Here is a 57,671-nt window from a genome sequence, read left to right as displayed (position 1 = left end):
TGCATTTGAAGTGGCAGCACATGACATGGGCATGGGAACAACTTATCTTGATCCGACAGGATCACAGATCGGCAAGAAAGAAAGTATTGAAGACACAGCAAGAGTTCTCGGAAGAATGTTCGATGGAATTGAGTACCGTGGATTTGGTCAGGAGATTGTAGAAGACCTTGCAAAATATGCAGGAGTTCCAGTATGGAACGGACTGACAAATGAGTATCACCCGACACAGATGCTGGCAGATATGCTGACGATCCGTGAGCATTTCGGACATTTAAAAGGAATAAAACTGGTGTACATGGGTGATGCAAGATACAATATGGGTAACTCTCTTATGATCGCATGTGCGAAACTGGGAATGCATTTTGTAGCATGTACCTCTAAGAATTATTTCCCAAATGCAGAGCTTGTTGAAACTTGCCAGGGATATGCAAAGGAAAGCGGAGCAACCATCACTCTGACAGAAGATGTAGAGAGCGGAACAAAAGATGCAGATGTTATCTACACAGATGTATGGGTATCTATGGGAGAGCCTGACGAAGTCTGGGAGGAGCGTATCCGCGAGTTGTCACCATATAAAGTAACAAAGAAAGTTATGGAGAATGCAGGAGAGAAAGCAATCTTCCTTCACTGCCTGCCGGCATTCCATGATCTGAAGACAAAGATCGGCAAACAGATTTACGAGAAATATGGTCTGACAGATATGGAAGTTACAGACGAAGTATTCGAGTCTTCCCAGTCAAAAGTATTTGATGAGGCAGAGAACCGTATGCATACGATTAAAGCAGTTATGGTAGCGACACTCGGCGAGAGATAAGCATAAGATCAATGAAATGACAAGGCATTCGAGAAATGTCTGAATATAGAAAAAGATAAGAAGAGATAAAAGATGAAATCAGAAATATTACGCTTATTAAAAGAAAGTGATGATTACATCTCCGGGCAGCAGATGTGCGACAGATTCCATGTGTCCAGAACGGCTGTATGGAAAGCGATAGAACAATTAAAAAAAGAAGGTTACGAGATAGAGGCGGTGCGCAATAGAGGGTACCGCCTTCTCGAAAGTCCGGATATTATGTCGGAGGCGGAGATCCGAAGCCTTATGGATACAGAATGGGCAGGAAAGAATATCGTTTATTTTGATGAGATTGATTCTACGAATAATCGGGCAAAAGAGCTGGGTGAGAAAGACGGTGTTCATGGAACACTTTTTGTGGCAGATCGTCAGGTGGCTGGAAAAGGGAGAAGAGGCCGTGTGTGGGAATCCCCAAAAGGAATCAGCATTTATATGACAATTCTGCTCCGACCAGATCTGATACCGACAAAGGCACCGATGCTGACATTAGTTATGGCACAGAGTGTGGCAGAAGGTATCCGGGAAGTGACCGGCATGGAGACTGGAATCAAATGGCCGAACGATATTGTTATGAATAAAAAGAAGGTCTGCGGAATTTTGACAGAGATGAGCACGGAGATTGATTATATCAACTATGTGGTCATCGGTGTAGGAATCAATGTCAATCAGAAAGTATTTGACGAGGAACTGAAAGAGAAAGCCACCTCCCTTATGATTGAGACAGGGGCACCGGTAAAACGTTCCGCACTGATTGCAGCTGTCATGAAGCATTTTGAAAAAAATTATGCACTTTTTATGGAAAATGGTGATTTGTCCGGATTACAGGAGAGTTATAATGAGATGCTTGTAAACCGGGGAAAAGAAGTACGGATTCTGGAGCCGGGAAATGAATATAATGCCCATGCATATGGAATCAATGAGACAGGAGAATTAATCGTACGCACACAAAAAGGCGAAGAAAAACATATATTTGCAGGAGAAGTATCTGTAAGAGGGATTTATGGGTACGTATAATCCCAGGACATAAGCTTGTGTGACGTGAGAAGCCTGACAGGATTTTGCCTGGTGTTACATGGCTTAGAAATTATAAAAAAGGAGTAGTTTATGTATCAGGATAAGGTCGTGCTTTGTGGCGCGAATTCATATGAAGAAAAATATTATCTGAACCCGGATTTTGACAGACTTCCGGATCATGTAAAGGATGAGCTGAAGATCATGTGCGTACTGTATGTAAATGATGTAGGCGGAATTCTGACACTCGTATTTGAAGAAGACGGAGAACTGTGTTTCGAAGTGACTTCCGAGGACTTTGATCCAACATTTGATGATATTGGAAGCCATCTGAAAATCAAGCAGATCCAGAGAGAAAAGCAGGATCTGTTAGAAGCACTGCAGTTGTATTACCGAGTATTTTTTCTGGGAGAGGAGATTGAATAGATGCTGTTAGTTATCGATGTTGGAAATACAAACATTACATTAGGAGTATTTAACGGTGAGAACTTGTCAGCAACATTTCGCATGACTACGAAGATACAGAGGACCTCTGATGAGTATGGAATTGCGCTAAATGAACTGATTTGGCATCAGGGATTTGAAAAGTCAGATATTGATGCCTGTATTGTAGCATCAGTTGTGCCGGACATTATGCATTCTCTTGGAAGTGCCATGATCAAATATTTCGGAATCAAGCCAATCGTAGTTTCCGCCGGAATCAAGACCGGGCTGAAGATAAAGACTGAAAATCCAAAACAGGTCGGAGCAGACCGTATTGTTGATGCAGTGGCAGCATATACACTTCACGGCGGACCAGTCATCGTGATTGATTATGGAACTGCTACAACTTACGATGTAGTAGGAGCGGATGGAACATTTGAGGCAGCAGTTATCGCTCCGGGAATCCGCACCTCTGCACAGGCAATGTGGAATCAGGCAGCAATGCTCCCAGCAGTCGAGATTAAGAAACCAGAATCCATTTTAGCAAAAGAGACCATTTCCTGTATGCAGGCCGGAATTGTATTCGGACAGATTGGGCAGACAGAGTATATCGTCAAGAAGATAAAAGAAGAGTCCGGATATGTAGATGCAAAAGTTGTAGCAAGCGGCGGTCTCGGTAAGATCATTGCAAATGAGACAGATATCATCGACGTATACGATCCACAGCTTACATTAAAAGGATTACGGATGATTTACGAGAAAAATAAACGTTAAAATAATAACGGGGGACGTAGTAAAATGCCAAAGTACTACGTCCCCAATTAGTAAAAGGGGTGTCCCTAATTAATTAAAGAGGTGTCTCAAATTGGAAATTGGAAATTTAAAATTAGAGAATCCGTACATTCTGGCTCCTATGGCAGGCGTGACAGACCTGCCTTTTCGTTTGCTCTGTAAAGAACAGGGGGCGGGGCTTTTATGTATGGAAATGATCAGTGCAAAAGCACTGCAATATAAGAATAAAAATACAAAAGTACTACTTGCGATTCACCCGCAGGAGTATCCGGTATCATTACAGTTATTTGGTTCAGATCCTAAGATTATCAGCGAGCAGGCGAAGAGAATTGAAGACCTGCCGTTTCAGATTCTGGACATTAATATGGGGTGTCCGGTTCCAAAAGTCGTGAAGAATGGAGAGGGGTCTGCGCTCATGAAGAATCCGAAGCTGGTGTTTGAAATCGTATCACAGCTTGTGAAAGCGATTGAAAAACCAGTGACGGTTAAGATTCGAAAAGGTTTTGATGATGATCATATAAATGCGGTGGAAATCGCGAAGATTGCAGAGGAAGCTGGGGCATCAGCGGTTGCAGTTCATGGAAGAACAAGAGAACAGTATTATTCCGGCGAGGCGGATTGGGATATTATCCGTCAGGTGAAAGAGGCAGTGCATATTCCGGTTATTGGAAATGGAGATGTGACGTCTGCCGAAAAGGCAGCGGAAATGCGGAAGATCACAGGCTGTGACGGCGTGATGATAGGACGTGGTGTTCAGGGAAATCCATGGATTTTCCGAGAGCTGGCCGAGTATGACAGAACCGGAACAATTCCACCAAGACCGACACAAGAAGAAATTCGGAATATGATGCTTCGGCATGCAAGAATGCAGTTGGAATTCAAAGGAGAGTACCTTGGAATCCGGGAAATGCGTAAGCATGTGGCATGGTATGTAAAAGGAATGAAAGGTGCAGCGAAGTTCCGCGCACAGATCAATCAGGTAGAATCTTACGAAGAGCTGGAAGAATTGTTGAAGATGTTAATAAAATAGAAAGAATTTGTAATTGCAACATCATAAAAAGACTATAGACTGCGTATACTTTATCGTGCAAAATGATTGACAATAGTCGGCTGGTTTTGTATAATAATGAAATTGTGAAAGTATCTTTATTTTCAAGAAAGGGAGCAAAAGAATACCATGGAAGCAAAGAAGAAATTACTTACTTATGCAGGATTAAAAGCACTTGAAGAGGAGTTAGAGAATCTGAAAGTTGTTAAGCGTAAGGAAGTTGCTGCAAAGATAAAAGAAGCTAGAGAACAGGGAGATTTATCAGAGAATGCGGAGTATGATGCTGCAAAAGATGAGCAGCGTGATATTGAGGCTCGTATCGAGGAGCTGGAAGCAATTCTCAAGAACGCTGAAGTCGTTGTAGAAGATGAAGTTGATTTTGATAAGATTAACGTAGGATGTACAGTAAAGGCATATGACATCACATTTGACGAAGAAATCGAATTCAAATTGGTAGGTTCAACAGAGGCTAACAGTCTGGAAGGAAAGATTTCAAACGAGTCACCAGTTGGACATGCCCTGATCGGCAAGACGATTGGAGATGTTGTAGAAGTGGAGACACAGGCTGGAGTTATGCAGTACAAAGTACTGGATATTACACGTACAGTATAAGAAAAGGAAGAGAGGAGAATCGCAGTGGGAGATCAGCAGAAGAATACACAGGAACCTGACGTAAATCAGCTTAGAAAGGTTCGTCGTGAGAAACTTGCAGATTTACAGGCAAACGGAAAGAATCCATTTGAGATCACAAAGTATGATGTGACTTGTCATGCAACAGATATTAAAGAAAATTTTGAGGAGATGGAAGGAAAACACGTATCCGTAGCAGGACGTGTGATGCAGAAGCGTGTTATGGGAAAAGCTTCTTTCTGTAACATTTTAGACCTCAGTGGAAATATTCAGTCTTATGTTGCAAGAGACAGTATCGGAGAAGAGTCATATAAGGATTTCAAGAAACTGGATATCGGAGATATCATCGGTATTGAAGGTGAAGTATTCAAGACTAAGACCGGTGAGATTTCTATCCATGCATCTGCAGTAAAACTTCTGTCTAAGAGTCTGCAGATTCTTCCAGAGAAGTTCCACGGACTGACAAACACAGATACACGTTACCGCCAGAGATATGTAGATTTGATTGTGAACCCGGAGGTTCGTGACACATTTATTAAACGTTCCAGAATTATCAGTGCAGTTCGCCGTTATCTGGACGGACAGGGATTTATGGAAGTTGAGACTCCGATGCTGGTTGCAAATGCCGGTGGAGCTGCAGCAAGACCTTTTGAGACTCATTTTAATGCACTGAATGAGGATTTGAAGCTTCGTATTTCTCTGGAACTTTACTTAAAAAGACTGATTGTTGGTGGACTTGAGAGAGTTTACGAAATCGGACGTGTATTCCGTAACGAAGGTCTTGACACAAGACACAATCCAGAATTCACTCTGATGGAGTTATATCAGGCATATACAGATTACAACGGAATGATGGATCTGACAGAGAATCTGTACCGTCACGTTGCACAGGAAGTACTTGGAACAACGAAAATTGTTTACAAGGGAATCGAGATGGATCTCGGAGAACCATTCGAGCGTATCACGATGGTAGACGCAGTTAAAAAATATGCCGGAGTTGACTGGAATGAAGTTGAGACTCTGGAGCAGGCAAGAGAACTTGCAAAAGAGCATAATTTAGAATTCGAAGAGAGACATAAGAAAGGCGATATCCTGAACCTCTTCTTCGAGGAGTATGTAGAGGAGCATTTGCTCCAGCCTACATTCGTTATGGATCACCCGGTAGAGATTTCTCCACTTACAAAGAAGAAACCGGAAAATCCAAACTATGTAGAAAGATTTGAGTTCTTTATGAATGGCTGGGAGATGGCAAATGCTTACTCTGAGTTAAATGATCCAATTGATCAGAGAGAGCGTTTCGCTGCACAGGAAGAGGCATTTGCTGCCGGAGATGAGGAAGCAAACCATACAGATGAAGACTTCCTGAATGCACTGGAGATTGGTATGCCGCCTACAGGAGGCATCGGATTCGGTATCGACCGTATGTGTATGCTTCTGACAGGAGCTGAGGCTATCCGTGATGTGCTTCTGTTCCCGACAATGAAGTCCTTAGACGCTAAGAAGGGCGAAGGGAAGGCTGAAAAGGCAGTAGAAAATGCTGCTGTGGCAGAGGAAAAGGTTGCAGAAAAGATTGATTTCTCCAACGTAAAAATCGAACCATTGTTTGAAGAAATGATTGATTTCGATACCTTTGCAAAGGCTGATTTCCGTGCAGTAAAGATTCTGGAATGTGAAGCAGTACCGAAGTCAAAGAAGCTTTTAAAGTTCACTCTGGATGACGGAACAGACCGGAAACGCACGATTTTAAGCGGTATTCACGAGTATTACGAGCCAGAAGATCTGATTGGCAAGACAGCGATTGCAATCGTAAATTTGCCTCCGAGAAAGATGATGGGCATTGATTCCGAGGGTATGCTGATTTCAGCAGTACACGAGGAAGATGGACATGAGGGATTAAATCTTCTCATGGTGAATGACCGGATTCCGGCAGGTGCGAAGTTGTACTAAGAATCAGAAAATCCATAGACTTTTATGAGTTTATCGAGTGTTTGACATCAAATTGACATCAAATTTGTGTCATTCGGTGGACTAATATGGACTGAAAAGGGATGTTTTAGAAATCAGAACCTTTCAAAACTTAATAGTTGAATGCTATTAAAAGGACATTTTCCAATAAAACGGAGAGTGTCCTTTTTCTGTTGTTATGGTCAAAACAAAATCAAAATAACACAAGGAGGGTTCTATTATGACAAGTACAGCGTTAGGAGCAGAAACCAAAAAGGAAGAAAAGATTATTTTTATCAGCGATGCACATGAGAAATTCTACTACGAGAAGTTAAAGGAAGTCCGGTATCAGGATGTTTACCACAAGGCACTCTGCTATTGTCTTGGGATCAGCGATGATACCAGAAGAAATGTTTACAGAATTTATGATTTCAAAACAGGATGCGTAATAACAGAGTGTTTACACGAAGGCTGGCAGACCAGTGGAAGTGTGAGAGTGATCAGAATGGCATTCAATCTGTATTGCAATGGAACACCAAGTGTTTCCGATTATGAAGATGCAGAAGAACAGGTGGACGAGTGCAGGCAGTACACGGTGGAGGAAATATTCTGCTGTGCTTATGCACCATATTTCTGGCAGGCAATTCAGATTCGGTATCCGGAATATGCCACATACAACCATAAGCTGTATGCCTTATTGGGAGGAACAGACTAATGTTAAAAGTCAGATTGATGGGAACAAAGAATGATATTAAGTGGTTCGGAAAGATTTTGCAGAGGAATCCGAAAGTGGAAGTAACGGAGTTTTCCGAGATGTATCCGAATAAGGGAACGAAGAAATTTTACAGGGCGTATGTAGAAGTAAAGAAAAGAAACGTAGCAGAAAAATAGCAGAAAACAAAGGAGAATCTATCATGTGTAAAATAATCGCAATCGCAAACCAAAAAGGTGGTGTGGGCAAGACCACCACAACCAGTAATTTAGGCATAGGATTGGCAAAACAGGGCAAGAAAGTCCTGCTGATTGATGCCGATGCACAGGGCAGTCTGACAGACAGTCTTGGCTTCACAGAGCCGGACAAGCTAGAGGAAACACTTGCAACAGCACTTGGCAATATCATCAATGATGAAGATATGGAAGCGGATTATGGTATCCTGAAACACAAAGAGGGAATTGACCTGATGCCGGGAAACATTGAGCTTTCCGGTCTGGAAGTATCACTTGTAAATGTGATGAGCAGAGAGCTTGTGATGCGTTCCTACATAGAGCTGGTAAAGGATAATTATGATTATATTCTGATTGACTGTATGCCCTCTCTCGGCATGATTACTATAAACGCTTTTGCCTGTGCGGACAGTATTCTGATTCCAGTACAGGCGGCATATCTTCCGGCAAAAGGGTTGCAGCAGCTTATTAAGACCATAGGAAAGGTCAGGAGACAGATTAACCCGAAGCTGATGATTGAGGGGATTCTGCTGACAATGGTGGATGCTCGAACCAATTATGCAAAGGACATTACTGCATTACTGGTGGAGAATTACGGTAGCAAGGTGCGGATATTTGAAAACAGTATTCCCATTTCCGTCCGTGCGGCAGAGATTTCCGCAGAGGGTGTCAGTATCTACGAACATGATCCGAAAGGCAAAGTAGCCGCTGCTTATCAGTCTTTGACGGAGGAGGTGCTTGGGAATGAGTAAAGCAGGAAGTGCCGCAAAGGTAAAATTAAGCAGTTATGATGATTTATTTGGAAATGCAGAAGAAAAGACAGGGAGCGAAGAGCAGATTATCAGAGCCAAGCTCACGGATTTGCATGAGTTTAGAAATCATCCGTTCCGTGTACTGGACGATGAAAAAATGGAAGAAACAACGGAAAGCATCAGTAAGTATGGGGTGCTCGTACCGGGAATTGCAAGACCGAGGGCAGAGGGTGGCTATGAAATCATAGCCGGACACCGCAGAAAACGAGGTTCAGAACGGGCAGGAAAAGAGGATATGCCTGTGATAGTCCGCAATTATACAGACGATGAAGCTACGATTATCATGGTGGATTCCAACATTCAGCGTGAGGACATTCTGCCAAGTGAGAAGGCGAAAGCTTATGCCATGAAATACGAGGCTATGAAGCATCAGGGCAGAAAAGGAAACGGAAATACGCTTGACGAGGTAGGAGAAGCTGCCGGAGAAAGCGGAAAGACGGTGCAACGGTATATCTGGCTTGCAAGGCTGTCCGATGAGCTGCTAGAGTTGGTTGACAGAAAGAAAATCGGTCTGGTACAGGGTGTTGACATTTCCTTTCTGTCGGAAGATGCACAACAGTGGGTGCTGGTAATCCTTGAGGAAAGCGGAGCAAATATTTCCACAGTACAGTCTGCCAAGCTGAAGGAATATGGGAAAAGCGGCGAACTGACGCTGCCGATGGTGCGTCTGATACTGACCGAGGAAAAGCCGAAAGAGAGGAAAGTTACAATCAAGTCTGAAAAAATCAGCCAGTTTTTTTCAGAGGAATACTCCAGCGAAGAGATTGAGGGGATTATCCTGCAATTATTGGAGGAATGGCAGAAGAAACAGTAAAGGGGGTGCGGTAAAATGGGTAAACAGATACAGTTTGATTATTACTATGGGATTGAAGCAGAACAGTTTTCCTTTTATCGTGTTCCTCGGTTGCTGATTAAAGACGAGCGTTTCAAGGGGCTTAGCAGCGATGCCAAGCTCCTGTACGGTCTGATGCTTGACCGTATGTCACTGTCTATGAAAAATGGCTGGTTGGATGAAGAAAACAGAGCCTATATCATTTATACTCTTGATAATGTCATGGAGGATTTGGGATGTGCAAAAGCAACCTGTGTTAAGATTATGAAAGAGTTGGACAGTGATAATGGGATAGGATTGATCGAAAAGAAACGCAGGGGACTTGGAAAACCGGATATTATTTATGTAAAGAATTTTGCCACAATAGGAGAAGCAGAAGAAGAAACGCCTGCAAATGCTGATGTTTCCACAGAAGTTCAGGATTTGAACCTCAAGAGTTCTAAAAGTTATACTTCCAGAAGTTCAGAAACTGAACTTCAAGAGGTTCAAAAAGCAGACTTCCAGAAGTCTAAAAATTTTACTTCAAGAAGTACAATATCTGAACTTGCGGAAGTTCAAAAAGCAGACCCTAATTATACTAACTATAATCATACTAACCAGAGTAATATTGATAGGAATTATATCAATCCTATCAATCAATCCGGCAGTGAGTTGGAAGGGGAGATTGATGTGATGGAAGATGTCAATGCTTACATGGAAATCATCAAAGAGAATATTGAGTACGAACATCACATGAAATATGGCAGATGGCAGGACAAAGGGCTGTATGAGGAATTGTATGAGGTAATCTGCGAGATTGTATGTGTGAAGCATAAGACTGTTAAAATCGGTGGAAATGATTATCCATATGAGCTTGTAAAATCAAAGTTCCTCAAACTGAATAGCTCCCATTTGGAATATGTGATAGGATGTATGCAGGAAACAACTACGAAAATTGCAAATATCAAGGCATATATGGTAACAGCTCTTTATAATGCACCCTCAACGATGAATCATTATTATCAGCAGGAGGTACAGCATGATATGTACGGAGGTGGCTGGAATGAAAAGAATATTGGTTAAAATTGTGCTTCCGGTATCGTTGCTGGCAGTTTGGATGATAACCTGTTATCCGATTTGCAGAAAAGCAGAAGGATTTGATTTTTTCCTGTATTGGGTACTGGTCGGCTGTCCTTATGGGATCAGAAAAATGTGTATGATTCTCATACCAAAAAATTTCGGAATTGCAGGAAGTATAGGAATACTGGCACTGAACTGTATTGTAGGTGGTCTGATTGGCGGTGTGGTTGTAATTCTGAGAATGGTTATGGTGCTGATGGAGATAATAAAGATAATCAGTGATACTTCTGGACACGATGTCCAAAGGTGCAGATGAAAAGCGAAAATGAAAAAGGCATTGTTCATCAATCAGAACAACACCTTTAATTATCATCCGGGACGTATTCCATAATCTCTTCAATCCGGCAGTTAAGTATCTGGCAAAGCCTGTTTAAAATAAGCGTTTTTACAACAAGGTTCTGCCGAAGCCGCTGAAGCTGTGCTTTATCAATGCCATAATCTTTGATAAGCTGGTACTGGCTGATTCCTTTTTCCTTTAGCGTACGCCAAAGCGGATCGTATTTAATCATACTGAAAGCTCCTTTCCACACTTGTATTCTAAGTGCATGAAACATATAATAATATGGTGCGTGTACGCACCATAAAACATACAAGGAGAGTAAAAAAGTTATGGAACATAATGAGTTTAAGGATCAGCTATACGAAGTATTAGATGAAAATGATGTGGCTTTAGGGATTGAGGATATAGATACCTCTGATGCCGCAAATATTTTTACAATAAAAACAAGGGACGGAAGTGTTTTTGAAATAGAAACACGGAAGATTGAATAAGAGGCAGCACGATGCCTCGAAACAGGAGGTTTGCAACTGTGGAGAAAAGTTACATTACAGACATAGAACGGGAACGGTGCAAAAAGGTTGCCGCAGCCTATGCAGAACTGTATGAGCTGGAAAGCATTTTGGTATTGGATGTAGGACGGTACGGTTTTGTGAAGCTGCAATATTACACACCGGAGTATGGATTTAATGATGTTATAACCTATACAGACAGTGAGAGTATGTTTGAGGACTTATGGCAGGAATGGCTTGATACCCGGCTCTATCTCTTCGCAAAGGGAACGCCGATGCTGGAAATGGGATATGAGGAAATCTTCAAATGTCTGCCGGAGGAAAAACAGAAAGAGCTTTTAGAGCAAAAAGCAGTATTTGCAAAAATGGCAGAAATAGAACTGAAATAAAACAGCGTCAGGGCAGTTATGAATTGAAAGATTTGTAGCTGCCCTTTTTTTATTGCTTTTGGACACGATGTCCAGAAGCGGAAAGGAGCAAAATGGAATCATTACGAGATGTAAAAAGAGTTATGGAACGGGAGATAGAGAAAGGGAGCTGCCCATTACAGTTTGAATATCTGGAATTTGGAGAAAAACCGTTTCAGTTCATAGAATCAGAGGAAAAGCTGAATGAGGTGCTTTCGTATTTGTTGCGGTTGGGGGAATATAGAGGATATACGGAGCATCTTGTAGGAAATAACGTGTATATGGATTTGGATATGTTGTGCCGGAAAATTCAGTTTAAGCGTACCCATTCCCCTGTGGAGCGTAGTGAAATCCAGTGGAAAATACAACGCTATAAAAATAAACTGAAACCGGACTATGCAGGTAAGGTTTGTTTAGAAATAGTGCAGTGCGTTTTCAGTCTGCCGGAAGGAGCAGCGGAGAAGTACCAGATTGTATATGATGGACAGAAAACCTATGCTTTTGCCATGTCAAATAAGTATATTCTGGGACTTTTTACTCATTGTGAAGCCGCAAGAAAATCTGCTGTGGAGGACGGTGTGGAGTTTGTACATCTGCCGGAGAATGAACAGAAAATCGTCAGTCTTGAAAATGTGAGGAATGTGTTGTTTCAGGCATTGCTGCTTGATAATGTTACGGTGGAGAATGGTCTGTTCCATGCACAGATGTGTACGGTTATGCTGTTGAAATAAATGTACCGGAAATATTTGATACAGGCATAAATTTTGTTATAATGGCTTTGAACAGAATTTGTCCGAAAGAGGGATTGTATGAAACCAAATCATCATTCACTGGCATATAAACAGCAGAAACAGCCGAATAAGACCTATAAGGATTTAAAACAGAAGCAGAAGATGAAAATAGCAGACTGGATGTTTCGGGAAACCTGCATTTTCTATAAGGAAAATGGAGAGATACCAAATGAGGAGGTAGCAAAGCAGATTATTGACCGGATTTATGAAAAACTGAAATCTCTTGCAATCTGGGTTCCGTATGAAGAGGTTTACCGAGCATATCTTTTAAAATTGCCACGATATGAGCTTCGTATTGCGGAAAATGGGATACCGGAAGAAAAGCCGCCGAAGGAGAAAAAGGAGGATGTGCCGAAAAAGAAAAAGGGAAGCAGTAATAAGCGGTGTCCGGTATGCGGCAGGAGAATGAAACAGCAGTTTATTGGTTTGCAGCATTGCAAATGTGGAATGAGCTGGAAAAAGGACATCGGCTTTTTTGAGCGAACCGGAGATATGGTGTTTGCCTTGGAGCGGAGAAAAATAGGAAATAAACAAAAACAGTGCCCTGTCATTCGATATAAGGAATAGGGCATGGAAAAACAGAAAACAGCGTCAGGGCAGTTATGAGTCGAAAGATTTGTAGCTGCCCTTTTTTATTGCTTTTGGACACGATGTCCAGAAGCCGGATGGAGGTCAGATGAAATGAAAAAGAGAGAATTTCAGAAAAAAGCAGCCGCAGCGTTATTGGGAAAACTGGCAGATGTTGTGATGGAACTGGAAGAAAATCCAAACATCACAATAACGTCGGAGTATCATAGTAGCTATTTTAAATTGAGAAAGAATTACAATCTGATTCAGATTTCGGTCAAGCAGACAGGAGAGCTGACGTATCAGTTGACGGATATGCTGGGAAACACAGGCAGAAGTCAGATTTATGTACAATATCATGCTGGAGATGATCCGGAACATTTGATAAAGAAGTTTGTTGAGGATTTTGGGCGGCTTTATAAGGATTTTCTTTTAGCGGGAACGCTGCATGATTTTGTTCGTATCCAGTTATCTGTGGATGCAGATACAGAGGAAGCATTAAGGGAGTACGAGGACTGTATCAGAGCAGGCTGCCTGTAAATCAGAATTTTTGGACACGATGTCCAGAAGCGGAAAGGAGAGAACATGAAATATTTACTACATCGGCTGCTTGTTCCGCCCTGAAGGAACAGCAGTAAAAAGGAAAGAAGGAGGTACAGATGCAGGAAGAAGTAACGCAGAAAACAATCGCCCTTGTGATTAAGGCTGCAAAGCTGGATGCCAATATCCTGAAATCTGCCATGAGAATGTATCTGAATCATTGCAGAAAACAGGCACAGAAAACGCATGGGAAAGTGTCGGTTAAGGAACTGGTGGGCGAGGGTGCAGGTGCTTCATCCATTGAAATCACAGATGGCAATATCAAATCCTTTGAGCGGGTAGCTCGTAAATACAATGTTGATTTTGCTGTGAAAAAGGATAAGACCACCGAGCCACCGAAGTATCTGGTATTTTTCAAGGGCAGGGATGCCGATGCTGTGGCACAGGCATTTAAGGAATTTGTTTATGGAAATGAGAAAAAGAACAGTAGGACTTCTGTAAGGCAGAAATTAAAGCATTTCCGGGATGTGGTATCAAAGGATCAGAACAAAGAACGGAGCCGGGAAAAGAATAAGGACAGGGGGCAGAGCCTATGACTAATATCATAGCAGGCATTACCAAAGATTTAAAAGCTGTCCCCAAAAAGCTGAAGGAAAAAGCAAAAAGTGCAGATGTTAAAAAGCTGATACTGCTGAATCTTCCCTATGTGCTTGCCGGGTACTTCTGTAATAAGGCAGCATTTTTATGGAGAGTGGCAGAGGGCAGTAATGCGTCTGACAAGATGATGGTAGTAATGAGCCAAATGGACAGGATGTTTTCCAATCCGTTCCCCAGTTTTTTTCTGAGTGATTTGCTGATTGGAATCGCCGGAGGCGTTGCCTTAAAATTCATTGTTTATTATAAGGCGAAGAATGCCAAGAAATTCCGGCAGGGTGTGGAATACGGTTCTGCACGGTGGGGGAATGCCAAAGATATAGAGCCATATATGGATTCTGTATTTGAAAATAATATTCTTCTGACCGCTACGGAGCGTCTGATGATGTCCGGCAGACCGAAAGAACCGAAGTATGCAAGAAATAAAAATATTCTTGTGATTGGCGGTTCCGGCTCCGGTAAAACAAGATTTTTCGTGAAGCCGAACCTGATGCAGATGCACTCGTCCTATTGCGTCACTGACCCGAAAGGCACAATCTTAGTGGAATGTGGGAAGATGCTGAAGCGGGGCAAGTATAAGATTAAAGTCCTCAACACCATAAACTTTGCAAAATCCATGCATTATAATCCATTTGCTTATCTGCGGAGCGAAAAGGACATTTTGAAACTCGTCAACACAATCATAGTCAACACAAAAGGAGAGGGGCAGCAATCCGGTGAGGACTTTTGGGTCAAAGCAGAAAAACTCTATTATACAGCATTGATTGCATACATCTGGTACGAAGCACCGGAGGAAGAACAGAATTTCGCCATGCTGATTGATATGATTGATGCAAGTGAAGCAAGAGAGGACGATGAAAACTTCAAAAATGCTGTTGATCTGCTCTTTGAGGAGCTGGAGGAAAAAGACCCGAACCATTTTGCTGTAAGGCAGTATAAGAAATATAAGCTTGCGGCAGGAAAAACAGCGAAGTCGATTCTGATTAGCTGCGGTGCGAGGTTAGCACCATTTGATATAAAAGAGCTGCGTGACCTGATGGAATATGATGAACTGGAGCTTGACACGCTGGGAGAGGAAAAAACAGCGTTGTTCGTTATTATTTCTGATACAGATGCTACGTTTAACTTTGTGGTGTCTATCATGTATTCCCAGCTCTTTAATTTGCTTTGCGACAAGGCAGACGATGTTTATAACGGAAGGCTCCCGGTTCATGTGCGTATGCTCCTTGATGAGTTTGCGAACATCGGGCAGATTCCACAGTTTGAGAAGCTGATTGCTACGATCCGAAGCAGGGAAATATCAGCTTCTATTATTTTGCAGTCAAAATCACAGCTCAAAGCGATTTACAGGGACAATGCCGATACCATAGAGGGCAACTGCGACACTACGCTGTTTCTCGGAGGAAAGGAAAAGACCACCCTAAAGGAATTAGCAGAGGTATTGGGGAAAGAAACCATTGACCTGTACAACACCTCGGATACGAGGGGGACGAGCCAGTCCTACGGTCTGAATTACCAAAAGACCGGAAAGGAACTGATGAGCCAAGATGAGATTGCTGTCATGGATGGCGGGAAATGTATTATGCAGCTTAGAGGTGTCAGACCATTTTTCTCGGATAAATTCGATATAACGAAGCACAAGCGGTACAAAGAGCTGTCCGATTATGACAAGAAAAATGCCTTTGATATGGAACAGTATGTGAAACATCTGCACCACTTGAAGGTCACAGAAAAGACAAAGGTAGATGAAGCCTTTGAATGCGGGGAGATTTCCCCGGATACAACTGAATAGGAACATTTGGACACGATGTCCAGAGGTACAGGAGTTTTGCGGATAGAAAGCAATGCTCCTTATTTTTTGCAAAAAATAAATTTTCGGAAAGAACGAGGTAACTGAATATGGCATTTTTTACATCAGCAGTAACAGGATTAAAGACCGTTGTAACCGCAATCGGAGCAGGCGTGGCAGTATGGGGCGTTATCAATCTTCTTGAGGGATACGGAAATGATAACCCAGGGGCAAAATCACAAGGGGTCAAGCAGCTCATGGCGGGTGGCGGTATTGTAATTGTGGCACAGACGGTAATTCCGCAGCTTACAAGCCTGTTTTCCTAAGTCATGGGAGCGATTCTCGACAAGATAACTGAATTTATAAAGGAAATACTGCAAGGGTGGGTCATGGACAACCTTACTACGATGTTTACAGATGTGAATGATAAGGTCGGAACAATCGCAGGGGAAGTCGGCAGGACACCCAGTTCATGGAACAGCGGAGTGTTTTCTATGATAGAGAACCTTTCGGAAAATGTGATGATACCCATAGCGGGCATGATCATCAGTGCGATACTCTGCTATGAGCTGATTACAATGGTCATGGATAAGAACAATATGCATGAAGTAGGAAGCGAGTTCTTTTTCCGTTACCTTATCAAAGCCTGTATCGCTGTGCTGCTTCTCAGCTACACCTTTGACATCACAATGGCGATTTTTGATGTGGGAAACCATATCGTGACCAGAGCAGGCGGTATTGTTTCGGGTTCCACTACCATTGATGTGACGGATACCCTAAAAACCATGTTTGACAGTCAGATTGATACAATGGGCATCGGCGAGCTGATCGGGCTTGGTATCGAAACTATGATTGTCAGCTTATGTATGAAAATCATCTCCCTGCTTATTACCGTCATGCTTTTCGGGAGAATGATTGAAATCTACCTTTATATTTCAGTAGCTCCGGTTCCCTTTGCCACATTCAGTAACCGGGAATGGGGCGGTATCGGCAACAATTATATCAAGGGACTGTGTTCACTGGCGTTTCAGGGATTTTTCATTATGGTATGCGTGGCAATCTATGCGGTGCTGGTATCCGGCATTGCGGTTGCGGACAATCTGCACACAGCACTGTGGTCGGTGGCAGCTTATACCGTTGTTCTGTGTTTCAGCCTGTTCAAGACAGGTTCCCTTGCGAAATCAATCTGGAATGCTCATTAGAACACATTTCAAAGAAAGGAGGGAACAGCCGGGGCTTGCAGTATCAGCTCCGGCTGTGATGTTATGGCAATATCCGTAGCAGTGCCAAAGAATTTAAGCGGCATAAAGACAAAAGTAGCGTTAAATCTGACGAAACGCCAGCTTATTTGCTTCAGCGGTGCAGGTGCGGTAGGGATTCCCTTTTACATTTTTACAAAAGGGTTTATCGGCACACAGGCATCGGCACTTTTGATGGTAGCGGTCATGCTGCCTTTTTTCTTTCTGGCAATGTATGAGAAGGACGGATTTCCGGCAGAGAAGATTCTGTATTTTATGATAAGGCAGAAATTCCTCACACCGGGGATTCGTCCCTACAAATCAGAAAATATTTACAGAAGATTAGAAGAAACAGAGCGTATAAAAGAGGAGGTGCGTAAACTTGAAGAAAAAGCAGGCGGCAGAAAAGCCGGACAGACATAAGAAAAAAGGAAAAACGAAGCCGGGGCTGACCTTTGTGGAGCGGAGAAGGCTTGCGGAGTTAAAACACATGCTTGCCGGAACGAATAAAAACGCAGAAAAGCCCACCACAGCACAGAAGACCATTACCTTTCAGAAGATGTACCGGGACGGTATCTGTCAGGTCACTTCTGGCTTTTATACGAAAATGGTGGAGTTTTACGATATAAATTATGACCTGCTGGAAATCGAGGATAAGGGGGAAATACTGGAGGAATACAGCAGGCTTATCAATTATTTTGACCCGTCTATTAAATTTGAGCTGTTCCTGTTCAACCGACAGGTTAACGAGCAGACCTTAATTGACCAGTTTGACATTCCATTGCAGGCAGATGATTTTGATGATATTCGTGAGGAATACACGCAGATGTTAAAGAAACAGGCTGCAAAGGGAAATAACGGTATTATCAAATCAAAGTATCTGATTTTTGGAATTGAGAGTAAAGGCTTTAAGGAGGCAAGGGCAAAACTTGTCAGCATTGAAGCAGATGTGATTAAAAATTTGACTAATCTGGGCACACACGCTAAGAGCCTTGACGGAAAGGAACGTCTGCGTATCCTGCATGAGTATTTTAACCAGGATACTATGGAGCCTTTCCGTTTTTCTTTTAAGGAACTGGCGGAGTCGGGAAAAAGTGTGAAAGATTACATCGCTCCGCCGGGATTTGATTTTCGCTATCCGAGTCGTTTTAAGGCGGGAAAAATGTATGGCAGTGTGCATTATCTGGATATTATTGCCCCGAAGTTTGATGATGAGTTGTTGAAAAAGCTTCTTGATCTGGATGCGAACCTGACTATTACCATGCATATGCAGACAATGGATCCGGTCAAGGCGATTAAGATGCTAAAAGGTGCTTTGACGAATATTCAGAAGATGAAGATTGAAGAGCAGAAAAAGGCGGTAAGGTCAGGTTATGACATGGACATTCTTCCAACGGACATTATCACTTATGAAAAAGATACCCTTGACCTTTTGGACGATTTAAACAGCAGCAATCAGAAAATGGTAAAGATGACATTTCTTCTGACCTGCTATGGCAGAAACAAGCGGGAACTGGAAAATATCACGCAGAGGGTATCCGGCATTATCCAACAGGCGAACTGCAACCTCAGATGTATGCAGTATTTACAGGAGCAGGGACTGATGGCATCGGCACCAATCGGGTGCAACGATACGGGAATTGAACGGGATTTGACAACAAAGAGTACCGCTATCTTAGTACCGTTCTGTACGCAGGAATTATTTATGCCAGCTCCGGCTATTTATTATGGTTTAAATGCCCTTTCCAACAACATGATTATGGCAGACCGGAAACGGCTTCGTACACCAAACGGTGTGATTCTTGGTACACCGGGAAGTGGTAAGTCTTTTAGTGCAAAGCGTGAGATTCTTTCCTGTTTCCTGATGACAAAGGACGATATTGTGGTCTGCGATCCGGAGGGCGAGTATTTTGCCCTTGTGGGAGCATTGCACGGACAGGTGGTAAGGCTGGCAACCAATTCCAAAGATTATTTAAATCCGATGGACATTCAGCTTTCCCATAAAGGGGATAAGGAAGCCTTAAAGCTGAAATCCGATTTTATCATTACTCTGTGTGACTTGATTGCCGGAGGAAAGAACGGTCTGGAAAATGATGAGAAAGGTATCATTGACGAATGTATCCGTCATATTTACGATGCTTATTTTGAAAATCCCGTACCGGAGAATATGCCTATCCTTGAGGATTTGTATAATGCCCTGTTAGAGCATAAGAACAAAAAGGCAGAACGGATTGCAAACTCCCTTGTGCTATATGTGCATGGTTCGCAGAATTATTTTAACCACAGGACGAATGTAGACAGTCAGAACCGTATCATGTGCTTTGACATCAGGGACTTGGGAAACCAGTTGAAAGAGCTTGGAATGTTAATCGTACAGGATGCGGTCTGGAACAGGGTATCGCAGAACCGGGAGCGTAAGATTGCCACCCGCTATTATTGTGATGAGTTCCACCTTTTGCTGAAGGAGAAGCAGACCGCTATCTATTCGGTGGAAATCTGGAAGCGTTTCCGTAAGTGGGGCGGTATTCCTACGGGGCTGACGCAGAACGTAGGCGATTTTTTGAAGTCGGAGGAAATCGAGGGAATCCTCGGCAATTCCGATTTTGTATATCTCCTGAATCAAAATGCAAAGGATCAGGCAATCCTTGCAGATAAGCTGGGATTGTCAGAAAAACAGCTTGCCCATGTAACCAATTCCGAGCCGGGGTGCGGACTGATTCTGTTTGACAACGTGGTTATTCCGTTCGTAGATAAATATCCGGTAGATACCAAGACCTTTGCGGTTATGAATACCAAACCAGAGGAAAGTGTAAGGCAGGAGGTAAATGAGTAGTGGCGGAGAAAAAGAAACAGAAACCGGCTGCATTTGCACAGGAGAAAAAAACCTTTACCGGAGAAATTCCAAAGAAAGCAAACGAGGGTAAAGGTAAAAAATCCGCAGCATATCAGCCGAGAGATGCAGATACCACTTCTGGACACGATGTCCAGAGGTCGAAAAATACAAAGAAGTATCAGAAAGCAGATGCTTCTGGACAGAATGTCCAAAAGTCCGAGGGAGCAGAAGCCGGAGAGAAGTCTAAAAGCGATTTTATGCAGCCGGACAGCACTTTTACGGAGGAAGCCGGAGAGGAGCAGGGTAGAAAAATTGCCAGCGATGACTACCGCCACAGGGACACCTATCATTCGTCACAGAAAAAGGGCAGGTATCAAAGGCGGGAGATAAAGAGCCGGGAGCGAGTAAAGCAATTTGATTTTGAACAGGATTTCCAGACAAAGGACACTACCTTTACCGAAGAGGCAGAACCGGAATTTCATGGAAGCAAAAAGTTAGACCGACTGCAAAAGAAAGCGGAGAAAGCCAGAAAAAAGACGGAAGCTGCAAGAAAGAAGATTCCAAAGAAAACGGAGTATTCTCTGGAGCGTGTTTTTGATGAAAAGACGGGCAGAACAAAGTATGTATTGACTTCTGTAAAAAAAGAGAAACCATTCAAACCGGACAGTCCGGTAAAAAGAGCGGCTGGCAGGGTGGGAATGGAATCTTCTAATTTTGCCCATAGTAAGGTTGCCGAAGTGGAGAAAGAAAATTCCGGTGTGGAGGCTGCCCACAAGACAGAGCAGAGCGGGGAAGATGTTTACCGCTTTTTCAAAGGGCATTACAAAGGGAAAACGGAAAGACGGAGAGCGAAAGCTGCAAAGCTGGAGAAAAAGCAGATGCAGAAAGAGGTCAATTTCCGTTATCAGAAGTTCTTGGAAGAAAATCCGGAAATGCAGGAAAAGACCATTCAGAAGCAGTTGCAGAAAAGACTGCAAAAGCAGCGTATCAAACGGGAATATGCAAAAGCAAGACGGGCGGGACAGACAGCGAAAGCCGCAAAGGAAACAGCGGCGAAGTCCGGGAATCTTTTTACAGCGGCAGCCAGAAAGATACAGGAGATTGCATCAAAAAATGTTTCGCTTCTGCTTGCCATAGGAGCCTTTTCGGTGCTTCTTGTGATGATTATGACAGCAGTATCTTCCTGTGGGGCGATGTTTGCCGGAGGAATCAGTACCACGCTGGCAGGAAGTTATATGAGCGTTCCGGCAGAAATAGATGCGGCAGATTTAGCTTTTTCTGAACTGGAAAAAGAATTGCAGGCAGAGATTGATGCCATAGAAACCACTTATCCGGATTATGATGAGTACCGTTATAATCTGGCATCTATCGGGCATGACCCATTTGCACTGATCAGCTATCTGTCGGCAGTCCATACGGAATTTACTGCAAGTGAGGTACAGGCAGAAATAGAATATCTGTTTGATGAAATGTATGAGTTGACACTAAATCCTACAGAGGAAACGAGGACAAGGACGGTAACAAAAACAGGCACTCATACGGTAACAGACCCGGTTACGGGGGAAACAACAGAAGAGGAATACGAGTATGAAGTGGAAGAGGAATATACCGTAACCATTCTGGAAGTGACCCTGACAGCAAAAGATTTAAACGTAGTAGTTGCCGGACGCATGAATGAGGAGCAGAGAGAAATCTATGCTTTTTATAACCAGACCCACGGGCTGACACAGCAGTTTTATAAGCCCCTTGATTTATATTGGTACAACTATGTGAGCAGTTATTATGGCTGGCGTATCAATCCGGTCACAGGGCAGGAACAGTTACATCGGGGCGTAGATATTGCAGTACCTACCGGAACAACCGTATATGCGGCGATGGACGGGACAGTAACTACCGCAACTTATGACAGCTATTACGGAAATTATGTAGTGATTGAAGATGAAAAAGGCTACTGCACAAAATATGCCCACATGGATACCTTAAATGTCCGGGCAGGACAGAGCGTGACGCATGGAAATGTGATCGGAACAACAGGGAATACGGGAAGCAGTACCGGAAGTCATTTACATATCGAATGTCTGTATCAGGGGGAATATTATAACCCTCTTTTTTATTTTGAAGCAGGCACGGATACGCTGTATGGCGAAACGCCGGGCAGCGGAAGCGGCGGAGGAAATGTGATACCGCCGGATTCCTATGACGATGCAACCGTGCAGGCACTTATGGAAGAAGCGGCGAGATATTTAGACTATCCCTATGTATGGGGAGGCTCCAGTCCGTCCACCAGCTTTGACTGTTCCGGTTTTGTCTGCTGGGTATTTACAAACAGCGGTGTCCATAACCTGCCACGAACCACAGCACAGGGCATTTATAACCAGTGTACGCCTGTGTCGGCGGCAGATGCAAAGGCGGGGGATATTATCTTTTTTACAGGTACATACAATTCGGGCGTACCAGTCAGCCATGTGGGGATTTACTGCGGAAACGGGGTCATGATTCATTGCGGAGATCCAATCAGTTACGCTTCAATCAATTCGTCCTATTGGCAGAGCCATTTTTATGCGTTTGGAAGATTATCAGGAAATTAAAATAACAGGAAGTGAGGAACGATGACGAAAGAGAGAATTGTAAAGGAGCTTTCCAAAGTCCGGGAACAGCTTGCGGGATTGCAGGCGAGGGAGAGGGATTTGGCGGAACAGCTTCAGATGGCAGAGGATGCGGAGAAGATGAAATTCATTGAAAAGAATAAAATCTCTCTGGATCGGCTGATTCTGTTAAACAAGGTCAGCGAAGAAGAAATTATGCGTCTGCTGAAAGAAAAAGAGCAGAAAGAAGCAGCACAATCAGAAGAAAGGGAGGCTTACAGCCATGAAGAACAGGAAGTTATCATCTAAGGCAGTTATATCACTGATATTGTCCGCTGTGCTATTTACCATGCCTGCGGTAGCGTTTTCTGTAAATGGGAACTACGCAATCAGTGCTTTTGCCGAAGAAACAAAAGAAACCGAAGAATCCAAACCGGAGGAAAGTACGGAGCAGACACCCGGCGAAAGTGAAACTGATGTCAGTACGGAGGAAAATACAGAAAACAGTACCGAGGGAAGCACGGAAGAAACTACGGAGGGCAGCACGGAGGGAAGCACCGAAGGCGGCACCGAAGAGAATACAGAAGGCAGTACCGATGAAAGCACCGGGGATGGCACTGTATCGGGAAATGATAAACCGGAGCCGGTATGTAATTGCGAAGATCAATGCGGTGCGTATGAGTATGACAAAAACTGTCCCGTCTGCGTCACAGATTATAAGCTCTGTACCTATAAAAAACCGAATGTGAGTATCAAAATCAGACAGCCGGAGGAGTGGCATAATGACATTGTTTCCGTTTCTTTCAGTGTAAAAGATACCGCAGATACGGGGAATTTTGAAATCGCAAAGATAGAGGCAAAGGTAGGGCAGAATGGAAGCTGGACAGATGTGACGGAGGAAAAGAAATTAAGGATTTCCGAGAACTGTACCGTGTATGTGCTTGTCACAGACCAGAAAGGCAATACCTATGAGAAGAACCGTGCCATAAAGTGCTTTGATACCGTAAAGCCGACCTTAAATGCGGCAGTCAGTGACGGGCTTTTAAGCATACAGGTACATGATACGGATTCCGGTGCAAAGGCGGTATATGTCAATGGATATGAGTTTACAGATCTGACGGGCGGTACGTTAAATATCCGCCTCCAGCAGTTTGACGCAGGGTATGAGTATTTTACCATTTCTGCAATGGACAATGCCGGAAATATGTCTGAGGTTTATAAAACGAAAAATCCGTACTATAAAGACCCTGCCGATACCAGTGATGGGAATCCGGCGGAGCAGCTCCCGGAGAGTGCGACCCCGACGAAACCGGGGAGTGCTACGGGAACCGTGACGGAGCATACCAAAACAGACAGTAACGGAAATACCACATCACAGACAAGTCCTGCCGAACAGAAAAAGCAGGCAATGAAAGAAGCTGCGGAGGCAGAAAGCGGGAAAACAGAAAGTACGGAAAAATCCGGTCAGGGCAAGGAGTTTTATACTATTCAGACCGCCACGGAGAAAGTTTTCTATCTGATTATTGACCGGGACGGAGAGGAAGAAATGGTATATTTTTTGACTGAGGTTACGGAAAATGACCTGTTAAATGCAACTTCCGATAACAGTGAAACCTTGCCGAAAAATTCCGCTGCGTTGGAATCTGCAATTCCGAATGGGGAGAGTGCATTGCCAAACAACAACGGAGAGCAGGCAGATACAGAGGGAAAGGAAACGGAAACAGAAAAAGGTACGGAAGGTGCAGAGAGTACGGGAAATACAGAGGAAACCGAACCGGAGCCGGAAGTGAAAGAAGCACCGAATCCGATGATTTCGTATGTGCTGATTGGTAGTCTTGCCTTAATCGTTATCGGAGCTGCTTATTATTTTAAGGTTGTCCGCAAGAAAAAAGAGGACTTTATCGAGGACGAAGATGAAGATGAGGAAGATAACGAGGAGTATGAAAACGAAGATGAGGAATCGGAGGAAGATACGGAAGAAGATTTCTTTGACGAACAGGAGGAATAAGGTATGCAGTTGGTGGTTACAGAGAAGCCCAGCGTAGCACAGGCAATTTCCCATGTGATCGGGGCGAAAGAGAGAAAAGACGGTTACATGGAGGGAAACGGATTTCTCGTTTCATGGTGTGTAGGACATCTGGTAGAGCTGGCACAGCCGGAGATGTATTCAGAAGCATGGAAAAAATGGAGCTATGAGAGCCTGCCCATGATACCGGAGCAGTGGCAGCATGAAGTGAAAAAGGAAACAGCAACGCAGTATAAAATCTTGAAAAATCTGATGCACGATACAAGAGTTGAAAGTGTGGTGTGTGCCACCGATGCCGGACGGGAGGGAGAACTTATCTTCCGTCTGGTATATGAACAGGCAGGCTGCCGGAAACCAATGAAACGCCTGTGGATTTCATCAATGGAGGAGAGTGCAATCCGTGACGGGTTTGAAAACTTAAAGCCGGGAAGCGATTATGACAGCCTGTACCAGTCTGCACTTTGCAGACAGCAGGCAGACTGGCTGGTGGGATTAAATGGTACGAGATTATTTACTGTACTGTATGGCGGAAAGGTATTAAAGGTGGGCAGAGTACAGACGCCCACCCTTGCCATGCTGGTAGACCGTGAAGTGAAGATTATGAATTTTGAAAAAGAGCAGTATTACATGGCTCATATTCTGATGGATGGGATAGATGCCATGACAGAACGGATTGACGATAAGGCAAGGGCAGAAAGTATTGCTGCAGCGTGTGAAAGTCAGAGTGGAGTGGTTCGTTCCGTTATAAAGGAAAATAAAAGCGTTGCACCACCAAAACTTTATGACCTTACCACGCTTCAGCGGGATGCCAACCGTATCTTTGGTTTTACTGCAAAGCAGACATTGGAGTACACCCAGAGCCTTTATGAGAAAAAGCTGGTCACTTATCCGAGAACGGACAGCCAGTATTTATCCGATGATATGGAAGAAACTGCAAAAGCGGTAATCGGGGCAGTTTATCAGGCGATTCTCTTTGAGGAACAGACCGGAGCAGAGCCGGATATAAAAAGAGTGTTGAACAGTAAAAAAGTGACCGACCACCATGCAATTATTCCCACCATAGAAATTACAAAGACAGACCTTTCCGCTGTGCCGGAGGGAGAAATGAAAATCTTATCCCTTGTCGCTAATCGTCTGTTATGTGCAACCGGGAAAAAGCAGTTGTATGAAACGGTAAAAGCAGAGTTTTCCTGCGGTGGTTACAGCTTTCATGTATCCGGAAAAACGGTTCTGCAGAACGGGTGGAAAGAATTTGAAGCAGCATTGAAACGTACCTACCGGGTAGAAAAAACAGATGAGGATAAGGAAGAGAAGAAACTGCCGGAGCTTTCTGAAGGCATGACGTTTCCAGTTATCCAGACAAAGGTAACAGAGCATTTCACGCAGCCTCCCAAACATTTTACCGAGGACAGCCTGCTTTCTGCGATGGAACGTGCCGGAGCAGAGGATATGGGCGATGAGGTGGAACGCAAAGGACTTGGCACACCTGCCACCAAAGCTGACATTATTGAAAAGCTGGTCAAAGACGGTTTTGTGAAACGGGAGAAAAAGCAGATGCTTCCCACCGAGGACGGGATGAAGCTCATTACTGTTCTGCCGGATATGGTAAAATCCCCGAAGCTTACAGCAGATTGGGAGAATACGCTGACTTTGGTTGAAAAAGGCGAATACACCATGCAGGAGTTCATGGATGGCATTGAAGATATGGTGCGGGAGCTGGTGCAAACCTACCACAGTATCAGTGACGATCAGAAGTCTTTGTTTGGAACGATGCAGGAAGTGCTTGGAAAATGCCCGAAATGCGGCAGCGATGTAGTAAAAGGAAAATTCGGTGCTTACTGCAAACAAAAATGCGGCATGAATGTGGGTAGGGCAATGGGAGCAACGTTTTCCGATACACAGATGAAAAGTCTGCTTGAAGGGAAAAAGACCCTTGTGAGAGGATTAAAAGGGAAAAAGGGAAGCTACGATGCGTACCTGATTCCGGAGGGAATTGAGGATTATTCTTATATCAAAGACGGAAAGGAAATCAAAGGTTCGCAGTACAAATTCAAGATGGAATTTCCACCGAGAAAAAGCAAGTGAAAAGGAGACAGAAAAATGAATACAGAAATGAAAAAGACCGTTGTTTACAGCACCGGAGATAAAATTTTAAACATTATGAAAGAGCAGGATATGGATATTCCAGAACTTTCTTTGCGGTGCGGTGTCAGGGAAGATGTATTGATGGATATTCTGGCAGGTATCCGGGAAGCAGATATAAGTACGCTCTGCAAAATTGCAGACGGACTGGAGATTTGTGTACGGGAGCTTTGCCCTGATGAAGAAAGCTATGTCGTTCCGGTGGAAAAAGATATCCTTGCAAAGCTCATTGTGATCAGCGAGCTGAAGGAGATGGAATTGGAGGAGCTGATTGGCACAATTCTGGAAAACGGTATCGAAGAACACGGTTTTTATGAATAAGGCGGCGGGGGTTATCCCCTCCGTCATTTTGGAGGAATGCTTATGGTAACAAAATATCAGATGATTTCCTATCTGGCGGAGGATACCGCAAAAGAGATAGCGAAAAACGGGCAGGAGTGGACAAGGTATCTGACTACCGCTGCAAGGCTTTATAAATATCCGTTCAATGAACAGATACTTATTTTTGCACAACGACCGGATGCAACAGCCTGTGCGTCCCTTGAACTATGGAATGAGAAGATGAATTGCTGGGTAAACCGTGGAGCAAAGGGAATTGCCCTGCTGGATACGGAAAATTCCTATACAAGATTGAAATATGTTTTCGATGTGTCCGACGTACATAAGGCAAGGCGGATAGGACGTGATCCGAATTTGTGGGAGTTGCGTGAGGAGCATAAAGAAACAGTCCTGGCACAGCTTGAAAAGACATACGGAGAAACGGATAAAAACAGCTCCTTTGAACAGCGGATAATGGAAATATCCAATCGGATTGCTTTGGATTATTATGAAGAACTTCTGCCGGAAATCGAATATGTGAAAGAGGGCAGCTTTTTAGAGGAACTGGACGAGTTAAATGTAGGTGTCAGGCTTCGTGATACGCTTTCTTCCAGTATTGCTTACACCATACTGTCACGATGCGGTGCAGATATGGAACTGTGGAAAGACGAGCAGGGATTTGAATATATCAGCGACTTTAATACGATGAAAACCCTGTCTGTTGTTGGTACAGCCACCACAGATATGTGCAAGCCGCTTTTAATGGAGATAGGCAGAACCATAGGAGCGTATGACCGCCAGATTGCCCGCAGGAAGGCACAGGAAAAAGCTAATGCAGGACGCACACAAACTTCTTTGGAAAATACGGAGAAAGTGCTTGCAAATGAAGCAGATACAGACTATAATGCTTTAAAGCGTGAAAGCGAAAAGGAGCTACAAAACAATCAGGAGATAGAAATACAGAGCAAAAAGGAGGATGCGGCACATGAAACTGACATACGAAAAGAACGGGGATTATCTGATTCCGAACCTGACAGCGAACGAGGAACCGGAGGGAACGCTGACGAAGTACGGTATGATGCGGAAGAACTTCTTACAGGAACACCGGAAAGGGATTTATCAGGGCATGATACTGGCGGGCGAGCTGAAAGCACACTGTCTGGAGATACAGGAGCAGGCAGAGCAGAGAATGGAAGCCCTGAGCGAACAGATGGCGAAAGCAGAGGGAGTGAACGAGGAACTGAAAGCAGCCGATCAGATGAAGTGGGTAGCGAAGATGAACAACATCAGACATTCAGCGGAGGAGATCGTGCTGACGGAACTGATTTACAGTTAGAAAATGACATACAGGAAGAAGAAATACCAGAACCGGATAGTGGAGAACATTCATTATCCGGTTCTTTTTTTCCGAAGCTGTCTGAAACAGAGCAGGGGGAGGACTTACAGCGTGGTATTTTATGCAGTGATGAGTTCCTGAAGCATAAAAGACCGGAAATAGCTGGGTATTTTCAGATAGAGCAGGATGCAAAGATTCAGGCGGATTATCTGAGAAATTCGTTCCGCATGGAAGAATACACCGAGTTCAATATCGGGGAAATGCGGGGCGGCTACCGTGCCGATGAGGACGGTATTACCTTATGGAAAGGCAATTATCTGACCCGTGAAGCGGAAAGCAGGCTGTCATGGGAGGAAGCACGTTTTCTTGTCAATTCCTATATGGAGGACGGAGTATATCTTCTTCCAGGAGAAACCGCAGAGCGGATTGAAACAGCGGGAATGTACCAGCAGCTTGACTTATTTTCCATGTTTACGGAGCAGGCTGGCAATCTTGCCATGAAACAGGCGGAAACAGTGACACCGATACGGTCAGAAACAAAGATACCGCCGGAGCAGATAGCGGATATTCTGCGGAGCGGCGGAGGCAGGGATAACAGCAGAAAGCGTATCTACACCAAATATCAGCAGGGAAAGACACCGGAGGAGATGGCTGCTTTCTTACAGAAAGAGTATGGAACAACCGGAAAGGGCTTTGAATTTGACGGAAAGCAGTTAGCGGTATGGTTCAATGAGGATGGGATGCGTGTCGGATATGGCACATCGACAGAGCGTCCGGTGCTTCAGATGAACTGGCAGGAGGTGGAAGCAAAAATCCGCTCACAGGTAGTAAACGGTACCTATATGGGAGCAAATGAAGCTTATCTGACTGACGAAGCAGAACGTGACCGGATTGCAGGGCATCTCTTTTTCTTTTTCCGGGATGGCATGGGAGAACTGCCGGAGGAGCTTGGGCTAAAAGCAGGAAATTATCCGGAGGCTCATGCAAGAATGATAGAATACCTTTCTACAAAAGAAGGAGTTGAGCTTGTGGCTTCCCACATGGATCAGGCACTTCATCAGCTTGAAACCGGAGAGAAAAAGCTACGTTTCCGTTCAGTTATGCCAAAAGAGGAGCTGCGGGAGGAACTTGACAATCTGCTGATAGAAAAACAAATCTTTCCAACCGCAGACCATGTGGAAATAAAAAGGGAGGATTTTATTACTCAGGACGAGATAGACCATAATCTTGGCAGGGGAAGTGGATATTCACATGGTTCTTTCCGCATCTATGATTATTTTCAGGAAAAGCATGACAGCAAAGAAGCAGCGGAATTTCTGAAAAAAGAATATGGCATTGGAGGCGGCTCTCATGCACTTGCCGGAGCAGACCATAGCTGGCAAGACCACAACTTTAAAGGGATTGAATTAAAAAAGGGAAATATCTGCGAACCTTATGCGAAAGTGCTGCTGTCTTGGAAAGTAGTCGAAAAGCGTATCCGAAAGCTGGTGGCGGAAGATAAGTATTTATCTCCGGCAGGGAAAGAAGCCTATGCCCGGTACAAAGAGGAAGAAGCACAGAAAGCGCTGGAAAAAGCACAGGCGGTAATAGAACGGAAAACGAAGGTTGCCTGTAAAGAAGCCATTGAACGGACGATTTCGGAAAAATTTGACGGGTATCGTCTGCCGAAAGATACACCGGATGAAGTAATCCGAAAATATGGTAGCGAGCGTGTCAGCTATGTACTTGCCAATACTGTCATGCACCTGACGCACGATGGCAGATTTTCTCCCGACAATAAGGCATGGGCAAAAGAAATAGAACCGTATGCCAAGTATGAGAACCGTGATTTGATTGTTTCTTCCCATCCGGCGGTCTTAAATGGATTTATCAATCAGACAAGACGGTATATGGAGCAGGAAAAGGAGATTGCGGCACAGCAGATTACCATTGACGGGCAGTTGTGTTTAAAGATTGATGAATGGAAGTCGGAAGAAAATAACTATGTGCTTGGAAATTCCATGCAGGACAATGCGTTCTTTTACGTACTCATAAACGAAAATGTCCATTTTGAATATGATTACAAACCGAGCAGGGAAGAAATTGAAAACGATTATTTGAATCTCATTGCAATGGAAGATATAGACCGACACGAAGCGGAGGTATTTTCACGCATTGAAGGAACGGAAGATGTAGCGGAAACAGAATCACGATTCTCAGTTGAGGAAACCAGCGATGCCTTTGAGCCGGGACAGGATTTTGCAGTATGGGATCATGGCAGGGAAGATTATTATATAAAAGAGGACGGTACAATTCCCACCTTTGAAACAAAAGAGGAAGCGGAACACTATCTGCAAAGCATGGAACCGGACACTTCTGGACACGATGTCCAAAAGTCAGTGGAAGAACCTGCCATAGAAAAGCCTGTGAAGCAGCCTGCACCAAAGATTGATAAATCCAATGCGGTCAATTTCCACATTACAGACGATGCGTTAGGAGCAGGCAGTGCGAAAGAGAAATTCCGACGAAATATAGAAGCAATCCGTACTTTGGAAAAGGTGGAGAGCGAGAACCGTATCGCCACACGGTCGGAACAGCAGATTTTATCACAGTATGTTGGCTGGGGCGGGCTTGCCGATGCCTTTGATGAAAGCAAATCTGCATGGGCGGGAGAATATCAGCAGTTAAAGGAATTGTTATCGTCGCAGGAGTACGCTTCTGCAAGGGAAAGCACCTTAAATGCCCACTATACCAGTCCTGCCATTATCCGCAGTATTTATGATACCTTAGACCGTATGGGATTTGAAAAGGGGAATGTATTAGAGCCTGCAATGGGTATCGGAAATTTCTTCGGAATGCTGCCGGAGAAGATGCAGGAAAGCCGACTTTATGGTGTGGAGCTGGATGGTATTACGGGCAGGATTGCAAGACAGCTCTATCCGAAAGCGGATATTAAAATATCCGGTTTTGAAAAAACAGACTATCCGAATGATTTTTTTGATGTAGCAGTCGGCAACGTGCCATTCGGACAGTATAAGGTAGCGGATAAACAATATGATAAAAATAATTTCCTGATTCATGATTATTTCTTTGCAAAGACATTAGATAAAGTCCGTCCCGGCGGTGTGGTTGCTTTTGTTACCAGTAAGGGAACAATGGATAAAAAAAGTCCGGAGGTCAGAAAGTATCTGGCTCAGCGAGCGGAGCTTATGGGGGCGGTCAGACTTCCGAATACAGCATTTAAGGAAAATGCAGGGACAGAAGTCACTTCGGATATTTTGTTTTTTAAGAAGCGTGACCGTGTGATGGACATAGAACCGGATTGGGTACATTTATCAGAAGATGCAAACGGTATCGCCATGAATACCTACTTTGCGGAACACCCGGAAATGATTGTTGGGAAGATGGAAATGGTCAGCGGTCCCTATGGCATGGAAAGCACCTGCCAACCGGATGCCACAAGACCGTTTGCAGAGCAGTTAATGGATGCGGTCAGCCGGATTGACGGGGAAATCGAAGCAGTGGAGACGGACGAGCTTGCGGATGAGCTGGCAGATGCCACCATTCCGGCAGACCCGGACGTAAAGAATTACAGCTACACACTGGTGGAAGATAAGGTATATTACCGTGAAAATTCCATTATGAAGCCTGTGGATATGTCAGAATCCATGCAGGAACGCATAAAAGGCATGGTAGGAATCCGAAACTGTACGCAAGAGCTTATCAATTTGCAGTTGGAAGAATATCCGGATACTGTGATTAAGGAAAAGCAGAAAGAATTGAATACCCTTTATGATACGTTCAGCAGAAAATACGGTTTAATCAATTCCCAGACCAACAAAAGAGCCTTTAATCAGGACAGCAGCTATTGTCTGTTATGTTCTCTGGAAAAGCTGGATGACGAGGGAAATTTCAAAGGCAAAGCGGATATGTTCACGAAACGTACCATTAAGAAAGCGGAAGTGGTTACAAGCGTGGATACAGCAACGGAAGCTCTGGCAGTATCTTTATCAGAAAAAGCAAAAGTTGACCTTTCTTATATGGCGGAGCTGACCGGAAAAGAGATTGATACAATCAAAGAAGAACTGACGGGCATTATCTTTCAGAATCCGGTCACAGACAGGTGGGAAGCAGCGGACGAGTATTTAAGCGGCAATGTCCGGGATAAGTTGCAAACAGCGAAGATTTACGCCGAAAACCACCCGGAATACAACATAAATGTGCAGGCACTTACACAGGTGCAGCCCACAGAACTGGATGCCAGCGAGATTGAGGTGCGTATCGGTGCCACATGGGTTGAACCGAAATATATTGAAGATTTCATGCGTGATGTTTTTGAAACACCGCAGCATCTCTTCAACCGGAATACAATGGGGATTCAGTATTCCGATGTGACAGGACAGTGGAATGTAAAAGGAAAAAGTGCGGATTACGGAAACAGTCTTGTAAATATGACTTATGGTACAAACCGGAGAAATGCTTATCAGATTTTAGAGGATTCTCTGAATTTAAAGGACAGCCGGGTGTACGATACCGTGATAGAGGACGGAAAGGAAACGAGAGTCCTGAATAAAAAGGAAACCATGATTGCCAGTCAGAAACAGGAGGCAGTCCGGGAAGCCTTTAAGAACTGGGTATTTGAAGATCAGGAACGTAGACAGGACTTGGTGGCGAAATATAACAAGCTCTTTAATTCTACCAGACCAAGAGAATATGACGGTTCCCATTTGAAATTCCCTGGCATGACACCGGACATCGACCTTAGACCGCACCAGTTAAATGCGGTGGCACACCAGCTTTACGGGGACAATACCCTGCTTGCTCATTGTGTGGGAGCAGGAAAGACTTTTGAAATGATTGCTGCAGCAATGGAAAGCAAGCGGTTAGGGTTATGCCAAAAGAGCCTGTTCGTTGTTCCCAATCATTTGACGGAACAGTGGGCGAGTGACTTTTTGCGGTTATATCCCGGAGCAAATATTTTAGCGGCAACGAAGAAAGATTTTGAGCCAGCCAACCGGAAGAAATTCTGTTCCAGAATCGCCACCGGAGATTATGATGCTGTCATTATCGGGCATAGCCAGTTTGAAAAAATCCCGTTGTCGCAGGAAAGACAGATAGGCATTATCGAAAGACAGATTGATGAGATTGAGCTTGCCATAGAGCAGGCGAAAGCAGATAACGGGGAGCGTTACACCATTAAGCAGATGGAAAAGTCCAGAAAATCCCTTATGACAAGACTGGAAAAACTCAACGATACTTCCCGGAAAGATAATGTTGTAACCTTTGAGCAGTTAGGTGTGGACAGGCTGTTTGTAGATGAAAGTCACAATTATAAGAACCTTTTTCTATACACGAAAATGCGGAATGTGGCGGGCATTGCACAGACGGAAGCACAGAAGTCCTCCGATATGTTTGCTAAGTGCCAGTACCTTGATGAGCTGACTGGCGGAAAGGGCATTACGTTTGCTACGGGTACGCCGATCAGCAACAGTATGACGGAGCTTTACACCAATATGCGGTATCTTCAGTATGGTACGCTTCAGAAGATGGGATTAGGGCATTTTGACAGTTGGGCAGCTTCTTTTGGAGAAACACAGACCGCCATTGAGCTGGCACCGGAGGGAACAGGATACCGGGCAAAGACAAGATTTGCAAAATTCTTCAATCTGCCGGAGCTGATTGCACTTTTCAAGGAGAGTGCGGATATCCAGACACCGGATATGTTAAAGCTGCCTGTGCCGGAAGCAGAATATGAGAACGTGGTGCTGAAACCCAGCGAATATCAGAAAGAGATGGTAACATCGCTGGCAGATCGGGCGGAGGCAGTGCGTAACAGACTGGTAGAGCCGCATCAGGATAATATGCTCAAGATTACCAACGATGGAAGAAAACTGGCACTCGACCAGCGTCTGATCAACGATATGCTCCCCGATGAGGAACATTCCAAAGCAAAAACCTGTGTGGATAAGGCATTTGAGATTTGGGAAGATACCAAAGGGGAGAAATCAGCACAGCTTATTTTCTGTGATTTATCGACACCGAAAGGAGATGGTACATTTAATGTCTATGAGGATATAAGAAATAAACTGATGGAAAAAGGTGTTCCCGCAGAAGAAATCGCCTTTATACATCAGGCAAATACGGAGCTTAGGAAAGCGGAGCTGTTCAGTAAGGTAAGAAGCGGACAGGTTCGTTTTTTATTGGGTTCTACTGCAAAAATGGGAGCCGGGACAAACGTGCAGGACAGACTGATTGCTCTGCACCACCTCGATGTACCGTGGCGTCCGTCTGATATTGAACAGCAGGAGGGGCGTATTTTGCGGCAGGGCAACAGGAATCCAAAGGTTAAGATTTTCCGGTATGTGACAGAGGGAACATTTGACAGCTACTCATGGCAGCTTATCGAGAATAAGCAGAAATTTATCGGTCAGATTATGACAAGCAAATCTCCGGTGCGAAGTTGTGAGGATGTGGACGAAGCAGCACTTTCTTATGCAGAGGTTAAGGCTCTGGCAACGGGGAATCCCTATATAAAAGAAAAGATGGATTTGGATATTCAGGTCAGCAAGCTGAAACTGATGAAAGCCAACCACACCAGTCAGAAATACCGTCTGGAGGACAACATTGCAAAGCATTATCCACAGCAGATAACCATTCTGAAGGAGCGTATCAGTGGCTTGCAGGCAGATATTCAGACTGCAAAAACCAATCTCCCAGCAGATAAGGAGTTTTTCTCTATGAGGGTCGGGAATAAGGTCTATACGGATAAAAAAGAAGCCGGAACTGCACTTGTGGAGATGTGCAAAGAAATCAAGAGCGTTAATGCTCCGGCAGTCATTGGAGAGTATGCAGGCTTTAAAATGGCGGTGTCCTTTGATTCCTTTAACCATAAATTCGTTATGAACATCAAAGGACAGCTCAGTCATAATCTGGAGATTGGTGTTGACCCGCTGGGTAACATTTCCCGTATCAACCATGCGTTGGAAGCCATGACAAAGGAACTGGCAGAAGCATCCACAAAGCTGGAGAATGTGGAGCGTCAGCTTGAAACAGCGAAGGTAGAGGTTACAAAGCCATTTGCACAGGAAGCAGAGCTTTCAGAGAAGTTAGACCGCCTTTCTGCCTTAAATGCCCTGCTCAATATGGACGAAAAGGGAGATGACGGAATAGGTATGGAAGATGATAAATCGGAACTGGGTACTGAGCAGGTGGCAGATACCAGAAAACCGTATCCCATAGAAAATACCCGACATAATTATGCTGTGGAGAATGGAAATCCGCAGGGAATGAGGCTCACAGCAGCGATGGCGGATAAGCCGGCACAGAGGGTATCCTTGAAAGAAAAGCTTGAGACTATGAAAGTAAAGGCTGCGGGGAATAATATAGAAAATTCCGTGCAAAGAGATAAGGGGAAGGAGGAGTATTTGTAATTATTATATTTCTTTTTATGCAAATATGAAATATAATATTAGTTCAAGGGAAATATAGTGATAGAGCGATTTGGAAAAAGCTAAAGAGAAATGGAGACAACGTAATACATAAAAATGGAAATTGAATTTGTCAGACACTGTCTGACAAATTCGGAAAGGATATATTATGAATGATTTAGAGCAGACAAATATGCTTCAGCCATTGGTGGATGAGATTGAAACAGCAGTTTCAAATGCCAAAAAAGAGATAGCTGAAAAAGTAAACAGTGTAATTACAGAGACGTATTGGAAAATCGGAAAATATATTGTTGAGTTTGAGCAGGATGGAAATGTTAAAGCAGCATACGGTTCAAAATTATTAACAACACTCTCGCATCAATTAACTTTGCGATTGGGACGAGGATACAGCCGCCCAAACCTCAACAATATGCGGAAGTTTTATCTTTGTTATGAGAATTGTCAGACGGTGTCTGACAAATTGACATGGTCGCATATTTGTGAGCTGATAAAGATTGATGATGAATTAGAAAGAAGTTTTTACGAAAAAGAATGTTATAAGGAAAAGTGGGATGTAAGAACACTCAGGCGACAGATGGATTCCGCTTTGTTTCTTAGATTAGCTACAAGCAGAGATAAAGAAGGAATTCTGGCACTTGCCAGAGAGGGAATTACTTATGACAAGCCAGAGGATGTTATCAAGGATACTTACACATTAGAATTTTTGGGACTTCCGGAGAAAGAGCGTTATAGTGAGGAAGACTTGGAGCAGAAAATAATAGATAATCTCCAAAAATTCTTGTTGGAATTAGGAAAAGGATTTACCTTTGTGGGCAGGCAGTATCCCTTAACTGTAAACAATATTCATTACCATGTGGACTTGGTATTTTACCACAGAATTTTGAAATGCTTTGTGCTGATTGATTTAAAGAAAAATTCCGTCCAGCATATAGACATCGGTCAGATGAATATGTATATGGGGTATTTCGCAAAAGAAGAAAATATGGCAGATGATAACCCACCGATTGGCATTATCCTGAGTCATAACAAAGATGAACTGCTTGTAGAATATGCAACTTACGGTATGGACAGCAATTTATTTGTTTCAAAATATGAATTGTATCTGCCAAATCGCAATGAACTCCAAAAATTAGTGAACAATATTTTAGAGAAGGATACAGAAAAGAAAGAAGAGTAATAAAAAAGCAATCTAAAAAAGATGCAAATTGAATAGGCATATCGAAAAAGACAATCAGAGATGGTTGTCTTTTTTGCGTGGAAAAAAGAAAGGACAATCGAATTATGGAAGATAAAAATACCGTTTACATGAGTGAAAAGCAAAAAGTCAAAGAGATTACGGATAAGCTGGAAGCTGGTTTGAAAGAGCTTTTTGAGAGTGAAAAATATAAAAGCTATCTCAGTACCATGTCAAAATTTCATAATTACAGTTTTAATAATACGCTGCTGATTGCCATGCAGAAGCCGGAAGCTACGCTGGTGGCAGGTTATCAGGCGTGGCAGAAGAACTTTGAGCGGCACGTCAATAAAGGAGAAAAGGCAATCCGTATTCTTGCACCAGCTCCTTATAAAATCAAAGAGGAACGTGATAAGTTAGACCCTGTAACGGGAGAAATGATGTTTGATGAAAACGGTATGCCGCAGAAAGAGGAAACAGAGGTTACCATTCCTGCCTTTCGTGCGGTATCTGTTTTTGATGTATCGCAGACGGATGGCAAGCCTATTCCGGAACTGGAAGTGAATGAGCTGTTATCTACGGTGGAGGGATATGAGGATTTTGTCCAGGCGCTTATGAATATTTCTCCTGTTCCGATTGCATTTGAAGATATTCCCGGCGATTCCAAAGGGTATTTCAGTACAGCAGAAAAACGGATTGCTGTTCAGGAAAATATGAGCGAAAGCCAGACTTTGAAAACAATGGTGCATGAGGTGGCTCATTCCAGGCTGCATGATAAAGAAGTTAATCAGAGCATGGATATTCCGGTAAAGGACAGGAATACAAAGGAAGTGGAAGCGGAGAGTGTGGCTTTTACAGTGTGCCAGCATTTCGGTATAGATACATCCGATTATTCCTTTGGATATATCGCAGGCTGGAGCAGCGGCAGGAATATGAAAGAGCTGAAATCTTCCCTTGATACAATCCGAAAGACAGCTTCAGAACTGATTACAGGCATTGAGGGGGCAATGCAGGAGCTTCAGCTTAACCGGGAGATGGAGCAGGAACATGGAAAGGAAAGCATTCTGCTGGTACATAACGAGGATTTTTCAGAATACAATCTTGTCAGTGTCCGTGGAATGGACAGTGCAGAACTTATATCCGCTCTTTCTACCATGAATGAAGAGGATAAATCGAATATATCATCTTATCTTGAAAGCAAAGGAGCATGGACTACCGAACTTGCTGACGAGCAGACGGAAGAAGCGGAGGAATATCATATTGATGTCCGCTATAACATGGATACAGACGAGCTTATTGATGTAAAGGAAAGAATGGAACACCCCATTGATACCAATTTATCTGTCATGGGGCAGGCAGAACAACTTATCAATCAGTTGGAAGCAGAAAAAAATATTTTCACGTCTGAGGAGCGAAATCTGATTGTAAATTATGCCTATAAACTTGATGATATGAATAAAACAAGGGAACTTGCAGAGAAACTGGCATATAGGGAGCAGTATGCCCAACAGGATGTGGCATTGACCATAATTGATGCAAAGGCGGAGATTGATGCCCTGCCTGATCCGATGATTGGTTTGTCGGAAATGAGGGAATATGGCTATCAATGGAATGAAATGCTGCCATTAACACAAGAGAAAGCATTGGAATTATTTGAACATGATTTGCCTGTATATTTGCTTCATACTGACGGTGCGGAATCATTGGCAGAAAGCAGGGAGCGTATAGAAGAGCATGAAGGTATCTTTGGGGTTGAAAAGGAAACATGGAATAAAGCATTGAAACAGCAGACTAAGATTACACTTATCTTAATGGACGAACAGGAGCGAGAATATACATACCCGTATCCAGTTGTGGCTGTCGATATAGAAGAAATGGGTGGGGATAGAACTGCGGTATTCAAGACCTCAGAGCCTATTTCAGATACTGATGTGGCAGAAATTCATAATGCTTTTTATGGAACTGATTTGGAATTTGAAATAGAAAAAGAATTAGGTATCACATGGGTGGAATCTATTAACTATGAGGACGGATCTGTTATTACACCTGAAATGGCAAGAAAAGAGCAGCTCCTATATGCTAGTACTGATAAATATGGAATTTATCAATTAAAGCCTAATCCGGAATTAGATTCCTTACGTTTTGAGGGGACGGAATCCTTAAAGCGTATGGGCATTACAAAAGATAATTTTGATGCAATTAAACCAGAGAATTATACACTTTTATATGTGGGCGAATTATCTGAACTGCAAAAAGAGACGCAGGGGGCAACTTTAGAGGCAATCTTTGAAAAATTCAACCTTGACCACCCAGAAGATTTCAGAGGACATTCGCTATCTGTCAGCGATATAGTGGTGCTTCATCAGAACGGACAGAATACGGCTCATTTTGTGGATTCTTTTGGATATACGGAAATACCGGATTTTTTACGGGAGCAGACACCGGAAAAGGAAGAAATGCAGGACACTTCTGGACACAATGTCCAAAAGACAGAACCGGAAATAGATGGAGATGAAATCATTGATCTTGGCGATGAAACAGAACAGGTGCTTGCGGAAATGAAAAAAACTTTGGAAAGTGAACAGGAAACAGAACTGGCATTTTCTATTGCAGACCGTTTTATCAGCATTCAGGAAGTGGATGGCGGTTATGATTATTCCATTATGGGAGCTGATTATAAGGAGATTGACGGAGGAATTTATGATAATCCTGATGTGACGATAAGGGAAGCCTTGCATGATATTTTAGAGGATTTGAAGTCACAGCCGGATTACAATGGTGCAAAAGGAAATATCCAAAGAGAAGATGAACTGATACCGATGGATTATGATGGACTGATGGAAAAAGCAGAGGAAGCAAATCGTATTATTCCGGAGAGTACACCAAGCAGTGTGGTGGCAGATTTTAAGGCAAAGACCGGGGAATTATTCCACGATATTAGTGAAATGAATCCGGAAGAAATCGAGGAAACTGTGAAATGCCATGTGCAGGCGAAGATTGAAGAGTATGATATTAATGCAACAATCGTGGATGTTGCTGTAACAGGAAGCAGATGCAGGGGATTAGAGCATGAAGGTTCTGACCTTGATGTGGTGGTGGAACTTTCCACAGCGGAACGGGAGGACGATTTATTTAATGCCTTTAATGAGGATGGACTTCATATCGGAGAAGTAAAAGTTGACATCAATCCAATTACAGCCCAACGAACAGGTACGCTGGAATCCTATCTGCCACAGATGGAAGAATATTTGGAGGGCGTCAGACAGGTAAGAGAGCAGGAAAAGGAGAGCGCAGAAGTAACTTTAACTGTTTCGGAATGTGGAGAATTTCATAATCTTGGTGAGTGTTATGAGAATATTCCTACGGTGGATGAAGCTATAGCAATCTGGAAGCAGATACCTTCAGAGCGGATGAATGGTATTCCGGCAATCGGAATCAATATCCTAGGGAGAGGGGCGGAACCCTTCGAGGATTACGAGATTGATGTTTTATCTGGAAAGAGGATTGACCTTGGGGTTTTGGACTATGTTCCTGATATTAAAAACAATCCGCAGGCAATGGAAGTCATTACGGAACTGGTGGCTAAATTGCCCGATATGGAGATAGATGGCGTGATGAGTGAAGAAATGGAAGCAAGAGTGTGGGAACTGCGTATGCCGGACTTGCCACAAGAGGAACAGCTTGCAGTAGAACTTGACCGACTTTCCTACGATTATGATACTGTACTGTATCACGATAGTACAAGAAATATGACCGAGAATGTATCAGAGCTTGCAGAATCCATAAAACAGGGCGATACCGGACATTTAACAACGTGGCTTGCAGACATTATTTCGGAGGGAGCTGTACCAGAGGAAATAAAACGAGCAACGGAGCTTCTGGAAAAACTGACAGAGTATAAGCCGCTTGCCAAGATTGAGGAGGCAGAAGAACAGAATTATAATATGATTGATAATGTGCTGAATAATGGTGTTGGGGAGAAAGCCCAAAGGGAAGAAAATAAGAGAATGGAGGAGAAGCCTACGGTAAGGCTTTCCTTAAAATCCCGTCTTGCGGAGAAAAAATCACAGGTAGAAGGGCAATCGAAAGAACATGATGTTCAAGAAAATGAAAAGAAAAGTCAGAGGGAGATGTAAGTGATGAATAAGAGATTTACCGTAGAAGAGAGTAATTTAATCAGTATTTTTATGGAAGAAGGTATAGATTCAGATGTGGGAGGCAGAAAAAATGTCATAAATGGTATCAATAAGACACTGAAACATCTGGAGGATGATGAGATGGTTGAATTGTCATTATGTGTCCTTGCAAAATTAAAGGAATTGACGGATCATGAATTTATGAAGATGGAGTTTGTAGCGGCAGAGTAACATCAAACGTAAGGCAGAACATGGCTTTTGGTGGCTGTGTTCTGTCTTTTTGAATAAGAACTTGACTGATAAATATTACGGGTGTAATATTTATAACGAAAGGGAGTAAATTTTTTTGCTTCAAAATCTTACACTTGTAATATATAAGCGTAGTACATTGATACGAATAAGAAATGGAGGTAACGATGAAGGCAAAACATAGAACCAAAAGAATACAAAGATATAGAAAAATGTTGGGCATTATAGTGTTAATGTTAACAATTACTTTGATTGGAGTAGTTGTGAGTGCAACAGTATTATATAAAAGAAAAAATGCGTGTAAAACACCAGATACTATCTTAGTAGAGTATATGATGCATATTCCAAAACAAGAATACGAAGAAATGTATGCAATGATTGATTTGGAGTCATCTGGATATATCAGTAAGGAAGATTTTCTGAAGAGAAATTCCACTATTTATGAGGGAATTGAAATGCAAAACATGTCGATAAAAAATGTCGAGTATGTGGAGGAAGATAAAAAAGTAACATATTTGACTTCGTTTGATACAGTGGCAGGAACTATCAGCTTTGAGAATGAGGCATTTTTTATAAATGGAGAAGAAGGATATAAATTGGTTTGGGATGATTCCATGATTTTTCCTAATCTGACTTCTGCAGATAAAGTAAGAGTTTCTACTACACAGGCAGAGCGAGGAGAAATTCTGGATAGGAACGGACGTGTCCTTGCAGGAAAAGGTACAGCATCTTCAGTTGGAATTGTTCCGGGCAAGTTGGAAAACAGAGAGGAAGCAATCGCACAGATTGCAGGACTATTGGAAATCACAACGGAAGCGATAGAAAAGAACCTGTCTGCAAAGTGGGTAAAGGATGATTCTTTTGTACCTATTAAAACGATTCCAAGAGTGGAAGAAATTGAGTTAATGTCTATCAGTCCAGAGGAAGAAGTTTTAAAGGAGAAAGAAAGGCATGATAAGTTGCTGGAGATTCCCGGAGTGATGATATCTGATGTTGAAGTGCGTGAATACCCATTAGGGGAAGCCGCTGCGCATTTGGTCGGGTATGTTCAAAGCGTTACTGCGGAAGATTTAGAGGAACATGCAGGAGAAGGTTATACAGCCAATAGTGTAATCGGCAGAAGCGGAATGGAGGGCTTGTTCGAGAAAGAACTGAAAGGCCAGAACGGTTGCAGGATTTACATTGTAAATTCGGAAGATAAAGAGAAGGAGGAACTGGCTTGTATCCTGGTACAGCATGGGCAGGACATCCGGCTTACGATAGATACTGATTTGCAGGTTTCCTTGTACGAACAGTTTAAGGAAGATAAAAGCTGCTCGGTAGCCATAAATCATTATACCGGAGAGGTATTGGCTTTGGTCAGCACACCGGCTTATGACAATAACGATTTTATTATGGGATTATCGAGTGAGCAGTGGACTGTACTTAACGAGGACGAGAATAAGCCAATGTATAATCGGTTCCGGCAAGTGTGGTGTCCGGGATCTACCTTCAAACCAATTATAGCTGCGATTGGTTTACAATCAGGAGCAATCGATCCAATGGAAGATTACGGGAACGTAGGATTAAGTTGGCAAAAAGATGCATCGTGGGGTTCATATCATGTAACAACGCTTCATGCGTATGAACCAGTCATTTTAGAGAATGCCTTGATTTATTCTGATAATATTTATTTCGCAAAAGCAGCATTAAAGATTGGATCGGATGAGTTGGAGAATTCTTTGATACGGCTTGGTTTCAATGAGGAACTACCATTTGAGATTAAGATGGCAGAATCTCAGTATTCCAATACAGAAGGCATTGAAACTGAAATACAGTTAGCTGACAGCGGTTACGGACAAGGACAGATTTTAGTGAACCCGTTGCATATGGCATGTATTTATTCTGCTTTCTGTAATGAGGGAAATGTAATAAAGCCTTATTTGGTATATCAGAATGAAGCGGAAGTTGAGTATTGGATTCCGGGTGCCTTTTCTAACGAGACAGCAAGTCGTGTATTGGAAGGAACAAAGAAGGTTGTGAATGATTCTAATGGAACTGGATATGCAGCCCATCGAGATGACATTCTTTTAGCAGGAAAAACAGGTACGGCAGAAATAAAGGCATCGAAGGATGATACTTCGGGTACAGAATTAGGATGGTTTGCAATTTTTACAGCAGAAGATACGGAATGTCCTATATTGATTATCAGTATGGTAGAAGATGTGAAAGGAAGAGGAGGAAGCGGATATGTTGTTAAGAAAGACAGTCTGGTTCTGGAAGAGTGGTTTAGCAGTCATTAGTTTTGTACTGATGTTTAGTATTTCGGGGTGTAGCGATACACCACCGGAAGAAGATACAGTTTCGGAAACAGTAATTGATGTTCAGGACGTTTCAGAAGAAGAACAGGAGAATGAAGAAGAAATTATAAACATCTGCATAGATCTTTATGACAAGGCAGCAGAGGAAAATAAGTTAGATGATTTGGAAATAATTCGGAGTATTGTAAATCGTCTTGGAGAAAACGAGTATCCTGCTGTTGACAGCAGAAATCAAGTGAATATGACGGAAGCGGAGCAGGTACTGGAATTTTGTGAAAAGGTGGATGCACAGGAAGAAGCAGATATAACGATTCTTGAAGTCGGCTATTTGGGCGGATTTGTAAAATACGATTTGCACACAAAAGACGGAAATGTAGATGTGGTCAGAAGCTATTATGGATACGAAAATGGAGAAATACAGAAAGAAGTTACTGGGAGGTATCAAGCAGAGTATTGGAATTATACAGAAGAAGGTTACCTGATGTTTTCTGGTGTCTGGTTTTCAGAAGAATTATACGTTCTTACATTGAGTGGAGCAGAGGAGCATACCGCATTACGAGTACAGCCATTGGATGAAACATATAGGGAACTGAGTCGGAAATATCTTCTTCCAATCAGCTTTGAACAGAATAATATGTTTATTGTGGATTGGAGTGAAGAAGATTTTGGGGATTTGAATTTCTATGATATGTATGACATTCTTTATCCAAAAGTGAATGGTCAGTATGTTCCTTATGTTGCAGATGACAATTTGTCAGTCAGTGCAGTTTATCGGATTCCAAAAGAGGAATTTGAAAGCGTTATTATGAAATATTTCAATATTGATAGTGAAACGCTGCAATCCAAAACTGTCTATGATTCGGAGGATTCGACCTATGAATACAAACCGAGAGGCTTCGAAGAAGTAGAGTATCCGGAATACCCATATTCAGAAGTAATCGGGTATACGGAGAACAGTGATGGAACAATTACACTTACTGCTAATGTGGTATTTCCATATTCGGGAAATTCCAAAGTATATGCCCACGAGGTTGTGGTTCGTCCTTTGGAGGATGGCGGGGTACAATATGTATCCAATCGAATTATACCCTCCGAGGATAATTCTGAGGAAACATGGCATACGCCACGGTTGACGTTAGAAGAATGGGAAGAATTATACGGAGGCGAATAATGGAAGATGTGAAATGGCTGCTTAGAAGATGTGGTCTTCCGATTTTGCTGCTGTTGATTTTCGTAATAGCCGGAGTGGTCTGTTGGGGAGAACTGCATACAGAAAAGCAAAAGGTGGCAGAAGAAGTATGGGAGCCACCTGTAGAAATCGAAAATAGCGAAGCAGAAACAGAAGAAGCCGAGAATGCGGAAACTTCCACAGAGTCAGCATATTGGTTTATTCCGCAAGCCAGTGATGATCTCCTTACAGAAGAGGAGAAGGAGCAACTGCAGAGTACGGTTTTGTCAGCAGCAGAATCGGTCAGAGAAATCTATAAGGATATTGTAATTGCAGATGCACCAAGCTGCTCTTCCGGTATTGGCGAATTTACCAAAGAGCAGAGGAAAGCTGTGGTGGAGCAATTGGGCAGAACCGGTCTGGTAAGTGTTGAAGAAGATACTGCTATGCAAAATCATGAAGCAATCGAAGCATTTTATGCAGATTACCTGGATGGACAAGACTCGATGGTTACGGTATTTGAAGTACAGAGAGATGGGCTGATTGGAGCAGTTACCTTTATCTATCGGAAAGGTGAGTTGCAGACCTATTACATAGGAATTCGGTGGAGAGAAGGTGGTATGCCAGAAATACAGGGAACTTCGGTAAGTAATGTGGCTGAGATTAAACTGACCGAAAAAGGATATTTTATCTACGCATATGAATATGTGATTGCACATGCAAGTTTGAGACAGTATTGGAGAATAGAACCGCTACCAGAAGACTGCCGGGAATTAACGCAAGAATACATATCAGGACTAAGTTATGTGAATTACAATCTGCTCGTTACCGATTGGGATAGCAGCAATGTGGAGGACATTCTGATGCCTTGTATGTATGAAGATGTTTATAGGATTTCTACGGGGGAAAATCTGAAAACTGAGGGTTGGAAGATTCCGGCAGAGGAATATGAAAGGATAATGACTACTTATTTTCCGGTATCGGTAGAACAGTTGAGAGAGCATTGTGGATATGATGAGGGCAGCAATAGCTATGAATATGAGATGATTTATGCCAGTCCATACCCACCTTTCGGAGAAGTAGTTGACTATACCCAAAATGCGGATGGAACGATTACACTTATCGTGGATGGAGTATGGCCGGATTATAATTCTGATCTCGCTTTTCGGAATACGGTTGTGGTCCAGCCATTTGAAGACGGAACTTTCAGGTATCTTTCCAATTCTATAGAACAAATAGAGTTGGAACTGCCGCCAATAGCAAAAGCACATTAAATTTGCTTTGAAAGAAAGGATGATATTATGGCATTAAAGAAAAAAAGCATTTTGCTGATTATGGCATTTCTGATTGGATGCTTCGTATGTGCCTGTGGAAAAGAAGATAGTATTGTGGATGAATCTCTTGTGGAAGATACGGAAGATGTATCTTCCACGGAGGAGATAAAAAGTGCCGAGGAAGAGGCTGCAGAACAATGGGAAAAGGGCTACGACCTTCCGTTAGATGAACAGGAAAGGGAAGAAGCTGAGACTGACTGTAAAAAGCAGATGGAACTTTATCTTGACATTTATGAAACTGCAGATAAAGGGATAGCATCTAATGTTGCTTTGGATGATCAAACAGTTTTGGAAATGCAGAGGAAGCTAAAGGATGCAGGATGTCCGGTTACAACAATGGTAACATATTCTAACATGGAGAATTATGAAAGTGTTGACAGTTTTCTGAAAGAATGTATGGAAGGGAAAAGTGGTTCTGCAGTAATTTATGAAGTCCACAACGATGGTGGATTGGGCAGAATGAAATTCATTTTTGATGGAACAGATATGTATGTTGTAAGTGCAAAAGGAATCTGGAATGCTGATAATAAGCCGGGGATTTCATACATTTCCTATACAAGACTAAAAGAGTGGAAATATACAGATAAGGGATGGTTCTGCTACGAGTTGTGTGTGCCGGAGCCACCGGAGGTCAGTGAAATTGTGGATGGAAGCAGCGTGATTAGAATAAAACCTATGACAGAGGAACAGCGAGAGATGTCTGAGCGCCTCGTCTTGGGACTTGGATATCAGGGACAGAACCTTTTGTGTTCCAACTGGAATACGGAAAATATGAGTGAATTGGATTATAACGGAATGTTTGAATATCTGTATGGAATGAAATATGGAGAAAAGTTCAATTCCGAAGATTATCCAAATGGTATTCCAAAAGAAGAATTCGAAAGTCTGATTATGGAATATCTTCCGATAACAGCGGAGCAGATACGAGAGTACGCAGTATTTGACGAGGAAAACCACACATATGATTGGGCTCGATTAGGATGTGGAAATTATGCACCTACTTTCTTTGGAACTTCTTTGCCAGAGGTCACGGATATCAAAGAAAATGATGATGAGACAGTCACGTTAACGGTGGAGGCGGTTTGTGATATGGTTATTTGCGATGATGCAGTCATAACCCATGAACTTACGGTAAGGTTTGCAGAGGATGGCAGTTTTCAGTATTTGGGGAATAAAATCCTAAATGACGGAATTATGCAGATACCCGATTATCAATACCGAATTAAAGAATGATTTGATAATAGTTGTGTTTTGTGGTAATCTTACAGATGTAAGAAAAGGAAGGAGGACACATGAAGAAATTAAAACTAGTTGGAATATTGGCAGCAGTTGTATTAATAGGCGGTGTGATTTCAATTCCGCTTATAAATAACCACACTGCTTATAAAGTGGAAAAGAAATTATGTGAAACACCACTGCCAGAGAAAACGGAATTGATAGAGTCAATATCACGGGCAGGGAAGCTGACAGGTAACGGAAATGGAATGCAGTATTTCGGAGCAATTCTAATTCGAAGTGACTTGTCTTTGGAAGAATTGGATGCTTACTATTCAAGGTACAGAAGTAATGAGTGGGAATGTTTGGTGAAAATTCAGGAAGGGCAGTCCATTGAGGGGATTGATCACGGGACACTACAATTTGCGGAAGAAATAAAGGACAGGGGTTATTACATTGTATATTCTTGGGGAAGTGAAAATTCTCTATTGGATGAATTGGATATACGTGGACACTAAAAACGAGATGGAGACAAATTATGAAGAAAATTTCTAATATATGTGGTTTTATTGGAATTGCTATATATGCGGTGCTGATGATTCGCATTTCAAATCTATGTCAATACGGTGGGACGAAAGTGGACTTGATTCCAATATTGATTTTGGGTGTTGTTCTTATAGCAACAATCATTTTTGGAATTGTTAGCAGTAGAAAAGAAGAAAAAATTGAAAAAGGTAAACTGTTCTGGGGAAAATGTATTGTAGTTGTTGCCCTGACCATTTTGTTTGGAGGCAGGATTATTTATTCGGCAATCCCTTATAATGGTGCATTGTCATGGAAGATTGACGAATGGCGTAACCAAAAGAAAATTGAACTTACTCATACCAACTTCTTTGAGACAGGTGTAGAAGGAATCTTGGAAGACATTGAGACAGAGTTGGATTTACCGGATGAACTTTATGTTCAAAATAAGTTCCAGCTTTCCTTTGACAAAGATGGTGAAATTCAGAGTATTTATACTTATATGTATGGAAGATATGAAAATGGAGACGAAAATACATTCCTTATTGACTATGATGTGGATGCAGATTCAAAAATGACTGTGTGTATTAATGGAGTTGCGAGCAAATCTTACGATGATGACATGAGATTACAGCCGATGCTTGAAATTTTGAAAAACGCTGATTACAAAACAAGAGTAAATAACTGGGCTGTGGAAGGATATGCAGACGATTATGAAATTCTCTATTATGGCAAGCGGGAATTTAACACAATGGAAGGATTTGTATATCTTCAAGGTGATGTGGATGGTGACGGAGTGGACAACACAGACAATGCCATTTATTCGGAACTGAATGGTGGAGCTGTTTATGGATATGAAGTCTCGCTTCATATTCCAAGTGAATCTGAGGTGACTCCGGTACGTTATTTTATGGAACCGGAAGTGATTCCGTTAGAAACTATCATCGACAGGGAGGAAGAGCAGACTATTGATGATGCTAAAGAAACAGAATCCTGGTATGTAGATAATTCCAACGGTTCTGTATATTACTGGTTGTCTGAGAATAAAGAAATTGGATGGAGATTAGTAGTTACTGATGCGGCAGCAGGAAGCCGTTATTATGAATTGGAAAAGTCATCAGATGGTGGTGAAACATGGAATGTGATAAATGCCAATCCGTTTAACAACAAGATTGGCGTGGCACTGGGAATAGAATTTTACGATGAAAATCTTGGTGTGATTGGTATGACAGGCGCTTCACAGGATGCCTCAACTTTATATGTGACATCAGATGGCGGAGTTACTTTTACACAGATGGAATTTCCAATGGAAGAGGTTACGGAACTGCCGGATATTGCTGATGAACTAGGATACACAATCGCAGATTATGATTACGCAGAGATGCCACAAGTATCCGATGGACAATGGACTGTAATCATCAAGGCAGAATACAGCAGTTACGGAGGCTTGAGATTTACATCTAACGACAATGGAAAGACATGGATGTATGAGGGATTAAGTACAGGCGAAGGTGATTTACAATAAGAAATAAAAGATACGAATAGTGTTAAAACACAAAAAATCGGGTAAAAGATTGTACGACTGACTATGACCTTTACCCGATTTTATTATGTTTTATTTCCAGATATTCATGTCTGACAAGATAGACATGGTTATTTCAGTTGCGTTGCCTCCGGTAGCATCGCTGTCTGCACTAATGTTGGTGGCAAAAAAGTATGTATTATCTGCAGTTTCGATATAACCGATGAACCATCCGTTTACATCCTGTCCATTAACACGGCCAGTTCCGGTTTTTCCGTAGAATGTTCCGGCATCGGAAGCTGAAAGGCAGATGGCATCTTTTACTGCATTGATATTTTCAGGGGCGAAGCCGAAACTGTTATTCTGCAGCTTGGTTAAAAGTTCGACCTGTTCTATTGGAGAGATTTCCAAGGAGGATTCCATCCAATAAGAGGAGAAATCGCCACTCATGTTTTCGTTACCATATCCGATTTCTTGAACATAGCTGTAAACGTCAGAGGTTCCAAGCTGTTCGTCTACTGCTTGAAAATACCAATTCACAGAGGAGTTCATTGCAGACTGTAAGGTCTGATCTGCGTTCCATGCTTCAAATGGATAGGTTTCTCCATTCCATGCAATGAACGAATTTTCTGGTGTAATGACGCCTTCTTCCAATCCGAACAAAGCATCGTATATCTTGTAGGTGGAGTTTGGAGCAACCCGTAAGGTGGCATGCTCCATGTCATGTATACTCCATGCATCGTTTTCCAAATCGTATAAAACAAAGCTGCCTTCGTATTCTCTGAAGTATGTGGAGAGGTCTACATAGGAAATATTCTCAGAAGAGGAATCCCATTGGTAGTGGCTTCCATCTGCTGCGTATGTAGAAATAAAAGGTGCGAATCCAAGGAGAAGGACAGCAGTCAACATGAATGCAGTCATACCTTTTACTCTTTTTATAAATGTCGGCTTCTCATAAGATGCAATGTTGATAATTCTCCGTTTCATCTGCTTCATGTTTCCACCAAGACCGGCGGCAAACGGAAATGGAGTAAGTGAAATCTTTTCCGCAAAATTGATCAGTGTATTACCATAATCTGCATAATCATCCTCCTCAAGCATCTTTAAAACAGAGGTGTCACAGGCAACCTCTCTGTCATTACGCATTTCTTTCAGAGCATACCAGACAAGAGGATTGAACCAATATATTACTCCGGCAAAGTTCATTAGATAGTTGGCAATAGCATCTTTGTGCTTATAGTGCTGTAGCTCGTGTAACAGCATGTATCGCATGTCCGATTCGTTATAATCTGAGATGAGATGAATCGGCAGATAAATACAAGGTTTCAAAAGCCCCACAATAATCGGAGATTTCAAAAATGCAGTACTGTAAACATGGATATTTCTGTTAATTCCCATTTCTTTCATACATCGATGATATAGTTTTCGGACTTCCGGGTTCTGAAGGGGAAGTGCAGATTTTTTCAAGTTCTGTAAGCGGATAGAGGACTTGATTACCAATATAATCATTGCAAGGATGCCTACAAGCCATATTCCAAATAGTATGTATCCGATGCTGGATGGAGTCTCACTATTTACCGAAAGGGCAAAGTCATTCATCCAGTCTGCATTTCCGGCTGGATTGATCCCAACAGCTTCTCCTATGGCGGTTCTGGTGCCAGAAGTAGGAGAACTTTTCAGGCTACTGAGCCACGAGAGGATTTGCGGAAACCCAATTAAACGGAACGGTATAAAAGGAACTACCAACAATCCAAGTAGCAGGAACCATAGATTATACTGCATCCGGCTGGATAGGTTGACTTTGAATATCCGCTTGGCTATCAAAAGAATTCCGATGATACCGCTGATAAATACATTGCATATTAAAAAGCGTATCATAAAATCAGCCATGTTAATTACCTCCTTTTTTTGACCTCTTGGAAAGAAGAGAGCGGAGAGTGTCTATTTCCGTTTCGGACAGTCTGTCATTTTCTATATATGCAGACAGCATGGCAGTGATGTCTCCATCGTAGTATCGTTCTAGAAAAGAGTTACTTTCCTGACCGATGTATTCACTTTCTTTCACAACTGGAGTGTAAACAAACACCCGACTTTGTTTTTCATAAGTCAGAACGCCCTTGTTCACTAGACGTTTAATTAGAGTTTGTATTGTTTTTGGACTCCAGTTCGTAGTCTGTAATAATTTATCAGTTATTTCATTGGTGCTGATCGGCGCATGTTTCCATACGATTTTCATAACTTCAAATTCAGCTTCAGAAATCTGTGGTAAATCGCTCATTTCAAATCCCTCCTTAAATCTTACGGCTGTAATAAAAATATTATAGATGTTATTTGTGTAGTTGTCAATTTAAGAGAAAATAGATTGACTTGAAATCTTACTTATGTAATAATTCAAATATTACATAAGTAAGAATTTAAAAAAGGAGTGGAATCAGGATGATTGAAATTGTAAATAAAGTGCTTTGAAAATAAGAAAACCAATAGAGTCACAAGGAGTCTATTGGCATTCTTACAGAGTTGGATGGTCTTGCTTGTGCAGCAGATCAAGCAGATAACGAACCATAGGCAATAAATCCGCAGCCTCCTGTTCCGTGCAGTCATTCAGCAGGGTCAGGAGTTTTTGGAGATTTGGCTGTTGGTTTGCGTTGGCTGGGTAGAAAATCTTATCGGCGGGTATCTTCAGATATGTAATCAAAGGATACAGCTTATCATATTTGGGGTTACCACGTCCGGCTTCAATATTTAGTATGGTGCGGGTATCCATATTAAGAGTTTCAGCCAGCTTTTCTTGTGAAAGTCCGAGTTCGGTACGGGCTTCACGCACTGCAATGGCAAGAATTTGTTTTATGTCATGCATTATAATTCACCTCGATAGTAGTTTACAATACCTATTAAAACGAGTGAATTGCAATAGAATACAGTGTAGATATGGAGTGTAATACATGGATGTAAAGTATGTGAAAATACATAGAAAAAGAATAGTGAAAAGTTTTGAGATAGCAGCATATTACACACTAAGGTGTATCGCAAAGAAGTATAAAACTTCAACGCGATACACCTTTTTTGTGGGGAAATCAGAGCGTTGTAAAGTCTTTTTCCGGTTTGCGGTTTGTGGTCTGTTCCTGTCCCGGAGTCCGGTCAAGATACTGGTTCAGATTATCCAGTTTTCGGTTGAGAGCCTGTATGTCTTTTTCAGCAGATTTATAGGTTTTCTGCAAGGCTTCTTTCTTGGCATACAGAGCATTGTAATCATTACGAAACTTATCAATATCAAAATGTTTTAAGCTGATTCCAAAGCGTTTCAGCATATTTTCTGCACCGTCATGGAGCAGGAGTTCTGTTTCATGGTGGCGGAGATAAGCGTCAGGGTCTTTCGATTTCCGGTAACGGATGTGATAGATATGATTGCTCTGATATTGTTCAGCGTATTTCAATATCTGTCCTAAATCCTTTAGCTGACGTTCTGTTTCCACAAGACTGTTCCGTGCGGTTTTTGCAAGAACAGACTTACTTTCAATCTGTTTTTCAAGCTCGATGATAGAACCTGCTTTACTGTAACTGCTGGCAGCGATTTTGAGATTTTCAATCGCTGCCCAATGCTGCAGACCGGGGCTTTGCGTGAACTTTTCTTCCGAGGTGTCAATGAGCGTTCGGGAAGAATAATCCTTGATAAGAGGTTTTTTTCGGGCAGGGAATGGGACACGTTTTTGTGTCTGTGCTAAAGCCTTTGTTTCTACCCGTTCCTTAATCCGTTCTTTGGTGTATTCTGCACCCAAAGACTTTAAGCTGCCACGGACAAAATGCTCCCGGTCAAGGGGGCGGAAGGAAATGTACTTTAAGGCGTTTTCTCCAATGGTTTCGCCTTTGATTTCATAACCTTTTGCCCGTATCAGCTCCATGCACTGTTCATATGTATCAGCGTTTTGAATTGCTTCATCAATGTCCTGCTTGAGCTTGATTTTCCACGAGGTGCCATTTCTGCCGGATGTCCATTCTTTATAACTTTTACCACGCTGGTTTGTGGGAGAAATGACGGATAACTGATGCTTGGAACACAGCTCATCATTCAGGCGGCGAATGTGGTAGTAGGTCTGTTTACAGTCATGATATTTTTCGTGATTCACATTATCTGCGGCACAGAAAATGATGTGGTTGTGAACGTGACCTTTATCAATATGAGTGGAAACGATATAAGAAAATTTCCCCTCTAACAGCTTGTCGGCAAGCTCCACACCGATCTGATGTGCTTCCTTATAAGATACCTCTCCCGGAGCGAAAGCCTGTATCAGATGAAAGGCTTTGTTGGGGTCTGCCTGATTTGTTTTTGACAGAGCAAATTTGAAGTCAAAGGCAGCGGTTTCAGGACTGCATCCGAAGGAAGAAATGAGACTACTTTCATCTGTTTTTTGGGAATTACAGATATAGTTTACTGCCTTATGGACGGTTGCCTGGATAGCATGGATTTTTGTGATTGCCATACCTGTTTCATCAGCTCCTTTACTTCGTTTACATCGGCTTTATAGACATTGCCAGTAGCATTCATCCGCTTGGCAATCTGGTTCAGATTATTGCCGATACGGGCGAGCGTGGTGTTGTATTCCCGCAGGTGTTCGTAGTTTACATCGTAGACATAGCCATACAAAATCAGATGCCGAATAAATGCGGATTTGCTCTTCATGCCGGAGGCTTTCCATTTCTGATCTAAGATGTATTGCTCGTCATCGCTGAGATAGATTTTAAGTTCATTTTGTCTTTCTCGGTTTGCCATTGCAGTATCAGTCCTTTCCTTATTTGTATAAAAGATTTTCAAATATGCCGTAGCCGGCGGTTGTTTTTTGCTTTTAGGGGGACAGGGGGATATGCCCCATGCAAGCCAATTTCTGCAAGTTTTCACTTGGTAGAAATTTGCGGAAATGGTGCCTGTGAGGGAACACAGGCAGTGCTTGCTATTCTTCTGCAAATTACCCGTAGGGAATTTGCGTGTTGCGTGAGTATAGGCGAGCGGTTTGCAACACAGTAGGGCGTTACCGCCCTTGTTATGGATAGCGTTGATAATTCGACTTTGCAGTTGGGCAGAAGCAATAAAAAAACTGCCACGGTTCATAAGGGCATTGATTGCCCGTAAAAACTCCATAGCAGTTTGTGTGACTTTTTATGATTTTTGATTCTATCCATAATGATTTTATCAATGGGAAAGGGGAAAGTCAATGGCTGGAGAGAGATAAAAGATTTACAGAGAAATTTAGGGGAATAAGCAAAGATACTGCATATTCTGCATTTAAAATTAGAATTGGAAAACCAGAAGAGAGGGGGTGAAGCATGAATACCGTACATCGTAGAACGGAAATAATCAATATTCTTATTATCAGACGACATACAACAGCGAATGAATTGGCACAGGAATTTGGCGTTTCCATTCGCACGATACAGTATGATATTCAGGCTTTAACTCCGGTTTATCCGATTTATACAAAACAGGGAGAGAACGGAGGAATTTTTATAAGAGAGGATTACAAGCCTTATGCCAATTCGCTGACACCTATGGAAGTAGCTGCCTTGCATGAATTATATGATTGGACGGAGGGCATACATAAAAAAGTTTTATTTCAAGTCCTAAGAAAATATGGACCGGATAAATTACAACTTTGATCTTGTCATTCTGATAAAGCACATAATTTTTACAGAACCGTTCATAGCAGACGGAAGTGTGCTTATGTGCTTTTTAGGCTGACAATTTCAGCTTTGATTTTATCCAAAATGCAGACGATGTCTGCGATTGTACCTTGACAATTTCATAAACCAATGCGTACAGGACGTGTGGAATATGTGGAGCCGCTTTGAGGATACGCCATAAGACACCTGCTTTTGCCTTTGGCAGAGGTGGATACGAAGGAATATTGAAAGCAGATATTGAAGTTAAGGTGTGGAGCGAGAAATATCCGGCATAAATGTGTAGCAGTTACACGGAGGCGTTGATACATATTTTTGATAATGATACTTCCGGCTTAGTCCGGTCAGATAAGATGACGGTGCGATACCGATGTGGGTAGTGTAATGAGCTGCTACCTGTACGGATTTTTTAATATCTTCCAATAAAAGCATATTTGTTTGTTAAGTATGTTTTTATTGGCAGATATGCCATAACCATAGCAAGAGAAAAAGAACACACTTTGAAAAGGTAGGTGGAAGAATGCAGGCAAAAGTGAACACAAAAAATTTTATAAGGTATGACGAGGGTGCGGAGAGGTATTCTATGAGTAAACACAGCTTTATGAAATTGGCACAGGATGCTCGTGCTGTTTATAAAATTAACCGTATCACATTGGTAAACGTGAAGATTTTTGAGGAGTATTTGGAATCTTTTCGGGCGTAGACATGATAAGAAAGAGGAAAACGAATTATTGTATATCAAAAAGTATTTGACTTTTTGATATACAAGTAGTAAAATGAAGTCAGGTTATGAAAGGCAGGTGTTGACGGATGGCAAGAATGGGTAGACCTAAGTTAGAAAATCCGAGAAGTGAAGGTGTATTCATCCGTCTTACAAAAGATGAGCATACAGATATAACAGAGTATGCCAGCTCTCATGATCTGACCATAACACAGACGCTTGTTCAAGGATTTAGAAAGCTGCAAGAGCAGGATAATACCGAGAATGAGTAATGGCATTTGTGACCTCTTTCTTATATTGAGAGGAAGGTGGTACATAATGTCAATGTCGAGAAAAGATTCAAAAGGCAGAGTATTAAGGAAAGGCGAAAGTCAGAGGAAAAACGACGGAAGGTATATCTACCAGTACACCGATTCGACAGGTAAAAGGCGGGTCGTTTATTCAAATGACCTGTTGGAGTTAAGGGAAAAGGAAAAAGAACTTGTTCGCAATCAGTTGGACGGTCTTGAAAGCTATTGCAGTGGAAAGACAACTTTGAACTATGCATTTGACAGGTATATTTCAACGAAGTATGATTTGAAAGAACACACACGGGTAAATTATAAGTATATGTATAACCGTTTTGTCAGAGATACTTTTGGAAAAAGAATCATCAATGATATAAAGTATTCTGATGTGAAATTCTTTTATTGTTCGTTGATGAACATATTGGGGTTACAGGCGAATACATTGGATAATATTCATACGATTCTGCACCCAACCTTTCAGATGGCAGTTAGGGACAATGTGATACGCAATAATCCGGCAAGCGGTGTAATGGCAGAAATCAAAAAGGCGAATGGAAAGAATAAGGGCATAAGACACGCACTTACATTGGAACAGCAGAGAGCATTTTTGAACTATGTATCGAACAGTCCTGTGTATTGCCATTGGTTGCCACTGTTTACAGCACTTTTTGGAACGGGATGTCGCATAGGAGAAATGATAGGGCTGCGTTGGGAAGATTTGGATTATGAGAATAAAACCATTAGTATAAACCATGCGGCTATCTATCGAGTAATGGAGAATGGAAAGAGTGAATTTCATATTTCTTCGCCAAAGACAGAAGCCGGGATTCGTACTATTCCGATGATGCAGGCTGTAGAACAGGCATTTAAGGATGAATACGAAGCACAGAAAGAAACCGGTTTTAATGTGCAAGTGGTTGATGGTATGAGTGGGTTTATCTTTTGCAATAAAGACGGAATTATCCATAAACCCAGCGTAATCAACAGTGCAATCAAAAGAATTTACGAAGCCTACAATGCCGAAGAAATTATTAAGGCAAAACGGGAGAGCAGACGCCCGGTATTGATTCCTCATTTTTCGTGTCATCATATCCGACACACATTTTGCACCAGATTTTGTGAAAATGAAAGAAATCTGAAAGTGATTCAAAGTATTATGGGTCATGCAAATATTGAAACAACGATGGATATTTATGCGGAAGCAACAGATGTGAAGAAAAAGGAAGCAATTAAAGCTCTGGAAAATAATAGTGATATATTTTAGGAAGAAGTCCTTGCAAGGGGACGATTTCCAAGACAAACCTGACATCAAAAAAGTCAGAATACATCAAAATGACATTAGTTTGTTGGATTTTGGTGGACAAATATGGACTGGCGATATATAATGAAAATCGTGTAAAAAAGCGTTTATCAACTTATTTGGACTGTGGTGGATTAGCTTCGGTTATATTCCCGACAATGAAGTCCTTAGATGGTGTAAATAAGAAAAATGATGTAAATAATACAGCTTCTGAAGCACCTG

52 protein-coding genes and 1 pseudogene (1 of these 53 running past the window's edge) are annotated in these 57,671 nt (G+C 42.4%); 46 read left to right on the top strand and 7 right to left on the bottom strand.

Annotated features, from left to right (window positions below; genetic code table 11):
- The 13 genes from argF to LI149_RS06030 all read left to right on the top strand — a co-directional run.
- On the top strand, positions 1-814 hold the 3' portion of the coding sequence (argF, locus tag LI149_RS06090; RefSeq protein ID WP_005330817.1) for an ornithine carbamoyltransferase. The gene continues 179 nt to the left of window position 1, outside the view; the window shows 814 of its 993 coding nt (coding positions 180-993); its start codon lies off the left edge, out of view; the stop codon is at positions 812-814.
- A 72-nt stretch (positions 815-886) separates the two neighbouring features.
- Positions 887-1,867 (top strand): biotin--[acetyl-CoA-carboxylase] ligase, encoded by a 981-nt coding sequence (locus LI149_RS06085; protein WP_227078583.1) that lies wholly within the window; start codon positions 887-889, stop codon positions 1,865-1,867.
- Positions 1,868-1,957: 90 nt separating this feature from the next.
- Entirely contained in the window at positions 1,958-2,290 is a 333-nt protein-coding gene (locus tag LI149_RS06080) for a DUF6145 family protein (RefSeq protein ID WP_005330822.1), read from the top strand.
- On the top strand, positions 2,291-3,061 hold the full coding sequence (locus LI149_RS06075; protein WP_005330825.1) for a type III pantothenate kinase: 771 nt from the start codon (positions 2,291-2,293) through the stop codon (positions 3,059-3,061).
- Positions 3,062-3,152: 91 nt separating this feature from the next.
- On the top strand, positions 3,153-4,109 hold the full coding sequence (dusB, locus tag LI149_RS06070; RefSeq protein WP_005330827.1) for a tRNA dihydrouridine synthase DusB: 957 nt from the start codon (positions 3,153-3,155) through the stop codon (positions 4,107-4,109).
- Between the two features lie 147 nt (positions 4,110-4,256).
- The gene (greA, locus tag LI149_RS06065) at positions 4,257-4,739 is read left to right on the top strand and encodes a transcription elongation factor GreA (protein ID WP_005330829.1); all 483 of its coding nucleotides are present in this window, start codon (positions 4,257-4,259) and stop codon (positions 4,737-4,739) included.
- A gap of 24 nt (positions 4,740-4,763) precedes the next feature.
- Entirely contained in the window at positions 4,764-6,704 is a 1,941-nt protein-coding gene (gene lysS / locus LI149_RS06060; protein ID WP_227143087.1) for a lysine--tRNA ligase, read from the top strand.
- Positions 6,705-6,942: 238 nt separating this feature from the next.
- Positions 6,943-7,416 carry a DUF6075 family protein gene (locus LI149_RS06055; protein ID WP_002596299.1) on the top strand — a complete coding sequence of 158 codons (474 nt, stop codon included), beginning with the start codon at positions 6,943-6,945 and terminating at the stop codon, positions 7,414-7,416.
- Positions 7,416-7,592 (top strand): hypothetical protein, encoded by a 177-nt coding sequence (locus tag LI149_RS06050; RefSeq protein ID WP_002596300.1) that lies wholly within the window; start codon positions 7,416-7,418, stop codon positions 7,590-7,592. The genes LI149_RS06055 and LI149_RS06050 overlap by 1 nt, the downstream gene beginning before the upstream one ends.
- Before the next feature lie 23 nt (positions 7,593-7,615).
- Positions 7,616-8,398: a ParA family protein gene (locus tag LI149_RS06045; RefSeq protein WP_002596301.1), complete on the top strand. Its 783-nt coding sequence runs from the start codon at positions 7,616-7,618 to the stop codon at positions 8,396-8,398.
- On the top strand, positions 8,391-9,272 hold the full coding sequence (locus LI149_RS06040) for a ParB/RepB/Spo0J family partition protein (protein ID WP_002596302.1): 882 nt from the start codon (positions 8,391-8,393) through the stop codon (positions 9,270-9,272). The genes LI149_RS06045 and LI149_RS06040 overlap by 8 nt, the downstream gene beginning before the upstream one ends.
- A gap of 15 nt (positions 9,273-9,287) precedes the next feature.
- Positions 9,288-10,352 (top strand): DUF6017 domain-containing protein, encoded by a 1,065-nt coding sequence (locus LI149_RS06035; protein WP_014081158.1) that lies wholly within the window; start codon positions 9,288-9,290, stop codon positions 10,350-10,352.
- Complete coding sequence (locus LI149_RS06030; RefSeq protein WP_038259775.1) at positions 10,333-10,665, top strand: DUF6050 family protein; 333 nt, start codon at positions 10,333-10,335, stop codon at positions 10,663-10,665. The genes LI149_RS06035 and LI149_RS06030 overlap by 20 nt, the downstream gene beginning before the upstream one ends.
- A gap of 46 nt (positions 10,666-10,711) precedes the next feature.
- Here the strand turns inward: LI149_RS06030 and LI149_RS06025 are convergent, their stop codons facing one another.
- The gene (locus tag LI149_RS06025; protein ID WP_002596305.1) at positions 10,712-10,918 is read right to left on the bottom strand and encodes a helix-turn-helix transcriptional regulator; all 207 of its coding nucleotides are present in this window, start codon (positions 10,916-10,918) and stop codon (positions 10,712-10,714) included.
- A gap of 100 nt (positions 10,919-11,018) precedes the next feature.
- On the opposite strand from LI149_RS06025, the gene LI149_RS06020 reads away from it, so the two are divergent.
- The 27 genes from LI149_RS06020 (at position 11,019) to LI149_RS05890 (ending at position 49,474) form a co-directional block, all read left to right on the top strand.
- Positions 11,019-11,180 carry a hypothetical protein gene (locus LI149_RS06020; protein WP_002596306.1) on the top strand — a complete coding sequence of 54 codons (162 nt, stop codon included), beginning with the start codon at positions 11,019-11,021 and terminating at the stop codon, positions 11,178-11,180.
- Between the two features lie 38 nt (positions 11,181-11,218).
- Positions 11,219-11,587: a hypothetical protein gene (locus tag LI149_RS06015; protein WP_014081156.1), complete on the top strand. Its 369-nt coding sequence runs from the start codon at positions 11,219-11,221 to the stop codon at positions 11,585-11,587.
- Between the two features lie 92 nt (positions 11,588-11,679).
- Positions 11,680-12,336: a hypothetical protein gene (locus LI149_RS06010; RefSeq protein ID WP_002596308.1), complete on the top strand. Its 657-nt coding sequence runs from the start codon at positions 11,680-11,682 to the stop codon at positions 12,334-12,336.
- Between the two features lie 78 nt (positions 12,337-12,414).
- Positions 12,415-12,963 carry a hypothetical protein gene (locus LI149_RS06005; RefSeq protein WP_002596309.1) on the top strand — a complete coding sequence of 183 codons (549 nt, stop codon included), beginning with the start codon at positions 12,415-12,417 and terminating at the stop codon, positions 12,961-12,963.
- A gap of 114 nt (positions 12,964-13,077) precedes the next feature.
- Entirely contained in the window at positions 13,078-13,503 is a 426-nt protein-coding gene (locus tag LI149_RS06000) for a hypothetical protein (protein WP_002596310.1), read from the top strand.
- A 119-nt stretch (positions 13,504-13,622) separates the two neighbouring features.
- Positions 13,623-14,099 (top strand): PcfB family protein, encoded by a 477-nt coding sequence (locus LI149_RS05995; protein ID WP_002596311.1) that lies wholly within the window; start codon positions 13,623-13,625, stop codon positions 14,097-14,099.
- Positions 14,096-15,949 carry a VirD4-like conjugal transfer protein, CD1115 family gene (locus tag LI149_RS05990; RefSeq protein WP_083382899.1) on the top strand — a complete coding sequence of 618 codons (1,854 nt, stop codon included), beginning with the start codon at positions 14,096-14,098 and terminating at the stop codon, positions 15,947-15,949. Before LI149_RS05995 ends, LI149_RS05990 begins: the two co-directional genes overlap by 4 nt.
- Positions 15,950-16,056: 107 nt before the next feature.
- A complete protein-coding gene (locus tag LI149_RS05985; protein WP_071144656.1) occupies positions 16,057-16,272 on the top strand; it encodes a Maff2 family mobile element protein in 216 nt (71 codons plus the stop codon).
- Between the two features lie 3 nt (positions 16,273-16,275).
- Positions 16,276-17,148 carry a VirB6/TrbL-like conjugal transfer protein, CD1112 family gene (locus tag LI149_RS05980; protein ID WP_038259682.1) on the top strand — a complete coding sequence of 291 codons (873 nt, stop codon included), beginning with the start codon at positions 16,276-16,278 and terminating at the stop codon, positions 17,146-17,148.
- Between the two features lie 63 nt (positions 17,149-17,211).
- The gene (locus tag LI149_RS05975) at positions 17,212-17,607 is read left to right on the top strand and encodes a PrgI family protein (protein ID WP_002596354.1); all 396 of its coding nucleotides are present in this window, start codon (positions 17,212-17,214) and stop codon (positions 17,605-17,607) included.
- Positions 17,567-20,017, top strand: a complete 2,451-nt coding sequence (locus tag LI149_RS05970) for a VirB4-like conjugal transfer ATPase, CD1110 family (protein WP_002596355.1) — start codon at positions 17,567-17,569, stop codon at positions 20,015-20,017. Before LI149_RS05975 ends, LI149_RS05970 begins: the two co-directional genes overlap by 41 nt.
- Positions 20,017-22,605: a CD1108 family mobile element protein gene (locus tag LI149_RS05965; RefSeq protein WP_002596356.1), complete on the top strand. Its 2,589-nt coding sequence runs from the start codon at positions 20,017-20,019 to the stop codon at positions 22,603-22,605. The genes LI149_RS05970 and LI149_RS05965 overlap by 1 nt, the downstream gene beginning before the upstream one ends.
- Positions 22,606-22,626: 21 nt before the next feature.
- Entirely contained in the window at positions 22,627-22,911 is a 285-nt protein-coding gene (locus tag LI149_RS05960) for a hypothetical protein (protein ID WP_002596357.1), read from the top strand.
- Positions 22,886-24,610, top strand: a complete 1,725-nt coding sequence (locus LI149_RS05955) for a CD1107 family mobile element protein (RefSeq protein WP_002596358.1) — start codon at positions 22,886-22,888, stop codon at positions 24,608-24,610. Before LI149_RS05960 ends, LI149_RS05955 begins: the two co-directional genes overlap by 26 nt.
- A 3-nt stretch (positions 24,611-24,613) precedes the next feature.
- Positions 24,614-26,713 (top strand): type IA DNA topoisomerase, encoded by a 2,100-nt coding sequence (locus LI149_RS05950; RefSeq protein WP_227143086.1) that lies wholly within the window; start codon positions 24,614-24,616, stop codon positions 26,711-26,713.
- A 15-nt stretch (positions 26,714-26,728) separates the two neighbouring features.
- Positions 26,729-27,091 (top strand): helix-turn-helix transcriptional regulator, encoded by a 363-nt coding sequence (locus LI149_RS05945; protein ID WP_002596360.1) that lies wholly within the window; start codon positions 26,729-26,731, stop codon positions 27,089-27,091.
- A 982-nt stretch (positions 27,092-28,073) separates the two neighbouring features.
- Positions 28,074-28,424, top strand: coding sequence for a TnpV protein (locus LI149_RS05940; protein ID WP_227143085.1), 351 nt, complete (start codon positions 28,074-28,076; stop codon positions 28,422-28,424).
- A 227-nt stretch (positions 28,425-28,651) separates the two neighbouring features.
- Positions 28,652-35,833 carry a DUF3849 domain-containing protein gene (locus LI149_RS05935; RefSeq protein WP_243121912.1) on the top strand — a complete coding sequence of 2,394 codons (7,182 nt, stop codon included), beginning with the start codon at positions 28,652-28,654 and terminating at the stop codon, positions 35,831-35,833.
- A gap of 166 nt (positions 35,834-35,999) precedes the next feature.
- Positions 36,000-37,028: a YhcG family protein gene (locus LI149_RS05930; protein ID WP_002596362.1), complete on the top strand. Its 1,029-nt coding sequence runs from the start codon at positions 36,000-36,002 to the stop codon at positions 37,026-37,028.
- A 104-nt stretch (positions 37,029-37,132) separates the two neighbouring features.
- A complete protein-coding gene (locus tag LI149_RS05925; RefSeq protein ID WP_014081126.1) occupies positions 37,133-41,161 on the top strand; it encodes a YodL domain-containing protein in 4,029 nt (1,342 codons plus the stop codon).
- A gap of 3 nt (positions 41,162-41,164) precedes the next feature.
- Entirely contained in the window at positions 41,165-41,392 is a 228-nt protein-coding gene (locus LI149_RS05920) for a transposon-transfer assisting family protein (RefSeq protein WP_014081125.1), read from the top strand.
- Positions 41,393-41,577: 185 nt separating this feature from the next.
- On the top strand, positions 41,578-43,692 hold the full coding sequence (locus LI149_RS05915; protein WP_014081124.1) for a penicillin-binding transpeptidase domain-containing protein: 2,115 nt from the start codon (positions 41,578-41,580) through the stop codon (positions 43,690-43,692).
- Entirely contained in the window at positions 43,640-44,881 is a 1,242-nt protein-coding gene (locus tag LI149_RS05910; RefSeq protein WP_014081123.1) for a DUF6070 family protein, read from the top strand. Before LI149_RS05915 ends, LI149_RS05910 begins: the two co-directional genes overlap by 53 nt.
- Entirely contained in the window at positions 44,881-46,152 is a 1,272-nt protein-coding gene (locus tag LI149_RS05905; protein WP_227143084.1) for a DUF6070 family protein, read from the top strand. Before LI149_RS05910 ends, LI149_RS05905 begins: the two co-directional genes overlap by 1 nt.
- 27 nt (positions 46,153-46,179) lie before the next feature.
- A complete protein-coding gene (locus tag LI149_RS05900) occupies positions 46,180-47,445 on the top strand; it encodes a DUF6070 family protein (RefSeq protein ID WP_014081121.1) in 1,266 nt (421 codons plus the stop codon).
- Between the two features lie 59 nt (positions 47,446-47,504).
- Positions 47,505-47,945 (top strand): hypothetical protein, encoded by a 441-nt coding sequence (locus LI149_RS05895; RefSeq protein WP_014081120.1) that lies wholly within the window; start codon positions 47,505-47,507, stop codon positions 47,943-47,945.
- A 20-nt stretch (positions 47,946-47,965) separates the two neighbouring features.
- Complete coding sequence (locus LI149_RS05890; RefSeq protein WP_014081119.1) at positions 47,966-49,474, top strand: hypothetical protein; 1,509 nt, start codon at positions 47,966-47,968, stop codon at positions 49,472-49,474.
- Positions 49,475-49,564: 90 nt separating this feature from the next.
- Here the strand turns inward: LI149_RS05890 and LI149_RS05885 are convergent, their stop codons facing one another.
- The 5 genes from LI149_RS05885 to LI149_RS15700 form a co-directional block, all read right to left on the bottom strand.
- Positions 49,565-51,361, bottom strand: coding sequence for a BlaR1 family beta-lactam sensor/signal transducer (locus tag LI149_RS05885; RefSeq protein ID WP_014081118.1), 1,797 nt, complete (start codon positions 51,359-51,361; stop codon positions 49,565-49,567).
- 1 nt (position 51,362) lies between these two features.
- Complete coding sequence (locus LI149_RS05880) at positions 51,363-51,749, bottom strand: BlaI/MecI/CopY family transcriptional regulator (protein ID WP_014081117.1); 387 nt, start codon at positions 51,747-51,749, stop codon at positions 51,363-51,365.
- A 231-nt stretch (positions 51,750-51,980) separates the two neighbouring features.
- Positions 51,981-52,328 carry a helix-turn-helix domain-containing protein gene (locus tag LI149_RS05875; protein ID WP_014081116.1) on the bottom strand — a complete coding sequence of 116 codons (348 nt, stop codon included), beginning with the start codon at positions 52,326-52,328 and terminating at the stop codon, positions 51,981-51,983.
- A gap of 217 nt (positions 52,329-52,545) precedes the next feature.
- The gene (locus LI149_RS05870; RefSeq protein WP_014081115.1) at positions 52,546-53,949 is read right to left on the bottom strand and encodes a relaxase/mobilization nuclease domain-containing protein; all 1,404 of its coding nucleotides are present in this window, start codon (positions 53,947-53,949) and stop codon (positions 52,546-52,548) included.
- Positions 53,898-54,239 carry a MobC family plasmid mobilization relaxosome protein gene (locus tag LI149_RS15700; protein ID WP_002596375.1) on the bottom strand — a complete coding sequence of 114 codons (342 nt, stop codon included), beginning with the start codon at positions 54,237-54,239 and terminating at the stop codon, positions 53,898-53,900. Before LI149_RS15700 ends, LI149_RS05870 begins: the two co-directional genes overlap by 52 nt.
- A 386-nt stretch (positions 54,240-54,625) precedes the next feature.
- On the opposite strand from LI149_RS15700, the gene LI149_RS05860 reads away from it, so the two are divergent.
- Together LI149_RS05860 and LI149_RS05855 are read left to right on the top strand one after the other, a co-directional pair.
- Positions 54,626-54,787 (top strand): hypothetical protein, encoded by a 162-nt coding sequence (locus LI149_RS05860; RefSeq protein WP_014081113.1) that lies wholly within the window; start codon positions 54,626-54,628, stop codon positions 54,785-54,787.
- Between the two features lie 3 nt (positions 54,788-54,790).
- Positions 54,791-55,120 carry a YafY family protein gene (locus tag LI149_RS05855; RefSeq protein WP_002596376.1) on the top strand — a complete coding sequence of 110 codons (330 nt, stop codon included), beginning with the start codon at positions 54,791-54,793 and terminating at the stop codon, positions 55,118-55,120.
- A 267-nt stretch (positions 55,121-55,387) separates the two neighbouring features.
- Here the strand turns inward: LI149_RS05855 and LI149_RS05850 are convergent, their stop codons facing one another.
- The gene (locus LI149_RS05850; protein WP_136017837.1) at positions 55,388-55,573 is read right to left on the bottom strand and encodes a hypothetical protein; all 186 of its coding nucleotides are present in this window, start codon (positions 55,571-55,573) and stop codon (positions 55,388-55,390) included.
- 88 nt (positions 55,574-55,661) lie between these two features.
- Between LI149_RS05850 and LI149_RS05845 the strand changes: the two genes are divergently transcribed.
- From LI149_RS05845 to LI149_RS05830, 4 genes and pseudogenes are all read left to right on the top strand, one after another.
- Positions 55,662-55,844, top strand: a complete 183-nt coding sequence (locus LI149_RS05845) for a DUF6462 family protein (RefSeq protein ID WP_002596377.1) — start codon at positions 55,662-55,664, stop codon at positions 55,842-55,844.
- Between the two features lie 107 nt (positions 55,845-55,951).
- Positions 55,952-56,134 carry a hypothetical protein gene (locus LI149_RS05840; RefSeq protein ID WP_002596378.1) on the top strand — a complete coding sequence of 61 codons (183 nt, stop codon included), beginning with the start codon at positions 55,952-55,954 and terminating at the stop codon, positions 56,132-56,134.
- A 46-nt stretch (positions 56,135-56,180) separates the two neighbouring features.
- A complete protein-coding gene (locus LI149_RS05835) occupies positions 56,181-57,413 on the top strand; it encodes a site-specific integrase (RefSeq protein ID WP_002596379.1) in 1,233 nt (410 codons plus the stop codon).
- A 68-nt stretch (positions 57,414-57,481) separates the two neighbouring features.
- Positions 57,482-57,671: pseudogene (locus tag LI149_RS05830) on the top strand (hypothetical protein); the annotation flags it as partial.

It is taken from the genome of Dorea sp. 210702-DFI.3.17 (assembly GCF_020560825.1).
GTDB lineage: Bacteria > Bacillota > Clostridia > Lachnospirales > Lachnospiraceae > Dorea > Dorea formicigenerans.
The sequence above is the reverse complement of the archived record's forward strand: the minus strand, read 5'-3'. Positions and strand labels throughout refer to the sequence as shown.

Excerpts from the sequence above, each read along its gene's own strand:
- LI149_RS05940 (WP_227143085.1), top strand. The coding sequence starts at position 28,074 with ATGAAACTGACATACGAAAAGAACGGGGATTATCTGATTCCGAACCTG.
- LI149_RS06080 (WP_005330822.1), top strand. The coding sequence starts at position 1,958 with ATGTATCAGGATAAGGTCGTGCTTTGTGGCGCGAATTCATATGAAGAA.
- LI149_RS05890 (WP_014081119.1), top strand. The coding sequence starts at position 47,966 with ATGAAGAAAATTTCTAATATATGTGGTTTTATTGGAATTGCTATATAT.
- LI149_RS05915 (WP_014081124.1), top strand. The coding sequence starts at position 41,578 with ATGAAGGCAAAACATAGAACCAAAAGAATACAAAGATATAGAAAAATG.
- LI149_RS05925 (WP_014081126.1), top strand. The coding sequence starts at position 37,133 with ATGGAAGATAAAAATACCGTTTACATGAGTGAAAAGCAAAAAGTCAAA.
- LI149_RS06000 (WP_002596310.1), top strand. The coding sequence starts at position 13,078 with ATGAAAAAGAGAGAATTTCAGAAAAAAGCAGCCGCAGCGTTATTGGGA.
- LI149_RS05945 (WP_002596360.1), top strand. The coding sequence starts at position 26,729 with ATGAATACAGAAATGAAAAAGACCGTTGTTTACAGCACCGGAGATAAA.
- LI149_RS05975 (WP_002596354.1), top strand. The coding sequence starts at position 17,212 with ATGGCAATATCCGTAGCAGTGCCAAAGAATTTAAGCGGCATAAAGACA.
- LI149_RS06085 (WP_227078583.1), top strand. The coding sequence starts at position 887 with ATGAAATCAGAAATATTACGCTTATTAAAAGAAAGTGATGATTACATC.
- LI149_RS06045 (WP_002596301.1), top strand. The coding sequence starts at position 7,616 with ATGTGTAAAATAATCGCAATCGCAAACCAAAAAGGTGGTGTGGGCAAG.
- greA (WP_005330829.1), top strand. The coding sequence starts at position 4,257 with ATGGAAGCAAAGAAGAAATTACTTACTTATGCAGGATTAAAAGCACTT.
- LI149_RS05880 (WP_014081117.1), bottom strand. The coding sequence starts at position 51,749 with ATGAGCGATTTACCACAGATTTCTGAAGCTGAATTTGAAGTTATGAAA.
- LI149_RS06040 (WP_002596302.1), top strand. The coding sequence starts at position 8,391 with ATGAGTAAAGCAGGAAGTGCCGCAAAGGTAAAATTAAGCAGTTATGAT.
- LI149_RS05860 (WP_014081113.1), top strand. The coding sequence starts at position 54,626 with ATGATTTTTGATTCTATCCATAATGATTTTATCAATGGGAAAGGGGAA.
- LI149_RS06055 (WP_002596299.1), top strand. The coding sequence starts at position 6,943 with ATGACAAGTACAGCGTTAGGAGCAGAAACCAAAAAGGAAGAAAAGATT.
- LI149_RS05960 (WP_002596357.1), top strand. The coding sequence starts at position 22,627 with ATGACGAAAGAGAGAATTGTAAAGGAGCTTTCCAAAGTCCGGGAACAG.
- LI149_RS05885 (WP_014081118.1), bottom strand. The coding sequence starts at position 51,361 with ATGGCTGATTTTATGATACGCTTTTTAATATGCAATGTATTTATCAGC.
- LI149_RS05920 (WP_014081125.1), top strand. The coding sequence starts at position 41,165 with ATGAATAAGAGATTTACCGTAGAAGAGAGTAATTTAATCAGTATTTTT.
- LI149_RS06075 (WP_005330825.1), top strand. The coding sequence starts at position 2,291 with ATGCTGTTAGTTATCGATGTTGGAAATACAAACATTACATTAGGAGTA.
- LI149_RS06020 (WP_002596306.1), top strand. The coding sequence starts at position 11,019 with ATGGAACATAATGAGTTTAAGGATCAGCTATACGAAGTATTAGATGAA.
- LI149_RS05995 (WP_002596311.1), top strand. The coding sequence starts at position 13,623 with ATGCAGGAAGAAGTAACGCAGAAAACAATCGCCCTTGTGATTAAGGCT.
- LI149_RS05980 (WP_038259682.1), top strand. The coding sequence starts at position 16,276 with ATGGGAGCGATTCTCGACAAGATAACTGAATTTATAAAGGAAATACTG.
- LI149_RS05990 (WP_083382899.1), top strand. The coding sequence starts at position 14,096 with ATGACTAATATCATAGCAGGCATTACCAAAGATTTAAAAGCTGTCCCC.
- LI149_RS05935 (WP_243121912.1), top strand. The coding sequence starts at position 28,652 with ATGGAAGAATACACCGAGTTCAATATCGGGGAAATGCGGGGCGGCTAC.
- LI149_RS06030 (WP_038259775.1), top strand. The coding sequence starts at position 10,333 with ATGAAAAGAATATTGGTTAAAATTGTGCTTCCGGTATCGTTGCTGGCA.
- LI149_RS06010 (WP_002596308.1), top strand. The coding sequence starts at position 11,680 with ATGGAATCATTACGAGATGTAAAAAGAGTTATGGAACGGGAGATAGAG.
- LI149_RS05950 (WP_227143086.1), top strand. The coding sequence starts at position 24,614 with ATGCAGTTGGTGGTTACAGAGAAGCCCAGCGTAGCACAGGCAATTTCC.
- LI149_RS05955 (WP_002596358.1), top strand. The coding sequence starts at position 22,886 with ATGAAGAACAGGAAGTTATCATCTAAGGCAGTTATATCACTGATATTG.
- LI149_RS06050 (WP_002596300.1), top strand. The coding sequence starts at position 7,416 with ATGTTAAAAGTCAGATTGATGGGAACAAAGAATGATATTAAGTGGTTC.
- LI149_RS05840 (WP_002596378.1), top strand. The coding sequence starts at position 55,952 with ATGGCAAGAATGGGTAGACCTAAGTTAGAAAATCCGAGAAGTGAAGGT.
- LI149_RS05905 (WP_227143084.1), top strand. The coding sequence starts at position 44,881 with ATGGAAGATGTGAAATGGCTGCTTAGAAGATGTGGTCTTCCGATTTTG.
- LI149_RS05985 (WP_071144656.1), top strand. The coding sequence starts at position 16,057 with ATGGCATTTTTTACATCAGCAGTAACAGGATTAAAGACCGTTGTAACC.
- LI149_RS06035 (WP_014081158.1), top strand. The coding sequence starts at position 9,288 with ATGGGTAAACAGATACAGTTTGATTATTACTATGGGATTGAAGCAGAA.
- LI149_RS05900 (WP_014081121.1), top strand. The coding sequence starts at position 46,180 with ATGGCATTAAAGAAAAAAAGCATTTTGCTGATTATGGCATTTCTGATT.
- LI149_RS06025 (WP_002596305.1), bottom strand. The coding sequence starts at position 10,918 with ATGATTAAATACGATCCGCTTTGGCGTACGCTAAAGGAAAAAGGAATC.
- LI149_RS05845 (WP_002596377.1), top strand. The coding sequence starts at position 55,662 with ATGCAGGCAAAAGTGAACACAAAAAATTTTATAAGGTATGACGAGGGT.
- LI149_RS05930 (WP_002596362.1), top strand. The coding sequence starts at position 36,000 with ATGAATGATTTAGAGCAGACAAATATGCTTCAGCCATTGGTGGATGAG.
- LI149_RS05895 (WP_014081120.1), top strand. The coding sequence starts at position 47,505 with ATGAAGAAATTAAAACTAGTTGGAATATTGGCAGCAGTTGTATTAATA.
- LI149_RS15700 (WP_002596375.1), bottom strand. The coding sequence starts at position 54,239 with ATGGCAAACCGAGAAAGACAAAATGAACTTAAAATCTATCTCAGCGAT.
- LI149_RS05855 (WP_002596376.1), top strand. The coding sequence starts at position 54,791 with ATGAATACCGTACATCGTAGAACGGAAATAATCAATATTCTTATTATC.
- LI149_RS06005 (WP_002596309.1), top strand. The coding sequence starts at position 12,415 with ATGAAACCAAATCATCATTCACTGGCATATAAACAGCAGAAACAGCCG.
- LI149_RS05850 (WP_136017837.1), bottom strand. The coding sequence starts at position 55,573 with ATGCTTTTATTGGAAGATATTAAAAAATCCGTACAGGTAGCAGCTCAT.
- LI149_RS05875 (WP_014081116.1), bottom strand. The coding sequence starts at position 52,328 with ATGCATGACATAAAACAAATTCTTGCCATTGCAGTGCGTGAAGCCCGT.
- LI149_RS05870 (WP_014081115.1), bottom strand. The coding sequence starts at position 53,949 with ATGGCAATCACAAAAATCCATGCTATCCAGGCAACCGTCCATAAGGCA.
- LI149_RS05835 (WP_002596379.1), top strand. The coding sequence starts at position 56,181 with ATGTCAATGTCGAGAAAAGATTCAAAAGGCAGAGTATTAAGGAAAGGC.
- LI149_RS05910 (WP_014081123.1), top strand. The coding sequence starts at position 43,640 with ATGTTGTTAAGAAAGACAGTCTGGTTCTGGAAGAGTGGTTTAGCAGTC.